The sequence below is a fragment of the Aeromonas sp. ANP5 genome, from assembly GCF_963870295.1.
Lineage (GTDB): Bacteria > Pseudomonadota > Gammaproteobacteria > Enterobacterales > Aeromonadaceae > Aeromonas > Aeromonas veronii.
The window spans coordinates 1-56,706 of sequence record NZ_CAWMRY010000024.1; the positions used below are offsets into that span (position 1 = coordinate 1).

General features: G+C 60.1%; 53 protein-coding genes (1 of these 53 only partly in view). 34 read left to right on the forward strand and 19 right to left on the reverse strand.

All coding sequences use genetic code 11. From position 1 onward, the window contains the following. Positions 1–377 precede the first annotated feature (377 nt). Positions 378–743, reverse strand: a complete 366-nt coding sequence (locus tag AACT07_RS14105; protein ID WP_005339919.1) for a YijD family membrane protein — start codon at positions 741–743, stop codon at positions 378–380. 19 nt (positions 744–762) lie between these two features. Next, positions 763–1,383 (reverse strand): HTH-type transcriptional repressor FabR, encoded by a 621-nt coding sequence (gene fabR, locus AACT07_RS14110; RefSeq protein ID WP_069528402.1) that lies wholly within the window; start codon positions 1,381–1,383, stop codon positions 763–765. Positions 1,384–1,530: 147 nt separating this feature from the next. On the opposite strand from fabR, the gene AACT07_RS14115 reads away from it, so the two are divergent. Then, positions 1,531–2,649, forward strand: coding sequence for a fatty acid desaturase (locus AACT07_RS14115; RefSeq protein WP_069528404.1), 1,119 nt, complete (start codon positions 1,531–1,533; stop codon positions 2,647–2,649). Between the two features lie 210 nt (positions 2,650–2,859). On the opposite strand, the gene AACT07_RS14120 is transcribed toward AACT07_RS14115, so the two are convergent. Then, complete coding sequence (locus tag AACT07_RS14120) at positions 2,860–3,003, reverse strand: hypothetical protein (protein ID WP_162182404.1); 144 nt, start codon at positions 3,001–3,003, stop codon at positions 2,860–2,862. Between the two features lie 187 nt (positions 3,004–3,190). On the opposite strand from AACT07_RS14120, the gene AACT07_RS14125 reads away from it, so the two are divergent. Beyond that, on the forward strand, positions 3,191–3,817 hold the full coding sequence (locus tag AACT07_RS14125; protein ID WP_005348507.1) for a lysoplasmalogenase: 627 nt from the start codon (positions 3,191–3,193) through the stop codon (positions 3,815–3,817). 77 nt (positions 3,818–3,894) lie between these two features. Here the strand turns inward: AACT07_RS14125 and AACT07_RS14130 are convergent, their stop codons facing one another. Together AACT07_RS14130 and AACT07_RS14135 are read right to left on the reverse strand one after the other, a co-directional pair. Further along, a complete protein-coding gene (locus AACT07_RS14130) occupies positions 3,895–5,448 on the reverse strand; it encodes a DHA2 family efflux MFS transporter permease subunit (RefSeq protein ID WP_047434582.1) in 1,554 nt (517 codons plus the stop codon). Beyond that, positions 5,448–6,500, reverse strand: coding sequence for an HlyD family secretion protein (locus tag AACT07_RS14135; RefSeq protein ID WP_005357630.1), 1,053 nt, complete (start codon positions 6,498–6,500; stop codon positions 5,448–5,450). Before AACT07_RS14135 ends, AACT07_RS14130 begins: the two co-directional genes overlap by 1 nt. Positions 6,501–6,596: 96 nt before the next feature. Here AACT07_RS14135 and AACT07_RS14140 point away from each other — a divergent pair, with 96 nt between their 5' ends. Together AACT07_RS14140 and AACT07_RS14145 are read left to right on the forward strand one after the other, a co-directional pair. Next, on the forward strand, positions 6,597–7,499 hold the full coding sequence (locus AACT07_RS14140) for a LysR family transcriptional regulator (RefSeq protein ID WP_019444678.1): 903 nt from the start codon (positions 6,597–6,599) through the stop codon (positions 7,497–7,499). A gap of 10 nt (positions 7,500–7,509) precedes the next feature. After that, positions 7,510–7,824, forward strand: coding sequence for a putative signal transducing protein (locus tag AACT07_RS14145; protein WP_005339933.1), 315 nt, complete (start codon positions 7,510–7,512; stop codon positions 7,822–7,824). 11 nt (positions 7,825–7,835) lie between these two features. Here the strand turns inward: AACT07_RS14145 and AACT07_RS14150 are convergent, their stop codons facing one another. Further along, positions 7,836–9,119: a dicarboxylate/amino acid:cation symporter gene (locus AACT07_RS14150; RefSeq protein ID WP_021231554.1), complete on the reverse strand. Its 1,284-nt coding sequence runs from the start codon at positions 9,117–9,119 to the stop codon at positions 7,836–7,838. A 209-nt stretch (positions 9,120–9,328) separates the two neighbouring features. On the opposite strand from AACT07_RS14150, the gene AACT07_RS14155 reads away from it, so the two are divergent. Both AACT07_RS14155 and AACT07_RS14160 read left to right on the forward strand, forming a co-directional pair. Next, entirely contained in the window at positions 9,329–9,574 is a 246-nt protein-coding gene (locus tag AACT07_RS14155) for a YecH family metal-binding protein (RefSeq protein ID WP_069528406.1), read from the forward strand. Positions 9,575–9,673: 99 nt separating this feature from the next. Beyond that, the gene (locus tag AACT07_RS14160) at positions 9,674–10,273 is read left to right on the forward strand and encodes a YhgN family NAAT transporter (protein ID WP_069528408.1); all 600 of its coding nucleotides are present in this window, start codon (positions 9,674–9,676) and stop codon (positions 10,271–10,273) included. A gap of 76 nt (positions 10,274–10,349) precedes the next feature. Here the strand turns inward: AACT07_RS14160 and AACT07_RS14165 are convergent, their stop codons facing one another. Continuing rightward, positions 10,350–11,318 (reverse strand): LysR family transcriptional regulator, encoded by a 969-nt coding sequence (locus tag AACT07_RS14165; protein WP_005357635.1) that lies wholly within the window; start codon positions 11,316–11,318, stop codon positions 10,350–10,352. Between the two features lie 276 nt (positions 11,319–11,594). Here AACT07_RS14165 and tatA point away from each other — a divergent pair, with 276 nt between their 5' ends. The 3 genes from tatA to AACT07_RS14180 all read left to right on the forward strand — a co-directional run bounded on the left by tatA (position 11,595) and on the right by AACT07_RS14180 (position 13,726). Then, the gene (gene tatA, locus AACT07_RS14170) at positions 11,595–11,756 is read left to right on the forward strand and encodes a twin-arginine translocase TatA/TatE family subunit (RefSeq protein WP_005339944.1); all 162 of its coding nucleotides are present in this window, start codon (positions 11,595–11,597) and stop codon (positions 11,754–11,756) included. A gap of 16 nt (positions 11,757–11,772) precedes the next feature. Further along, positions 11,773–12,075 carry a YfcZ/YiiS family protein gene (locus tag AACT07_RS14175; RefSeq protein ID WP_005339945.1) on the forward strand — a complete coding sequence of 101 codons (303 nt, stop codon included), beginning with the start codon at positions 11,773–11,775 and terminating at the stop codon, positions 12,073–12,075. Between the two features lie 229 nt (positions 12,076–12,304). Then, positions 12,305–13,726 carry a lytic transglycosylase F gene (locus AACT07_RS14180; protein WP_083249982.1) on the forward strand — a complete coding sequence of 474 codons (1,422 nt, stop codon included), beginning with the start codon at positions 12,305–12,307 and terminating at the stop codon, positions 13,724–13,726. On the opposite strand, the gene AACT07_RS14185 is transcribed toward AACT07_RS14180, so the two are convergent. Beyond that, positions 13,704–13,880, reverse strand: a complete 177-nt coding sequence (locus AACT07_RS14185) for a hypothetical protein (RefSeq protein ID WP_005339947.1) — start codon at positions 13,878–13,880, stop codon at positions 13,704–13,706. The genes AACT07_RS14180 and AACT07_RS14185 overlap by 23 nt on opposite strands. A gap of 73 nt (positions 13,881–13,953) precedes the next feature. Between AACT07_RS14185 and AACT07_RS14190 the strand changes: the two genes are divergently transcribed. Then, positions 13,954–15,207 carry a phospholipase D-like domain-containing protein gene (locus AACT07_RS14190; protein ID WP_069528411.1) on the forward strand — a complete coding sequence of 418 codons (1,254 nt, stop codon included), beginning with the start codon at positions 13,954–13,956 and terminating at the stop codon, positions 15,205–15,207. 521 nt (positions 15,208–15,728) lie between these two features. Here the strand turns inward: AACT07_RS14190 and AACT07_RS14195 are convergent. The 6 genes from AACT07_RS14195 to AACT07_RS14220 form a co-directional block, all read right to left on the reverse strand. After that, positions 15,729–18,284 carry a TRAP transporter permease gene (locus AACT07_RS14195; RefSeq protein ID WP_047434608.1) on the reverse strand — a complete coding sequence of 852 codons (2,556 nt, stop codon included), beginning with the start codon at positions 18,282–18,284 and terminating at the stop codon, positions 15,729–15,731. Positions 18,285–18,387: 103 nt separating this feature from the next. Beyond that, entirely contained in the window at positions 18,388–19,359 is a 972-nt protein-coding gene (locus AACT07_RS14200; RefSeq protein ID WP_005339950.1) for a TAXI family TRAP transporter solute-binding subunit, read from the reverse strand. Between the two features lie 414 nt (positions 19,360–19,773). After that, complete coding sequence (locus AACT07_RS14205; RefSeq protein WP_069528413.1) at positions 19,774–21,927, reverse strand: S9 family peptidase; 2,154 nt, start codon at positions 21,925–21,927, stop codon at positions 19,774–19,776. A gap of 234 nt (positions 21,928–22,161) precedes the next feature. Continuing rightward, on the reverse strand, positions 22,162–22,593 hold the full coding sequence (locus AACT07_RS14210) for a DUF411 domain-containing protein (RefSeq protein ID WP_005339953.1): 432 nt from the start codon (positions 22,591–22,593) through the stop codon (positions 22,162–22,164). Positions 22,594–22,639: 46 nt separating this feature from the next. Then, positions 22,640–22,963, reverse strand: a complete 324-nt coding sequence (locus AACT07_RS14215; protein WP_069528414.1) for a hypothetical protein — start codon at positions 22,961–22,963, stop codon at positions 22,640–22,642. A gap of 88 nt (positions 22,964–23,051) precedes the next feature. After that, a complete protein-coding gene (locus AACT07_RS14220) occupies positions 23,052–23,774 on the reverse strand; it encodes an SDR family oxidoreductase (RefSeq protein ID WP_005348556.1) in 723 nt (240 codons plus the stop codon). Positions 23,775–23,916: 142 nt separating this feature from the next. Here AACT07_RS14220 and AACT07_RS14225 point away from each other — a divergent pair, with 142 nt between their 5' ends. The 5 genes from AACT07_RS14225 to AACT07_RS14245 all read left to right on the forward strand — a co-directional run bounded on the left by AACT07_RS14225 (position 23,917) and on the right by AACT07_RS14245 (position 29,038). Then, the gene (locus AACT07_RS14225; protein ID WP_005339957.1) at positions 23,917–24,759 is read left to right on the forward strand and encodes a LysR family transcriptional regulator; all 843 of its coding nucleotides are present in this window, start codon (positions 23,917–23,919) and stop codon (positions 24,757–24,759) included. A gap of 101 nt (positions 24,760–24,860) precedes the next feature. Next, positions 24,861–25,457: a glutathione-regulated potassium-efflux system oxidoreductase KefF gene (gene kefF, locus AACT07_RS14230; RefSeq protein ID WP_047434621.1), complete on the forward strand. Its 597-nt coding sequence runs from the start codon at positions 24,861–24,863 to the stop codon at positions 25,455–25,457. A 67-nt stretch (positions 25,458–25,524) separates the two neighbouring features. Next, positions 25,525–27,381: a monovalent cation:proton antiporter-2 (CPA2) family protein gene (locus AACT07_RS14235; protein WP_069528416.1), complete on the forward strand. Its 1,857-nt coding sequence runs from the start codon at positions 25,525–25,527 to the stop codon at positions 27,379–27,381. After that, on the forward strand, positions 27,378–27,764 hold the full coding sequence (locus AACT07_RS14240) for a SirB2 family protein (protein WP_069528418.1): 387 nt from the start codon (positions 27,378–27,380) through the stop codon (positions 27,762–27,764). Before AACT07_RS14235 ends, AACT07_RS14240 begins: the two co-directional genes overlap by 4 nt. A gap of 287 nt (positions 27,765–28,051) precedes the next feature. Continuing rightward, on the forward strand, positions 28,052–29,038 hold the full coding sequence (locus AACT07_RS14245) for a helix-turn-helix transcriptional regulator (protein ID WP_005339987.1): 987 nt from the start codon (positions 28,052–28,054) through the stop codon (positions 29,036–29,038). A gap of 873 nt (positions 29,039–29,911) precedes the next feature. Here AACT07_RS14245 and AACT07_RS14250 read toward each other — a convergent pair. Both AACT07_RS14250 and rsmD read right to left on the reverse strand, forming a co-directional pair. After that, positions 29,912–30,223, reverse strand: coding sequence for a DUF1145 domain-containing protein (locus AACT07_RS14250; protein WP_069528420.1), 312 nt, complete (start codon positions 30,221–30,223; stop codon positions 29,912–29,914). Continuing rightward, positions 30,207–30,836: a 16S rRNA (guanine(966)-N(2))-methyltransferase RsmD gene (rsmD, locus tag AACT07_RS14255; RefSeq protein ID WP_069528422.1), complete on the reverse strand. Its 630-nt coding sequence runs from the start codon at positions 30,834–30,836 to the stop codon at positions 30,207–30,209. Before rsmD ends, AACT07_RS14250 begins: the two co-directional genes overlap by 17 nt. A gap of 110 nt (positions 30,837–30,946) precedes the next feature. Between rsmD and ftsY the strand changes: the two genes are divergently transcribed. The 10 genes from ftsY to hutH all read left to right on the forward strand — a co-directional run bounded on the left by ftsY (position 30,947) and on the right by hutH (position 43,041). Then, the gene (ftsY, locus tag AACT07_RS14260) at positions 30,947–32,896 is read left to right on the forward strand and encodes a signal recognition particle-docking protein FtsY (RefSeq protein ID WP_069528424.1); all 1,950 of its coding nucleotides are present in this window, start codon (positions 30,947–30,949) and stop codon (positions 32,894–32,896) included. Positions 32,897–32,985: 89 nt separating this feature from the next. Continuing rightward, positions 32,986–33,654, forward strand: a complete 669-nt coding sequence (ftsE, locus tag AACT07_RS14265; RefSeq protein ID WP_005339995.1) for a cell division ATP-binding protein FtsE — start codon at positions 32,986–32,988, stop codon at positions 33,652–33,654. Continuing rightward, complete coding sequence (gene ftsX / locus AACT07_RS14270; RefSeq protein WP_069528426.1) at positions 33,654–34,607, forward strand: permease-like cell division protein FtsX; 954 nt, start codon at positions 33,654–33,656, stop codon at positions 34,605–34,607. The genes ftsE and ftsX overlap by 1 nt, the downstream gene beginning before the upstream one ends. A gap of 451 nt (positions 34,608–35,058) precedes the next feature. Further along, positions 35,059–35,913, forward strand: a complete 855-nt coding sequence (gene rpoH, locus AACT07_RS14275; protein WP_033137699.1) for an RNA polymerase sigma factor RpoH — start codon at positions 35,059–35,061, stop codon at positions 35,911–35,913. Between the two features lie 125 nt (positions 35,914–36,038). After that, on the forward strand, positions 36,039–36,698 hold the full coding sequence (gene can / locus AACT07_RS14280) for a carbonate dehydratase (RefSeq protein ID WP_042076162.1): 660 nt from the start codon (positions 36,039–36,041) through the stop codon (positions 36,696–36,698). Positions 36,699–36,709: 11 nt separating this feature from the next. Then, positions 36,710–37,414: a histidine utilization repressor gene (gene hutC / locus AACT07_RS14285; RefSeq protein ID WP_041202413.1), complete on the forward strand. Its 705-nt coding sequence runs from the start codon at positions 36,710–36,712 to the stop codon at positions 37,412–37,414. Positions 37,415–37,568: 154 nt separating this feature from the next. Continuing rightward, complete coding sequence (gene hutI, locus AACT07_RS14290) at positions 37,569–38,804, forward strand: imidazolonepropionase (protein WP_069528428.1); 1,236 nt, start codon at positions 37,569–37,571, stop codon at positions 38,802–38,804. After that, positions 38,797–39,741: a formimidoylglutamase gene (hutG, locus tag AACT07_RS14295; protein ID WP_069528430.1), complete on the forward strand. Its 945-nt coding sequence runs from the start codon at positions 38,797–38,799 to the stop codon at positions 39,739–39,741. The genes hutI and hutG overlap by 8 nt, the downstream gene beginning before the upstream one ends. A 53-nt stretch (positions 39,742–39,794) precedes the next feature. After that, positions 39,795–41,504 (forward strand): urocanate hydratase, encoded by a 1,710-nt coding sequence (gene hutU / locus AACT07_RS14300; protein WP_069528434.1) that lies wholly within the window; start codon positions 39,795–39,797, stop codon positions 41,502–41,504. A 4-nt stretch (positions 41,505–41,508) separates the two neighbouring features. Next, positions 41,509–43,041 carry a histidine ammonia-lyase gene (gene hutH, locus AACT07_RS14305; RefSeq protein ID WP_069528436.1) on the forward strand — a complete coding sequence of 511 codons (1,533 nt, stop codon included), beginning with the start codon at positions 41,509–41,511 and terminating at the stop codon, positions 43,039–43,041. Positions 43,042–43,186: 145 nt separating this feature from the next. Here hutH and AACT07_RS14310 read toward each other — a convergent pair whose 3' ends face one another. Further along, positions 43,187–44,284, reverse strand: coding sequence for a calcium:proton antiporter (locus tag AACT07_RS14310; protein ID WP_005340008.1), 1,098 nt, complete (start codon positions 44,282–44,284; stop codon positions 43,187–43,189). 310 nt (positions 44,285–44,594) lie between these two features. Further along, entirely contained in the window at positions 44,595–46,121 is a 1,527-nt protein-coding gene (locus AACT07_RS14315) for an EAL domain-containing protein (RefSeq protein WP_069528438.1), read from the reverse strand. A gap of 506 nt (positions 46,122–46,627) precedes the next feature. Here AACT07_RS14315 and AACT07_RS14320 point away from each other — a divergent pair. Then, complete coding sequence (locus tag AACT07_RS14320) at positions 46,628–48,556, forward strand: EAL domain-containing protein (RefSeq protein ID WP_069528440.1); 1,929 nt, start codon at positions 46,628–46,630, stop codon at positions 48,554–48,556. Between the two features lie 64 nt (positions 48,557–48,620). Here the strand turns inward: AACT07_RS14320 and AACT07_RS14325 are convergent, their stop codons facing one another. Further along, positions 48,621–49,544 carry a 1-aminocyclopropane-1-carboxylate deaminase/D-cysteine desulfhydrase gene (locus AACT07_RS14325; protein ID WP_069528442.1) on the reverse strand — a complete coding sequence of 308 codons (924 nt, stop codon included), beginning with the start codon at positions 49,542–49,544 and terminating at the stop codon, positions 48,621–48,623. A gap of 87 nt (positions 49,545–49,631) precedes the next feature. On the opposite strand from AACT07_RS14325, the gene AACT07_RS14330 reads away from it, so the two are divergent. The 8 genes from AACT07_RS14330 to mshE form a co-directional block, all read left to right on the forward strand. Beyond that, the gene (locus AACT07_RS14330; RefSeq protein ID WP_005340015.1) at positions 49,632–50,495 is read left to right on the forward strand and encodes a hypothetical protein; all 864 of its coding nucleotides are present in this window, start codon (positions 49,632–49,634) and stop codon (positions 50,493–50,495) included. Further along, positions 50,495–51,088, forward strand: coding sequence for a PilN domain-containing protein (locus AACT07_RS14335; RefSeq protein ID WP_069528443.1), 594 nt, complete (start codon positions 50,495–50,497; stop codon positions 51,086–51,088). The genes AACT07_RS14330 and AACT07_RS14335 overlap by 1 nt, the downstream gene beginning before the upstream one ends. Next, entirely contained in the window at positions 51,088–51,735 is a 648-nt protein-coding gene (locus tag AACT07_RS14340; RefSeq protein WP_005340017.1) for a hypothetical protein, read from the forward strand. The genes AACT07_RS14335 and AACT07_RS14340 overlap by 1 nt, the downstream gene beginning before the upstream one ends. After that, entirely contained in the window at positions 51,728–52,057 is a 330-nt protein-coding gene (locus AACT07_RS14345; protein ID WP_019446481.1) for a SctD/MshK family protein, read from the forward strand. The genes AACT07_RS14340 and AACT07_RS14345 overlap by 8 nt, the downstream gene beginning before the upstream one ends. A gap of 70 nt (positions 52,058–52,127) precedes the next feature. Next, entirely contained in the window at positions 52,128–53,801 is a 1,674-nt protein-coding gene (mshL, locus tag AACT07_RS14350) for a pilus (MSHA type) biogenesis protein MshL (protein ID WP_069528444.1), read from the forward strand. A gap of 92 nt (positions 53,802–53,893) precedes the next feature. Continuing rightward, positions 53,894–54,784: an MSHA fimbrial biogenesis protein MshM gene (gene mshM, locus AACT07_RS14355; RefSeq protein WP_069528445.1), complete on the forward strand. Its 891-nt coding sequence runs from the start codon at positions 53,894–53,896 to the stop codon at positions 54,782–54,784. Next, the gene (locus AACT07_RS14360) at positions 54,781–55,875 is read left to right on the forward strand and encodes a tetratricopeptide repeat protein (protein WP_069528446.1); all 1,095 of its coding nucleotides are present in this window, start codon (positions 54,781–54,783) and stop codon (positions 55,873–55,875) included. Before mshM ends, AACT07_RS14360 begins: the two co-directional genes overlap by 4 nt. 74 nt (positions 55,876–55,949) lie before the next feature. Further along, positions 55,950–56,706 carry the start of an MSHA fimbrial ATPase MshE gene (gene mshE, locus AACT07_RS14365; protein WP_005340025.1) on the forward strand. Its footprint extends 953 nt past the window's final position, so only the first 757 of its 1,710 coding nucleotides appear in the window; its start codon is at positions 55,950–55,952; its stop codon lies off the right edge, out of view.

Here is a 56,706-nt window from a genome sequence, read left to right on the forward strand (position 1 = left end):
TTTCATAACCGGGCTTTTGTATTTTTAGCGCCTTAAACCACCAATATCTGGCTTTTCCCTGCCAAGTAAGAGTGCCAGATAGCCGATTATTCCCACCATTTTCTGGCTATATCCGAGCCTTATCAGTTATTTACTGCCATTTGAACGACTCTGCAGGTGGTCAAATCAGCCTTCTGCCGCCTGCTGGTTGCAGGGAAGTTCCATATTGACCACCCCCTCTTCCATTTGCACGTCGATCTTAAAGCCCAGCTGCTTGGCTAGGTTGGGAATACCGAGATTGCCGGATTAATCAGGTACCGTTTAAGCAAATAGGCCTTCCCGACGGAAAGGCCTATTTGTTTTATCTATCAGCTGATTACCATCACTCGGTCGATTTATCAGGGCTTCTCTTTGTTGCCAATGCTCAGGCCGAGCTTGATGGAGAGGGCCGCCAGTAACAGCAGCATCATGATCAGGGAGAAGAAGTTGCTGCCAAGCTCCGGGTATTGCACCTTGAGCAGCGCGGAGTGGCCGAAGACACCGATAAAGAAGCAGAGCAGGGTGCAGATGGGAGTGTTGCCCACCATGGGTTCATGGCGATAGTGCTGGAACAGCTGATAGGCCGCCAGCCAGAGGGCAATCAGCGGGAAGAAGGAGAAAGGCACAACCGAGTTGGTCAGCACGGCCAGAGAGGCATCGCCACAGATACCAATCAGCATGGCCATGGCGAGCGGTTTTTTCGGAATCATAAGCTGTTCAGTCATATCGTTCTCCATCCTGTGGTCATGGGTGAGGTTCACGGCGCTTCTGGTTTTGTACCTCGGCGCCCATGGCGATCATCCGCAGTTGGCGAATTGTTCGTTCGGAGAGTGCACGGCACTCTTCGCTGGTCATGTCGAGTGCATCGGCACCGGCACTGAAGACGATGGTGACCATGGCTTCTGCCTGGATGTAGGCATCTTCCCGTGGTGCTTCTGTGGTGGCTTCCAGATAATCGGTCAGCTCTGCGATAAAGTGCTGGATTTCGCGAGCCACCGCCTGACGAAAGGCGGCCGAGGTGCCGGAGCGTTCCCGCAGCAGCAGCCGGAAGATGTTGGGGTTGTTCTCGACGAACTCCATAAAGGTCTGCACCGAGGTGCTGATGACACTGCCACCACCGGCAATGCGCTGGCGTGCCTGGCGCATCAGTTGACGCAGGGTGAGACCTCCTTCGTCAACCAGGGTCAGGCCCAGCTCCTCCATATCGCGAAAGTGGCGATAGAAAGAGGTAGGAGCGATACCCGCTTCGCGAGCGACTTCCCGCAGGCTGAGATTGGAGAAACTCCGATTGGCGCACAGTTGGCTGAATGCAGCATCGATCAATGTACGCCGGGTTTTTTCTTTTTGTTGAGCGCGAATACCCACGAAATCAGTCACCTTCAGCTTAACGAGGACAAATGATAACCCGAAGGCGCCTCAGGATCAGGTTTGTATCCTACTTTTTTACCATTGACCGTGAGGAAATCACCATAGAAAATGGCTAACAGCTGTTCGCTGAAAGGATGCAATGAGATGGCCAGACCCCCCATTATTTTGACTAATACCCTGCTGTTTTCCCTCTCCGGGATAGTGGCGTTGATTGTCGTACCCTGGTACGGCATGAGCCACGGTTACGATCTCTGGCAGTGGGCCAGTTTCCTGTTGTTGTTCTGCCTTAGTGGTCTCTCCATCACCGCAGGCTATCATCGGCTCTGGTCGCACAAGGCCTACAAGGCGCACATAGCTTTGCAGTGGTTGTTTGCCATCGGCGGTGCGTTGGCGCTACAGAATTCGGCCCTGCACTGGTCGGCAGATCACCGCCGTCACCATCGTCATGTGGATGACAACGATAAAGACCCCTACAGCGCGGGGCGCGGCTTCTGGTATTCCCACATCGGCTGGATGTTGCGGGAGCATCAAGGAGATCGCTATGGCGATTACAGCAATGTGCGTGATCTGCAGAACAACCCGGTGGTCGCGTTTCAGCACCGTCACTATCTGACACTGGTGCTGGCGACCAATCTGGGCCTGCCGCTGCTGTTTGGTCTGCTCCACGGAGATCTGCTCGGCATGTTGTTGCTGGCAGGTGTCTTGCGGATGGTGATGACGCACCACACCACTTTTTTTATCAACTCGCTGGCCCACATCTGGGGCAGTCAGCCCTATACCGATCGCAATACCGCTCGCGATAACGGCATCCTGGCTTTTTTCACCTTTGGCGAGGGGTACCACAACTTTCACCACCTGTTCGAGAATGATTACCGCAACGGCATTCACTGGTGGCAGTTCGATCCGACCAAGTGGTTGATCCGGCTCGCCTCCTGGTGCGGTCTGGCGGGAGATCTCAGATCTTCGCCGGAGGAGCGTATCGAGCAGGCCCGGCTGCAGATGCAGCTGAAACGGGCACAAGCCAAGTTGCGCAAGCAGGAAGATCGCGAACTGTGGCAGGCGCTGCTGCAGGAGGAGTACGACAAGCTGAGCCAGCAGTTGCAACACTATTACGCCAGTCGCAAGCGGCTGCTGGAGCTGCGCAAGCGCAAGGCGCTGGCGCGCTATGACAGCCTCAAGCTGCAACTGGAGTATCGGGCCCTGCGGGACGGCTTTATCGCAGGTAAACGCAACTGGAGTCGTCTGCTGGCAGGTATTGCATGATGCCGTCCGGTTATCACAGAGACTAAAAGAGAAGACCGCCTGCTGGCGGTCTTCTCTTTTATGATTCAACTCAAGCTAGTTGGCTTGGCTCTGCTGTTGCTGCAAATGATCCAGTGCCTGTTGCTCCTGCTGGCTAAGACCCAGTTGTTCGCAGGCCTGCTCAAAGCTGATCCCCAGATGGCGCATCATGATATCCAATAACGGGAGGGCTTAGTTGGCTTGGCTCTGCTGTTGCTGCAACTGATCCAGTGCCTGTTGCTCCTGCTGGCTGAGACCCAGTTGTTCGCAGGCCTGCTCAAAGCTGATCCCCAGATGGCACATCATGATATCGATGGCGGGCAGATAGTTTTTCATAGCTTCTTCCATGGTGATCCTCCAGACCCGTCACTTATGCCCTGAACCACTCGGTGCGGCAATTAGACTTTAGGCTTAGTCTGTCCATTTGATAAGCACCCCTGCCACTGGGGGAGGGAATTTGTTACCCTGCACCATGATAAAAACGGTTGCCGTATGACTGCGAGCAACAGGTGAGGAGCAGGGCATGTTATTGAGTTTCTTGATCATCGCTTCAGGTTGGTGGCACATCCGTGCTGCCTACGGTTCAGACAGCCGCCAGTTCTATATCAGCAAGCCACTGACCATGTTGCTTATCATCGCGTTGGCGTTCGGCTACCAGAGTTATGACCACGACGGTTCCCACGCCTGGATCCTGCTCGGCCTTTGTCTCTCGCTGGCGGGCGATGTGCTGCTGATGCTGCCAAGTGATCGCTTCATTCAGGGGTTGGCGGCATTTCTTGTCGCGCATCTCTGCTATATCGTCGGTTTTGCTCAGGGGCCGTTGTTGCTCAATCTGGTGGATGGTTTGCTGCTGTTGCTGATCGCCGGCATGGTATTCGGCCTGCTGTGGGGCAAGCTGGGGGAGATGCGGATCCCAGTCTTCTGCTACATGCTGGTGATCATCGGCATGGCCTGGGTGGCTGCCGGTGCCTGGCACGCCTCTCTCACTGCCGGTTCTGCCGCCGCTCTGGTGGGGGCGCTGATGTTCCTCTTCTCCGACAGCATGCTGGCGCTCGATCGCTTCCGCCGCCCCTTTCCCCACGCCCGCGCCTGGGTGATGAGTAGCTACTTCGCAGCGCAATTCCTGATTGCAGGGTCGCTGGCGGGATAACGTCTTCTGGTTGAGTGCAGGTAACAGATAACGAAAAACGGGCATTGGCCCGTTTTTCGTTTTATGCCCGGCGTTTTTCACGCCTCTAGCGGTTCGGCATCCGCTGCCCGTGGGGCGGGGGATTTGAGCAACAGCATCAGGCCGCTGGCGATCAGCAGGAAGATCCCCATGATGTAGAACACCTGGTTGTAGGCCATGATGGCCGCTTCCCGGTTGATGGTATTGGCCAGCATGGCGTGTGCTTGCTGCTGGGCTATCTCGGGGCCTGAACCCTGCGCCATCATGCTCTGGGCCAGTTGCAGCAGATAGCTCTGCCCCTCGATACTGCTGGCGGCCAGAGTGCTGCCAATCTGTAGCACATGGGTGCGGGTATCGTTGTCGAGCAGGGTCGCGATGATGGCGATACCAAACGCACCACCCAGGTTGCGCAGCACGTTGAGCAGGGTCGAGGAGGAGGGGATCTCGTCGTGGCTCAGGCTGGCGGTGGCGACCAGGGAGAGCGGCACCATGATGAAGGGCTGCCCCAGCGCCCGCACGATGAGTGACTGGATCAGCTGCGGCCCGGCGTAGTCGGCACTCATGTTGACGTTCATAAAGCAGCTGACGGCGAAGATCAGGAAGCCGAAGCTCACCAGATAGCGGGGGTCTATCTTGTGGGTCAGTTTGGGCACCAGCGGCAGCACCAGCAGTTGCGGTAGTCCCATCCACATCAGGACTTCGCCGATTTCCAGCGCGTTGTAGTTGTGGATCTGGGTCATGTAGAGCGGCAACACATAGATAGATCCCATCAGCGCCATGCCGAGGATCAGATAGGCGAAGCAGGCCAGCGCGAAGCGAGGGTTGTGCAGCAGCCGCAGATTGACCAGCGGGTGACGGCGGATCAGCTGGCTGATGACGAAGAACACCAGCGCCACCGCCGAAATGACTGCCAGTCGCACGATGAAGCTTGAGCCGAACCAGTCTTCCCGGTTGCCTTCTTCCAGTACCACCTCCAGCAAGCCGAGGCCAAGCGCCATGGTGACAATCCCGATGAGATCCACCCGCTTGATCACGGCCCAGTCCACCGGTTTTTTATCCAGCCCGTGGGCCAGCATGGCCATCACCAGCAGTCCCGGCGGCACGTTGAGATAGAAGATGTAGTGCCACGACATCTGCTCGGTGAGCCAGCCACCGAGGGTCGGGCCGATGGCGGGGGCGAAAGTGGCGCAGAGGCCAAACAGCGCCATGCCGGTGGCCCGTTTCTGTAGCGGCAACAGGGTGACGATGAGGGAAAAGGCCATCGGGATCAGCGCCCCGCCAGTGAAGCCTTGCAGCGCCCGGAAGACGATCATGCTGGTGAGGTTCCAGCTGAACGAGCAGAGCACGGAGGCGGCGATAAAGGCGCCGGTGGTCCAGAGCAGGTAGCGGCGCACGCTCAGCCCCCGGCTCAACCAGCCGCTCAGGGGGATGGCGATCATCTCCGCCACCAGATAGGAGGTGGAGATCCAGGAGCTTTCGCTCAGGGTGGCCGACAGGGCCCCCTGAATATCCTTCAGAGAGGCATTGGTGATCTGGATATCGAGGATGGCCATGAAGGCGCCGATAAGGCCCCCCATGACCGCGATCCAGTTGCGACGTGGAATGGGTTCCATCAGTTGGCAGCCACCACGGGATCAGGAGTGCGGGTATCCACGATCACTTCGGTGGAGAGACCCGGCAGCAGCTTGCCTGCCAGCGGGCCCGGCTCGGGGATGCGGATCTTGACCGGTACCCGCTGCACGATTTTGGTGAAGTTGCCGGTGGCATTCTCCGGTGGCAGTAGGGCGAATTTGGCGCCGGTGGCCGGGGCCAGGCTGTCGATGATCCCCTCGACCGGTTGATCCGGGTAGGCATCGAGCACTACTTCGACCTTCTGGCCCGGCTGCATATGGGCGAGCTGGGTCTCCTTGAAGTTGGCCTCGACCCACACCTGTTGCAGCGGCACCAAACTGGCGACCTGCATGCCGGACTGGACGTAGAGCCCTTCCCGCAGGCTGCGCTTGCCAATGATGCCGTCAGCAGGCGCCCGCAGTTCGGTGTAGCCGAGCTCCAGCTTGGCCTGCTCCAGTTGTGCTTCGCTCAACGCCAGCTTGGCCAGATTCTGTTTGCGTTCGGCATCCAGTACCAGCAGTCGCTCACGGGCCGCCTGCAGGGCGGCTTGGGCCTCCCGGGCTTGCGCCTGATTGACCTGCAGGCCGGCACGCACCTCGTCCAGACTGTCTTGCGAGCTGTAGTGGCGCTGGTTGAGCTGACTGATCCGGTTGACCTGCTGGCTGGCGCGCAGCTGTTCGGCCTTGGCGGAGGCGACCTTGGCCTCGGCTTGCTGGATCAGGCTCAGTTGTTGGGTGCGGGTGGCAGCCAGATTTTCGGCCGTCGCCTGATTGAGGCGCAGGTCGGCTTCGGCCTCCGCGACCCTGGTTTTGTATTCGCGATCATCGAGCCGGGCGATCAGTTGGCCCGCTTTGACCGGCTGGTTGTCGGTGACCAGCACTTCGCGGATATAGCCGGGCAGCTTGGAGCTGATCCCGGTCACTTCACTTTGCAGATAGGCGTTGTCGGTGCTTTCAAAATAGCGGCCGTGAAGATACCAGTAACCGGCGAACAGCAGACCGAGCAGCGCCAGTATCATGGCTGCCAGCAGGGGAATTTTTTTGTGTTGACTCATTTTTGTGATTCCTGAACTTAAGGGGCGCAGGCTAACACTGGTCAACTGTTTCGATTAGTATTGGTTCACGAGATATACAGTTTCACTGGTGCAACAATGGATCTCAATGCCGCGTTAATTCTGGTGCGTATCGTCGACAAGGGCTCGTTTACGGGGGCTGCCCGTGAGTTGGGGATGACCAAGGCGATGGTCAGTCGCCGCATCGCCGAGCTTGAACAGCGGCTCGGAGTGCGTCTGCTCTATCGCTCCACTCGTCAGCTCACTTTGACCGAGGAGGGGGAGAAGTACTACCTGCACTGTAGCAAGGCGGTCGATGCCCTGACCGAAGCCGAGCTGATGCTGAGCGCCAGCCAGCAGGAGGTGACCGGCACCCTCAAACTGGCGGTGCCTATCGAGACGGGGCAACTGGTGGTCGGGCGCTTGGTCGCCAAGTTTTTGCAGGCCTATCCCGCCCTGCAGGTGGAGCTGGAACTGACCAACCGGGTGGTGGATCCCATCAGTGAAGGGCTGGATGCGGTGGTGCGGATTGGCGACATGAGCGACTCCAATCTGGCGGCGCGCCGACTCTGGAGCACCGGAAGGCTGCTCTGTGCCAGCCCGGACTATCTGGCCCGCAGCCCGGTCATCGAGCGGCCGGAGGATCTGGCCAACCACGAGCGGGTGACGGTAAGTAGCGGGTTTCTCGCCTCTCACTGGTGTTTCGAGCTGGATGGCAGAGAGGTGCTGGTTGACCCCCCATCCCGTTTTCGGGTCAATAATATTACCTGTGCCCGGGAGGCAGCGAAGGCGGGGCTGGGGTTGGCTTCGTTACCCGCTATGCTCTGTCAGGATGAGCTGGCCAGCGGCGAATTGGTGATCCTGCTGCCAGAGTGGCAGCAACCCAGGGTGCCGATTTATTTGTTGTTTCCGGAGCGGCAACTGATGCCGCGCAAGTTGCGGGCATTCATCGATTTCATGATTGAGAACGGCGCCGAGTTTGGCATCGACAAGTTGTTGTAAGGGGGGAGCTATGGATAACTGGATCAATCTCTATCGCGCCTCACACACCCTGGAGGCACACGCGTTGAAAGGGGCGCTGGAGGCGGAAGGGGTGCTGGTGCGCCTCAATGGCGAGGGGCTGTCTGGCGCCCTTGGCGAGCTGCCGGTCGACATGTTGCAGGTGACCCTGATGGTGCGGGCCGAGGATCGCAGCAAGGCAGGACGGGTCATCGAGCGTTACCAGCAGCGTCAGGGTAACGGCTGGCTGTGCGGTCAGTGCGGGGAGGAGAACGGCGCCAACTTCGACGTCTGCTGGCGCTGTCATCACGATCCCCACGACAGCTGATCTTTCTTCCGCTAGCGCGGCGGGAACTCGATATCTTCCCCTGCGCTGGCATCGTGATAGGTCGCCAGATCCAGCTCGTTTTCGCTGCGGGCGATCAGCACCGATACCAGAATATCCCCCGATACATTGACCGTGGTGCGCGCCATGTCGAGGATCCGGTCAATGCCTGCAATCAGTGCCACCCCTTCCAGCGGCAAGCCCACCGCCGTCAGGGTCAGGGTCAGCAGCATCAACCCGGTGCCCGGGGTGCCTGCGGTGCCGATACTTGCCAGGGTGGCGATGCTGATGATGGTCAGGTAATCGACCATGTGCAGCTCCACCCCGAATGCCTGAGCCACGAACAGCGCAGTCACTCCCTGATAGAGGGCGGTGCCATCCATGTTGATGGTGGCGCCGATGGGCAGCACCTTGGCGGTGATGGCGGGGGAGACTCCCAGCCGTTTCTCGGCGCAGGCCAGACTGATGGGCAGGGTGGAGTTGCTGGAGCTGCTGGTGAAAGCCACCGCCTGAGCGTCAACGATGCTCTTGAAGTAGTGCAGTGGATTGAGCCGTGCCAGCAGGAGCAGCAAGGTGCTGTAGACCCCGAGCACGTGCAGCAGGCAGCCGAGGTAGACGGCGCCGATCACCTTGAGCAGCGGCAGCAGCAGGTCGAGACCGTACTTGCCGGTCATCCAGGCCATCAGAGCGCAGACACCGTAAGGCGCGAGCGCCATCACCATCTGGGTCAGCTTGAACATCCCCTCGGCCAGCGAGGTGAAGAAGAGGATGGCGGGGCGGCCACGGCGACCGCTGGCATTGAGGGCGACCGCCAGCGCCACCGCAAAGACGATCACTTGCAGGATCTTGCCATCCACCATCGCCTGTACCGGGTTACTCGGCACCAGATGGCTCAGCACGCTGGCCAGGGTGGGTGGTTCCGACATACCGACCCGCTCATAGGGGCCCATGTCGGCACCCATGCCGGGTTCCAGCAGCCAGCCCATCATCAGGCCGATGCAGATGGCGATGGCGGTCGAACAGAAGTAGAGACAGATCGCCTTGCTGCCGATGCGATCGAGGGCCTTGCCCTTGAGCAGCGAGGTGAGACCGGCGATGACCGAGCAGAAAATGAGGGGCACCATCAGCATCTGGATGGTGTTGACGAACAGGACGCCAAGGGGCTTGAGCAGCAGGGCTTGCTCTTCAAAGCCGACGCCCAGACCCACCCCTGTCAGCATGCCGATCAGGGTCTTGAGCCAGAGTGGTCGGCGGGTCCAGATCTGCCAGGGCTTGAGAGCCTCTCCATGGAACAGCATGACGCCAATATCCTTATACATTGTCTGCGATGGCCAAAAAGGGGCGCCAGTGTAGCGATCCCTGACGCGGGTTGCCACATTATCGACAAAGCGGTGGCGGTGACCACTCCCCTGACCAGGAAATGCGCAATTTATTGGCTTATATCAAGATCCCTCCGGGCGGGGAGATATTTAATTGGCATTAAATATGTTAATTATTGAGGTGAGAGATGTCGCAATCGGTTCATGGTCATGAAGTGATGGAGATGATGTTGACACAAGGGGGGCAATTTACCCGTGTCAGCCTGAAACAGGCGATGGCTGAACGGTTCGGTGCCGAGGCCCGTTTTCATACCTGCAGCGCCAGCGAGATGGATGCAGAAGCGCTGATCGACTTTCTGGCCGCCCGCGGCAAATTCATCGACTCGGCTGAGGGTTTCCAGACCCGCGCCGACAAGATCTGCAACCACGGTTAATCCCGCTGCGAGCGCATCATGGCGCTCGCTCAATTCTTCGCCCTTTGCTATATTTCGCCCCCTCTCTTTTCCCTATTCAGGGCGTAGCCCGGGCGTTGTATGGATACTTTCTCTGCCGCAGTCATGCTGTTTCTGATCATGGACCCGCTGGGCAACCTGCCGGTCTTCCTCTCTATCCTGCGTCATATCGATCCCAAGCGACGTCGCAAGGTGATGATCCGCGAGCTGCTCTTCTCGCTGGCCATTATGCTGCTGTTCCTGTTCGTCGGTCAGCAGATCCTCGGTTTCCTCAACCTGCGGCAGGAGGCGGTCAGCATTGCGGGGGGCATTATCCTGTTCCTGATCGCCATCAAGATGATCTTTCCGAGTGAGGGGGGCGTGACCGGGCTGGCGGCGGGCGAGGAGCCCTTCCTGGTGCCGATGGCGATCCCGATGATCGCTGGTCCTTCTATCTTGGCTTCTTTGATGCTGCTGGCCAATCAGGAGCCGACCCGGATGGTGGACTGGTCGCTGGCACTCTTTCTGGCCTGGGCTGCCAGCGCGGTGATCCTGATGTTCTACGAGGTATTCAACAAGCTGCTGGGTGAGCGGGGACTCACTGCGGTGGAGCGGCTGATGGGGATGCTGTTGGTGATGATCTCGGTCCAGATGCTGCTGGACGGGGTACATCACTATCTGGCAGTGACCGGCCAAGGCTGAGTGGGTTACATGTTGAAGTGAATGAAACGGGGCTACGCAGAGCCCCGTTCTTTTTTGTTGCCGAGAAGGCGTGCCGTCAGCCGTGAGTGGTCGCTGCGGGTTCCAGTTTGCTCATGATGAGGGAGAGCAGCAATTCCCGCAGCCAGCGGTGGCCCGGATCCTCGCTGTGACGCTGATGCCAGATCAGCAGGTGGGAGATGCTGTCCAACCCGATGGGCAGCGGCAGCTGCAACAGCGGATAGACCTGGGTGGCGTGGCGGGCATAGAGCCTGGAGAGGGTCACTATCATGTCGGAGTGCATCCCCATCCGCAGCGCCGCCTCGAAGGAGGGCACGGTTGCCTCGATACGCCGGTAGAGATCCTGCTCCGCCAGCTTGTGATCCAGCATCCAGCGGTCTCGCCCCTCGCAGTAAGTCTGCACATGGGGATAACTGAGGTAGTGCTCCAGATTCCAGTTGGGCTCTCGCAGCGCAGGGTGGTGCTGCTGCACCAGACAGGTGAGATCATCGACCGCCAGCACTCGCTGACAGATGCTGTCGGGCAGGGTATCGAGCCGATAATCGGAGCTGATGCAGTTCTCTCGCACCGCGAAGGCGATGTCCACCTGTCCCTGACTCATCTCGGTCAGACTGTTCTCGGTCCACTCCTCGTAACGCAAGCGGATCCGTGGTGCCTGCCGTTTCAGCTCGCTCAGGTAGAGCGGGGCAAACAGGGTAAAGGCGCTGTCCATGCTGGCGATGACGAACTCTCGCTCCGAGCTGGCGGGGTCGAACTCGGGCGGCTGGATCAGGTTATCCAGCGACAACAGGATGGGTTGCAACTGCTGCTGCAGCGCAAGGGCGCGGCCGGTGGGTTCCAGCCCGTAGGCAGAGCGGATGAAGAGGGGATCATTGAAGGTATCGCGCAGACGGCCGAGGGCTTTGCTGACCGCGGACTGGCTCAGATGAAGGCGGCGTGCGGCCTTGCTGCCGTTGCGCTCTTCCAGCAGTACCTGCAGGATAATCAGCAAATTGAGGTCGATGCGACCCAGTTGTTCCAGCAGCATGATATGAATCCTCTTCAATTCTAAGATGAATTTATACCATTTGTTTTCATATCTTGGCGATCTTATCCTCGAATGGTCTCAGGTTCGCATGAACCACTGGTACAGGATGTAGCGGTTGAGGGGACATGTAGCACAATCAATATGGCGACCTTTGGGTCGCCCTATTTTTTGGCTATGATTTATTTGCTCACTTGCACCTGCCTTGATTTTGCCCAACAATCCCTGCGCTCTATTTTGATACAAGTAACAGATATCTCTTTGTGAGGGAGTATCCCTATGGGACTCGGTGGAATTCATATCTGGCATATGTTGATCCTCTTGCTGGTCGTTGTGCTGGTCTTCGGCAGCAAGCGTCTTGCCAGTGCAGGTGAGGATCTGGGTACCGCCATCAAAGATTTTCGCAAGGCGATGCGTGACGACGCAAATCATCCGAAATAAGCAGTAGGAGTAGAAAATGTCTGTAGACGAGAAAGTTGAACTGAACGAAACCTGTGACAGCTGCGGCTGTTTTGCCGAGATCGGCACCATCATCGGCGAAGGCGACGATGTGATGGATCTGGTGATTGAAGCCGCTGCCGAGGCTGATGCCCGCGCCAAGCTGGCTGCCTATGAAGCACTGGCCAAACAAGTCACTGCCGAAGCTCAGGTGAGCAGCGAACTGACCCAGGGCGCCAACGGCGTGATCCTGAAAGCCCGCCTGCAATTCACCTGCACCGCCGAAAAACTGATTTTCGAAATGCGGGCCCGCTCTATCTGAGTTGTCTGATAACGCGGCAGGTTTGCCTGCCGTGTTGACCCTTCTGCTGTGGGTCGGCGTTCTATAGTTACTCTATCCCACAGACGTTTTTGCCCGGCGCGAGTCGGCCAACAGAAGGCGTAAACATCATGACGCAGCGATGGATCTCTGCCCCCAATCCCACCCTCTATCGTGATCCGTGCTGCCAACAGGCAGCAGGTGTGACGTCAGCACAGGGGCAGCCATCGTGATGCGACGCTGGATCTGGGCTCTGCTGGCCCTCTGCTGTTTTCCCCTGCTCGCGGCTGAACTCAAGCCACAGCGTCTGCCCCAACCCGGGGACCTCGAAAGCATTCTGCAAAAGCGCGAACTCAGGGCTCTGGTGGTCTATGAGCGCGGCTTCTATTTTCTCGATCGCGGCGCCCAGTACGGCATTCTGGTCAATCAGCTGCAAGGGTTCGAGCGCTGGCTGAACAAGACCTATCTCGCCAAAGAGAAGGTCAAACTCAAGGTGGTCTACATCCCGGTGCGTCAGGACAAGCTGCTGGACTATCTGACCGAGGGGCGTGGCGATCTGGTGGCGGCGACCATGACGGTGACCCCGACCCGGCGTGAACAGGTGGCCTTCTCCCGGCCGCTCATTTCATCCATCGAGGAGTGGGTGGTGAGCCAGCAGAGCCTGCCCGCCTTCAGCCGCATTACCCAGCTCTCCGGCAGACGGGTCTGGGTGCGCGCCAGCTCCAGCTACTACGAGAGTCTGCGCCAGCTCAACTGGCTGTTTCGCGAGCTGGGGTTGCCCCCCGTCTATATCGAAACGGTGCCCGAATACCTGCAGGATGGCGATCTGCTGGAGATGGTGGCCGCTGGCATTATTCCCCTGACGGTGACCGACAGCTACAAGGGGAGGATCTGGCTGGGTGGGATGATCTCCGGCCTCAAGGCCCACAAGTTGATCCCCCTGCGCAGCAATGGCACCAGCGCCTGGGCGCTGCGCAAGAACAGCCCCGAGCTGCTCAAGGCGGTCAATGGCTATCTGGCGAGTGTCAGCCGCAACAGCCTTTACAGCGACATGACTCTGCGCCGGTTGCTGGTTCGCAGCGATCAGATGAGCAATATCCTGGCGCCGGATCCCATGGGGCGCCTCGCGACCATTCGCAAAGTGCTGGAGAAGTACGCCAATAAATACGATCTCGACTGGCTGATGCTGGCGGCGCTCGGCTACAAGGAGTCCGGCCTCAATCCCAAGGCGCGTTCGCCCAAGGGGGCCGTGGGCCTTATGCAACTGCTGCCCAGTACGGGGCGGGAAGTCGGCATCAACGGCGCCAGACTCACCACGCTGGAGGGAAATGTGGAGGCCGCCTGCCGCTACATGCGGTTGATCCTCGATACCTACTTCAATGATCCCAAGCTGGATCGGCTCAATCGCCACCTGTTTGCCCTCGCCGCCTACAACGCCGGGCCGAACCGGGTGCAGGCGCTGCGAGGCAAGGCGGAGAAGCTGGGGCTCGATCCCAACGTCTGGTTCGGCAACGTGGATCAACTGGTGGCCAACGAAGTCGGACAGGGGCCGATCAACTATGTCGGCACCATCTACAAGTACTACGTGGCCTATCGTTTCAGCCTGCCCCAGATCGAGGGCAAGGCTGCCGCTATCGAAGCGGCTCAGCCCTGAGCCGGTTGACCGGCAGGGTCGCCTGCACGGTCGGCAATTGCCAGCCACCGTCCCTGTGTTGCAAAAACCAGTGAGCAGGGCCGGTGGCCGGGATGAGATCTGGCTGGCTGAGCTGGCCCAGATAGCGCAACATCGGGGTATCATGCAGTTCCATCAGCAACTCCTTTTGAATATGTGAAGAGGCTCGCCAGCGTTATGACACCCGGCCATGACAGCAGGATGACACCATGATCCCCGGATCCTTTGCCCTGATCGACGATCCCCAGCTGGCGCTGAAGGTGCGTTGTCAATGGATCCGCCATGCCCGCGAGCGGATCCAGGCGCAGTACTACAGCTGGGAGGAGGACAGCAGCGGCAAGTTGTTGCTGAGCGAGCTGCTTCACGCCGCTCGGCGCGGCGTCAAGGTGCAGCTGCTGGTGGATGATCTCTATGCCGGTGACAACCGCTTTCTGGAAATGGTGGCTCACTACCCGGGGATCGAGGTGCGGCTGTTCAACCCCTTCTGGCTGCGGGGCTGGCGCCCGCTGTCACTGCTGCTGGAGGGGCTGCTCAGCTTTCGCCGCATCAACCACCGGATGCACAACAAGCTGCTGCTGGTGGATGGTAAGCTGGCGCTGATCGGCGGGCGCAACATCGGCGATCGCTACTTCGGTCTGGATCCGCAAGCTCCCTTCGTGGATCTCGATCTCGTCTGTCAGGGGGGCCTGTGTCAGCAGATGGCGCAGGGGTTCGAGCAGTTCTGGCACAGCCGCTGGAGTCATCCCATCCGCCATCTGCTGCGCCGCGAGCTGCTGCCCGCCGAAATAGAGGTGGTCAACGACTTCCTGTTTACCATGACGGATCCGGTGGTGGCGACGGTCTACGATCTGCCCGCGGCGCTGTTTGACGAGAGCGATGTGCCGCTGCAATGGCATGAGGGGCGGGCCGAGGTGTGGTTCGACCGTCCCGGCAAGGGGCTTATCTCCCGCCCCACCACTGCCCGTCAGCTGTGGCGCCAGCTGGCTGACAATCCAGGCTCGCTGGGGTTGGTGACCCCTTACCTCATCCTTACTCGCGGGTTTCGGCACCGTCTGGCGCGGCTGCGCCAGCAGGGGGTCGCCATCGACATTCTCACCAACTCGCTGGCCAGCACCGATGTGCCGCTGGTCTATGGCGCCTACCAACGCTATCTCGGCTGGTTGCTGCGCCGCGGGATCCGGGTCGCCGAGTTTGATCATAGCCACGGCAGCCTGCACGCCAAGCTGATCCTGCTGGGGGAGGAGCGGGCGCTGTTTGGTAGCCTCAACCTCGATCCCCGCTCACTCTTTCTCAATACCGAGCTGATGCTGCATCTGCACTGCCCGCCGATCTGCGAGGCGCTGCGAATGTGGCTGGCTCGCTGGCAGGAGCAGGCGGGTGGATTGCCGCGCAAACCCGAAGGGTGGTCAAGGCGACTGATAGCCCGCCTGAGCGACTGGTTGCCACTGCGCCGTTGGCTGTGAGGCGGCCATTTTTTGTGCGAGATCTCGCAAAGGCGTGTAGGCCTTTGCCGATGCACATCGCGGGTGAATAGCCATGATAGAGTCTATCTAACTGTTTTATAACCAGTTAATGGTGGTGATAAGGCTGTTTTTTGTACTCTGATGTGAATGGAATTAGCATAAAAACGTTTTTTATTTTGTTTTTATGCGTAATATTTCAGTTGCAAGGACAAACACGGCGGCCTGTCTGCCGTGTGGACGAAGGTTGTAACGGGTAGCTGGTCGGTTGCATTGCTGCAATTGGCGCGCACTTCAGATGGGTCGCGAACTATCGGGAAGTGAAACAGAGACCCGGCGTGGCCGGACTCCAATATGGAACATGCTATTTGCGAGGGGGTGACATGGACATGTCACCCCACTTTTTTGGCCGCTCGCCACCGTTTACCTTTTTCCATGACTGTTGCTCATTGCAAGAGCCGCAGAGGGCAAGGCAATAAAAAGAGGGCCGCAATAGCGGCCCTCGGTCTCATCTGCCCGGTGGGTTAACCGGCCTTGACGCTGCGGCGACGCTGCAGCCAGACGATCGCCCCGAACAGCAGGAAGCCCGGGATCCACATCCACTCCTTGGTCCAGCGCTCGGTCGGCGCCTTGACGGTGAGGATCTCCTGATCGAACTCCAGTCCCATGGTGGCGGCTGGGCTGCCAAAGGCAACGTTGTCGATCAGCGTCTTGCCATCCTGCTCATAGAGGCTGAGCCCCAGATTGGCCAGCCGCTCTTCGCCATTTGCCCCATCCGGTACGGCGACCAGCAGGGTGAACTTGCGTGGCTTGCCCACTGCATCTTCACCGAGGATCCGCAGCCGCAGGGTGCTCTCCGCCTCCACTTCACCCATGGTTTGGGCCAGCTGGGCAGGCGGGGTCTCGCGATAGGGGTCGTGCACCATGTCCATCCAGAAACCCGGGCGGAACAGGGTAAAGGCGACCAGCAACAGCAGCACGCTCTCGTACCAGCGGCTCTTCACCAGGAACCAGCCCTGAGTGGCGGCGGCGAAGATCAGCATGGCGATGGTCGCCACGATGAAGATCAGCACGCCGTGGGCGAAGTCCACGTCGATCAGCAGCAGATCGGTGTTGAAGATAAACAGGAACGGCAGCGCCGCGGTACGCAGGCTGTAGTAAAACGCCGTGATCCCGGTCTTGATGGGATCGCCCTTGGAGACAGCGGCAGCAGCGAAGGAAGCTAGCCCCACCGGCGGCGTCACATCCGCCATGATGCCGAAGTAGAAGACGAACAGGTGCACTGCGATCAGCGGCACGATCAGCCCGTTTTGCTGCCCCAGCGTCACCACCACCGGTGCCAGCAGGCTGGACACCACGATGTAGTTGGCAGTGGTGGGCAGCCCCATGCCGAGGATCAGGCTCAACAGGGCGGTGAGCAGCAGCATCAGCAGCAGGTTGCCCATGGAGAGGAACTCCACCAGATCCGCCAGCACCAGACCAACCCCGGTCTGGGAGACCGCACCCACGATAATCCCCGCGGTGGCGGTGGCAATGCCGATACCGATCATGTTGCGGGCACCGGCAACCAGCCCTTCCCGCAGATCCACCACGCCGTCAGCGACAGTGCCGTAGTCGTGCTTGCCGTCCTTGCGCAGCCAGTTGAGCAGCGGGCGCTGGGTCAGCAGGATGATCACCAGCATCACGGTACCCCAGAAGGCCGACAGCCCCGGCGAGAGGCGTTCCACCATCAGGCACCATACCAGTACTACCACCGGCAGCAGGAAGTGCAGGCCGGAGAGCAGCACGGCGCGGGTGTTGGGCAACTCGGTGAGCGGCTTGTCGGGATCTTCGGCAGGCAGCGGTTCATTGCTGGCGGCGATCTTCAACAGGGCCACATAGGTGGCAGCCAGCAGTACCGAGATCCCCGGCAGGGCGTAGTCACCCAAAGCAGGTTTGAGCCAGCCGAGGCCATAGTAGACCGCCAGTGACAGGCCGCTGATGAGGGCCGCGCCAAAGGCAAAGCCGGTCAGGCGGCGCAGCCAGGGCTTGGGTTGATGGTTGCCGATGGGCTGCATGCCCAGTTTCAACGCCTCCAGATGGACGATGTAGAGCAGCGCTATGTAGGAGATGGCGGCAGGCAGGAAGGCGTGCTTGATGATCTCCACATAGGGGATGCCCACATACTCCACCATCAGGAAGGCGGCGGCCCCCATCACAGGTGGCATGATCTGGCCGTTGACCGAGGAGGCCACTTCCACCGCCCCCGCTTTCTCTGAACTGAAGCCCACCTTCTTCATCATCGGGATGGTGAAGGTGCCGGTGGTCACCACGTTGGCGATCGACGAGCCGGAGATCAGACCGGTGAGGCCGGAGGCGACCACTGCCGCCTTGGCGGGGCCGCCGCGTAGGTGACCGAGCAGGCTGAAGGCGAGTTGGATAAAGTAGTGACCGGCACCGGCACGCTCCAGCAGGGCGCCGAACAGCACGAACAGGAACACGAAGCTGGTGGAGACGCCAAGGGCGATGCCGAACACCCCTTCGGTGGTGATCCACTGGTGGTTGGCCAGCGCGGTGAAACCTACCCCGCGGTGTGCCAGCAGTCCCGGCATCCAGGGGCCCGCCAGGCTGTAAACCAGAAACACGATGGCGATGACCGCCAGTGCCGGCCCCAGGGCGCGGCGCGCCGCTTCCAGCAGCAGCGGAATGCCGATGCAGGCGGTCACCAGATCGGCGGTGGTGAGGGTGCCGGGACGCAGCGCCAGTGCTTCATACATCACGAACAGGTAAGAGGCGGCGCCAGCAGCGATCAGGCCGAGGGCGATATCACCGAGGGGTACCCGATCTCGCGGCGAGGAGCGAAATGCCGGGAACACCAGAAAAGCGAGCAACAGGGCAAAGGTGAGGTGAATGGAGCGGGTTTCGGTGTCATTGAGTACGCCAAACCCCACCATGAAGGGGAGTGGCGAGGCGATCCAGAGCTGGAACAGCGACCAGGCCAGCGCCAGCGCTGTGATGAGCCAGCCCATGATGCCAAGCGGCAGACGAGCGCCCACATCCTGGGCGATCAGTTCCTCGGTAGAGAGTTGTTTATCTTGCATAGGGTTAACTTGTGCCAACGAGTACAACAAGAGCGACACCCGCCCCCGCAATCAGGCGGCAGACGGGTGTCGAAGAGAGTGACAAAGGCCCCGGGGCCTTCAATCAGAGCCAGCCGCGCTCTTTGTAGTAGCGGGCAGCCCCTTCATGCAGCGGTGCAGAGAGACCTACCTTGATCATGTCGGCCTCTTTCAGGTCGGCAAAGGCAGGGTGCAGGCGCTTGAAGCGATCCAGGTTGTCGAACACCGACTTGACCAGCTGATAGACCACTTCCGGATCGGTTTTGGCGCTGGTGGAGAGCACCGCTTTGCCACCGATGGAGGGGGTCGGTTTATCGCTGCCCTTGTAGATGCCGCCCGGGATCTCGGCCTTGCTGTAGTAGCTCTTCTCGGCCAGCAGCTTGTCGATGTCGGCGCCGGTCACAGGTACCAGTACTGCATCTGTGGTGGTGGAAGCTTCCTGAATGGCACCGTTCGGGTGACCCACGAAGTAGCTCATGGCGTCGATGTTGTTGTCACCGAGGGCGGAGGCCTGTTCGGCCGGCTTCAGCTCGGAGACCAGACCGAAGTCACCCTTCTTCCAGCCTTTGACCGCCATGATCTCTTCCATGGTGTCACGCTGGCCGGAGCCCGGGTTGCCGATGTTGACGCGCTTGCCTTTCAGGTCGTCGAAGCTGGCGATCTTGGCATCGCGGCGAGCCAGGATGGTGAACACCTCGCTCTGCAGGGAGAAGACGGCGCGCATGTCGTCCATAGCCCCTTCGGCCTGGAACGGTGGCAGCCCCTTCATCGCCTTGAACTGGTGGTCGGATTGCATGATGCCGAAGTTGAATTCACCGCTGCGGATGCCGTTGACGTTGGCAACACCACCGCCACTGGCCGGGGCGTTGCACTTGATCTGGTGATCGGCGGCGCCGCGATTGAGGAAGCGGCAGATGGACTGGCCAGCGACATAGTAGACGCCGGTCTGACCGCCGGTGCCTATGGTTACGAAGCGCTCCTGCGCTTGTACCGGACCACCGAATGAGACACCGACCAGAGCCGCCGACAGGGCGCATGCCAAAGTTAATCCTTTCATTTTTTCTCCCTTTTCTTTGATTTTGTTTATCCGATCCCCGGATAAATTGATGGCAATCCCGTTCTGCGCCGGGCTTGCCCGCTCTTCTCGTTGCGCGAAAGCGGGGGAGTTTATTCCCCCCTTTTCCGGCAGTCACCCTCATCCTGTGGTGAGGCTACCGACCTCCTGTCGGTCGAAGATAAATTGGCCCCTGAGGGGCCAAATAAAAAGTTGCAAGCACTCCGATTAAGCACATTTACCCAACATAAATCAAACGAAATGGCAAAATAACGGAGTTAAATCTTGAGAAACATGACCTCGATCATTCATTTTCTTGCCGAAGATTAATTTGATATGGAGGGAAATGGAAGAGGGAAAAACTACGAGAGGATTCTAATGCGGCCCTTGCGTGACAAGGGCCGGAGTCATGAGAGATCAGTTGGCCGGGGTGGCCAGATCCAGGATAAAGGCGTATTCCAGCGCGATATCCTCGTAGGCTTTGAAGCGGCCCGACTTGCCGCCGTGGCCGGCGTCCATGTCGGTGTTCAGTAACAACTTGTTATCATTCGTCTTCAGTTCGCGCAGCTTGGCGACCCACTTGGCGGGCTCCCAATACTGCACTTGCGAGTCGTGCAGCCCGGTGGTGACCAGCAGGTTGGGGTAGGCTTGAGCCTTCACCTGATCGTAGGGGCTGTAGCTCTTCATGTAGTCGTAGTAGCGCTTCTGGTTCGGGTTGCCCCACTCGTCATACTCCCCGGTGGTGAGGGGAATGGACTCGTCCAGCATGGTGGTAACCACATCGACGAACGGCACCTGCGCCACCACGCCGCGATAGAGTTCGGGCGTCTGATTGATGACGGCCCCCATCAGCAGACCACCGGCGCTGCCGCCCATGGCGTAGACCTGATCTTTGGCACCGTAGCCTTGCTCCACCAGCGCTTTGGTGACATCGATAAAGTCATTGAAGGTGTTCTGCTTTTTCAGCAGTTTGCCATCTTCGTACCAGTGACGGCCCAGCTCTTCACCACCCCGGATATGGGCGATGGCGTAGACGAAGCCTCTGTCCAGAAGGCTCAGGCGCGAGCTGCTGAAGTCGGGATCCATGCTGGCGCCGTAGGATCCATAGCCATAGACCAGCAGCGGATTCTTGGGCGCATCGGCCTGCTCTTTCTTGAACTTGTCCTTGCGATAGACCAACGACACCGGCACCGATACACCGTCGCGGGCGGTCACCCAGAGTCGCTCGCTGGCGTACTGGTCGGCCTTGAAGCCGGCCACCGGCTGCTGCTTGAGCAGGGTGCGCTTGCCGCTCGCCATATCCAGCTCATAGGTGGAGGCGGGGGTGGTCATGGAGGAGTAGCCATAGCGCAGGGCGCTGGTATCCGGCTCCGGGTTGTAGGCGAGCCAGGTGACATAGGCGGGATCATCGAAGGCGATCTCCTTCTCGTCACCGCTCTGCCAGTTGATCTGGCGCAGTCGGGTCAGCCCCTTGTTGCGCTCTTCCAGTACCAGCCAATCCTTGAACAGGGCGTAGCTCTCCAGCAGCACGTCCGGATTGGGGGCAATCACCGCCTTCCAGCGATCCACCGGGCTCTCTTTGGTCTCGTAGAGGCCGAAGTTCTTGCCATCCTTGTTGGAGCGCACATAGAAGCGGCCGCGGTAGTGATCCAGGCTGTATTCGTGATCCACCTGGCGGGGCAGGAACAGGCGGGGGGCGTGCTCCGGCTGGTTGGCATCGATCAGCCGTGCTTCGCCGGTGGTGGTGCTGGAGAGGGCGATGACGATGAAATCTTCCGAGGTGGTGGCGTAGAGGCTGATGTAGAAGGAGTCATCCTTCTCCTCGTAGACCAGCTTGTCCGTGGCCGGATCCGTCCCTAGCCTATGGCGATAGACCTGATAGGGCAGCAGGGTCTGCGGGTGCTTGCGCACATAGAAGACGGTCTTGTTGTCGTTGGCCCACACCAGATTGCCGGAGGTATTTTCCAGTTTGTCGGTGGCCCACTGGCCGCTCTCCAGATCGAGGAACTGGATCTGGTACTGACGGCGGGAGAGGAAATCTTCCGCCACCGCCAGCCAGCGGTTGTTGCGGCTCACTTCAAGGGCGCCGAGGGCATAGAACTCGTGCCCTTCAGCCCGCAGGTTGCTGTCGAGCAGCAGACTTGACTGCTCTTCACCGAGCTTGGTGCGCGAGTAGATCCCGTACTCCTTGCCCGGCTCATAGCGGGTCTGGTAGCGGTAGCCATTTTTCACATAGGGCACCGACTCATCCTGCTGGGGGATGCGGGCGACCATCTCTTTATAGAGTTGTTCGCGCAGGGGTTGGGTCGGCTTGAGCATGGCCTCGGTATAGGCGTTCTCGGCCTTGAGATAGTCCAACACCTCGGGCTTCTGCCGCTCGTCGTCACGCAGCCAGTAGTAGTTGTCGATGCGGGTATCCCCGTGTTTTTTCAGGGTGCGGGGATGTTTGGCGGCCACGGGCGGCTGGATTGGATGTTCGCTTGTCAGCATGGCGGGCTCTTCATTGGCATAAGTGGGGGGGAGAACTGTCAGAAAGGCTAGCAGCAGAACTCCTCGGGAAAAGGTAAACATGTCGCATCCTTGGCGCTGGAAAGGGTTGGTAGACCTGAGCATCGGCTCCATGAATTGGCGTTAAATCTGCCCCTTGTTGCCGGTGGTTGCAAGCAATCCCTTGTTATTGCAGGAAATGTAATCAAAAAAAGCCGCTATCTCGCGATAGCGGCCCTCTTTCTGGCCATGAGCGGCAAGAGTCCGCTCAGGTGTGCCTCACATGATATGGGAGTGCCCTCTCATGGCCAGTTTTCGTCAGCCGGGGTAGCTCGACCAGCGGTTGGTCGCGCCCTCGTTGCTGATACTCAGTACCTCATAGGGATGGCCCGGAATATCCATGCCCGGTGCACTCTGGGGCATGCCCGGAATGGTCAGGCCACGGATCGCCGGTTTTTCCCTGAGCAGCTTCTGCACATCGGCGGCCGGTACATGCCCCTCGATCACATAGCCATTTACGATACCGGTATGGCAAGAAGCCAGTTCCGGCGCGATACCGTATTGCTGCTTCACTGCGCCGAGCTGTTCGGTTTCGATGACCTCCAGTTCGAAGCCATTCTGCTCCATGTGCTCGTTCCAGCTTTGGCAGCAACCACAATATTTGGATTTGTAGACGGTCATCTTCTCGGCCGCGAGGGCCGAAAAGCTGACGGTACCGGCCAGCATGGCCAGTAACAGGGGTTTGTACATCACTCACCTCAGATTGAAAGAAAAGATGCCCGATACGGGATGCGTTTCAGATCCGGGGGCGTGGGGGACGTTCGAGCCGCTCGCACGGGGCGTCCGGCATAAAGAGAGAGGGGGAGACGAAGTCGGGGGTATCCGGTTCCAATACGGCGACCGTCAGGCTGTCGCTGCCTATCAGCGTCATCGAGAGGGCGGTGGTAAAGCTGCCACAGGGCATCGCTTTTTCCAGGGTACGCTCGCTCTGGCTGCAGTGGGTAGTCAGGGTACAGAGGTCGGTTGCGGCCCGGCTGCCAAACGACATCAACACCAGCACCAGACTCCACAAGGGGAGCCAGCGACGGGCGTGAGCGAGTTGGCGACGGGTGAGAACCATGGAATGACTCGAAAATAACAAGGGGCACATGGTAACCCTGTGCCCCGGGGGAGGGTCAAGCCCTCCCCATGGTGTCAGTCAGCCAGGATTAAGGTTGCTGACGGGTCGCCGCCAGCACGATCTCGCGCACGCAGACGTTGGCAGGCTGGTTCCAGGCGTAGAGCACGGCATCGGCGATCACTTCCGGCGCAATGACGCCACCCATCTGATCTTTCCAGTCGTGGTAACCGGCCTTGATGCTCTCGTCAGTGGTGTGGCTGAGCAGCTCGGTCTCGACTGCACCCGGGGCAATGGTCACCATCCGCACGCCGACATCGGCCACCTCTTCCCGGATGTTCTCGGTCAGGGCGTGCACTGCGAACTTGGTGGCGCAGTAGGCAGCATGGTTCGGGAAGGTCTTGCGACCGGCAATGGAGCTGATGTTGATGATGGTACCGCTGCGGCGCTCCTTCATGCCTGCCAGCACTGCGTGGACGCCGTTCAGCACCCCCATCACGTTGATGTTGAGCATCTGCTGCCACTCGGCGGGATCCTGCACATCGGCCTGACCCAGCAGCATGACTCCGGCGTTGTTGACCATGCAGCCGACCGGGCCAAATTTGGCTTCTGCCTGCTGGACTGCGGCCTTCATGGCTGCGGTGTCGGTCACATCGACCCCGATGCAGAGGGTATCGGGCAGGTTCAGCGCCTGCATCGGCTCGACCCGGCGGGCCAGCAGTAGCAGCGGATGACCGGCGGCAGAGAAGGCACGGGCGATGGCGGCACCGATCCCGGCGGAGGCGCCGGTGATCACGACGAGAGATTTGGACATGGGTCTTTCCTTCTGATTCAAGAGTCGGTTTGAGCAAACAGGTGGCTGGCCAGCACGGAACCCAATCACTATAGTCACTGTATCTATAAGTGATAAATATTGTTTTCCGCTGGTTATCATCTGAAAAAACTATGGTTGGTTTATGCTTGACTTGAGATTGCTGCGTTTCTTCATCGCCATCTATGAAGAGAAGAACATCACGGCGGCGGCCGAGCGCTGCCACGTCAGCCAGCCCTCCCTCTCGGCGGGGCTGCGCCAGCTGGAAGAGGCGCTCGGTGACAGCCTGTTTGTCCGGGGCAAGAAAGGGGTGGTGGCGAAAGATCCGGCCCACTATCTCTATCCTCACGCAGTCAAGCTGGTGGAGGAGGCGCGCCGTCTGCCGGAGCTGTTTCGCCAGAAAGCGACGCGTGCGAGGCTCAATATCGCCATCATGCCGGACTTGAGTCGCCGTCGGGTGGCCGGGCTGCTGCAGCAAGTACAGCGCGTGTTGCCGCAGCTGGATCTCACCCTTTCCGACTACACCACACCCGCCGACTGCCGCTTGACGCTGGATGCCTTGCGCCGGGAGGACGAGATCTTTCTGCCGCTGTGGGAGGAGGATTACGTGCTCTGCGTACCGGTCGACCATCCCCTTGCCAGTCGCGAAAGGATCGAGCTCGCCGAGCTGCAACATTATGATTTTATTGAGTGCCCGCCCTGCGAAGCCCATCAGCAGACTATCGGCCTGCTGGCCTGTGACCGCCTTACCCTCAATCTGGTGGCCAAGGCCGAGAGCAAGGGGCTGGTGATGGCGCTGGTGCTGGCGGGGGTCGGCATCAGTTTCCTGCCGGACGGGCTGGTCGAGGATGAGGCGGGGCTCTGTACCCTGCCGGTGAGCGGGCCGCGGATGTTTCGCCGGATTGGGCTCTGCTATCCCGCCCACCAGACCCTCAATCCGGCGCTACGGGAGCTGATCCCCGAGTTGGCAGGCTATGGCGCTTCCTGATAAGGTCGCTCTCCTGTGCACCTTTACGATGCAGCTCCCCAGACTCCCCTTTTCTGTTTACCTCGCCTTGCACCGCAAGGCTTTGTTCGGGTGATGTGGTCATGAAACGCATTCTGGTTATTTTTTCCCATCCCGCGCTGCAGAGCTCGCGGGCCAACAAGCAGCTGTTGCAGGCGATTGAGGGGCTGGAGGGGGTCAAGGTTCACGACCTCTATCAGCACTATCCCGACATGTTTATCGATGTGAAGCGGGAGCAGGCGCTGCTCTGTGAGCACGACATTATTGTCTTCCAGCACCCGTTTTACTGGTACTCCTGCCCGGCCATCATGAAAGAGTGGATGGATCTGGTGCTGGAGTATGGCTACGCCTACGGCCCCGAAGCCCACGCCCTCAAGGGCAAGCAGTGGCTGAGCGCCATCACCACCGGCGGGGCGCCGGAGTCCTACTGCAGCGAGGGTTACAACAGCCGACCGCTGCTCGATTTTCTGCTGCCATTTCAGCAGGCTGCCACCTTGTGCGGCATGAACTGGCTGCCCCCTTTCGTGCTGCACTCCTTTCACAAGATCAAGGATCCCGCCGCCCTGCGCCGTTGCGGTCAGGATTACCGCCAGCTGCTTTGCGCTTTGCGTGACGATCAGCTGACCCCGGAGCAACTGGCCGGGCGCCCTTATCTGCGCGACTTGCTGGAGGTGCTCTGATGAAACACTGGCAGCTTGCTGGTCGAGCTTATGAGCCGGATCTGATGTTCACACGGAGGGCTGACTGATGGGCCACGGGATCCTGTTTGATGCCTTTATCTACCTCTCCGCCGCCGTTATCGCGGTGCCGCTGGCCAAGCGCTGGGGGCTGGGCTCAGTGCTCGGCTACCTGCTGGCGGGGATCATCATAGGCCCCTTTCTGCTGGGGCTGGTGGGGGAGCAGAAGGACGTGATGCACTTCGCCGAGTTTGGCGTGGTGCTGATGCTGTTTCTGGTTGGGCTGGAGTTGCGTCCGGCCCTCTTGTGGCAGCTGAAGGGGCCGATCCTCGGCACCGGCGGCCTGCAGGTGCTGCTCACCACGGCGGCACTGACCGGCGTGGCGCACCTGATCGGTCTGCCGCTGCAACAGGGGCTGGCCATCGGCCTCATTCTGGCGCTCTCCTCCACCGCCATCGTTCTGCAGAGCCTGCAGGAGCGTAAATTGATGCAGAGCGAGAGCGGTCGCTCCGCCTTTGCGGTGCTGCTGTTTCAAGATATTGCGGTCATTCCGATCCTGGCGCTGCTGCCGCTGCTGGCCATGGCACCGGTCGCCAGCAATGGTGGCTCCGAGCTGGCAGGTTGGCAGCATGGTCTGCTGGTAGTCGCGGCCATCTCCGGCATAGTGCTGGGTGGTCATTACCTGATGCGGCCGGTATTTCGTGCCATCGCCCAGTCCCACATGCGGGAGATCTTCGTCGCCGCCGCCCTGCTGCTGGTGATCGCTATCGCTGTGTTGATGGAGTCGGTGGGGCTTTCGCCTGCACTTGGCTCCTTCCTCGCCGGCGTGGTGCTGGCCGACAGCGAATATCGCCACGAGCTGGAGGCAGACATTGAGCCGTTCAAGGGCTTGCTGCTCGGCCTGTTCTTTATGTCGGTGGGGGCTGGCATCAACTTCGGCCTGTTTGCCGAACATCCTTTTCTCATCCCGACGCTGGTGGTGGGGCTGATGGTGCTCAAATGGCTGGTGTTGATGGCACTCGGCTTCATCATCCGCATCTCGCCGAGTCAACGCTGGACCTTCGCGCTGGCGCTCGCACAGGGCGGTGAGTTTGCCTTCGTGCTCTTCTCGTTTGCCGCCCAGAACCGGGTGCTGCCCGGCGAGACCATCTCGTTGCTGACGCTGGTGGTAGCGCTCTCCATGGCGCTCACCCCACTGCTGCTGATCCTCAACGATCGGGTGATCCAGCCCTGGTTCGATTATCGTAACCAGAGCGACGCACCGCAGCATGAGCAACCTGAGCTGGTGGAGCATCCGGTGATCATCGCGGGCTTCGGCCGCTTCGGTCAGATCGTGGGGCGTCTGCTGCATGGTCACGGCATCGGCACCACCATCCTCGAGCAGGATGCCAGCCAGATAGAGACCCTGCGCAAGTATGGCTATCAGGTCTTCTATGGCGATGCCAGCCGGATCGATCTGCTCCATGCCGCAGGGGCGCACAAGGCGAAGCTGCTGGTGCTCTCCATCAACGATCCGGCTACCTCGCTGGCGGTGATCGAGATGGTGCAGAAGCACTTCCCGCACCTGAAGATCCTGGCGCGAGCGCTGGATCGGCCCCACGCCCATGAGATCCTGCGCCACGGGGTCGAGAGCGTGCACCGGGAAACCCTGGGCTCTGCGGTCGATCTGGGGGTGGAAGCCCTGACCCAGCTCGGTTTTCGGGCCAACCAGGCCTGGCGGGCGGGGCAGACCTTCAAGCAGCACGATAACTGGCTGTTGCGCGAGCAGGTCAACTATCTGGACGACGAACACACTTATATCAACAAGAGCCTGCAATACCGGGAGATCCTCTCCGATCTGTTGCAAGACGACGAGGAGGGGCAGGAGCGTATCCATGCCCACAACTGGAACAGCGGGCTACCCGACGACGACAAGGAAGCAAAATGATTGCCTATTACCCCATGTTCAAACACCTGCATATGACGCTGGCGCTGGTCAGTCTGCTGCTCTTTATCTATCGCTGGAGTCTGGCGCTGGCTGGCAGCGATCGGTTGCAGCAGAAGTGGCTGAAGATCCTGCCTCATATCAACGACACCTTCCTGCTGCTGTTTGGTGTGTTGCTGGCGGTGGCCTTGCAGTTGAGCCCGGGTCAACAACCCTGGCTGATGGCCAAGCTGATTGCACTGGTACTCTATATCGGTCTGGGTGTCATGGCGCTCAAGCGCCCGGCCCGCGGTCAGAAGCTGGTGGCCGGTGTGGCGGCACTGGCGGTATTTGGCTACATGGTCGGTGCGGCCATCATCAAGTCAGCCTGGTCGTGGCTGATGTGAGCAAAAGGGGAGAGTCATGCTCTCCCCTGAAATCATATTCCGTGATGAATTAATTAATCGGAGTTTTATGCTGACAATAAATCGCAACATAGAACTTTCATTTGAGGGATTTTTGGCTAATTTTAGCCTCTAGCGGCTCCTTTTTTGAGTGCATTGTCTTTGTAAATCAATTGTTTAGTGTGTTTTGTATGAAAATGGCGACAGTTGTCGCAGCAAAACTTGCGACATAGACTGTCGCAAGTCACGACTAGCATACAGTCAACGCTAAACCAGTGAAGGCAAGCACCATGAGCAAGAAGCTGTTACGACAACTGACCTTGGCGCGTTGCATCCCGCACCGCCCTTACAAGCTGACCGCCAGCCAACTCCAGGTAAAACTGGAAGAGGAAGGCATCCACGTCAGTCTGCGTACCGTGCAACGGGACCTGGAGGAGATGTCCGGCATGGGACTGTTCGACCTCACCTCGGACGAGCGCAGCAAACCCCATGGCTGGTGCTTCGAGCGCCACGGCCTCAACGACTTTGCCAATATCATGCCGCTCTCGCTGGCGGTTGCCCTGAAAACCTGGAGTGATCAGGCGAGCCAACTGTTGCCGGCGAGTGTACTGACCGAATTGAATCCGCTGGTCGACAAGGCGAGCCAGGTGATCCGTGACAGCCAGAGCGAACTGGCCGAACGCTGGCTGGAGAGTGTCCACCAGTCACCGCGCCCGTTTGCCGGCAACCCGGAGATCCGCCGCAGCACCCTGATCCGCGATGCGCTCTGGCGTGGTCGCAAGTTCAGTGCCGAGATCCAGCGCGTGATCAAAGAGCGCACCGTATGGCTCTGCTACGACCGTATCAACCCGCTCGGCATTCTCAATCAGCCGGACGGTCCGATCCTGCTCTGCACTCTGTCCGAGCTGGATCCCAAGGTCTACGGCATTCCGTTCGACCATATCAAGAACGTGGAGCTGACCAACTTCAGCGCCACCCAGCCGAAGGATTTCAATATCCAGAAGCTAATCCGTGATCAGGGCTATCAGGATGTGAGCGGCCCGATCCGCTTCGTCGGCCGGATCGATGCCAACAGCCAGTCCTTGGTGGATAACCAGATCCCCGGCAACAATCCGCGTATGACCCGCTATGACAAGCGCAGCGTGGTGGTGGAGACCGAAGTGCAGGACACCCCGGAGTTTCGCAGCTGGTTGAACAACATCGGCGGTGAACTGGAGGTGCTGGCACCGGAATCGTTGCGCAAGGCCTATCTCAATCCGGCCAACCGCTTGAGCTGATTAAAAAATTGGAATGTTGAAGAGTCGAGCTTGGTCTCGGCTCTTTTTTTTGCGGTTTTTTTAAGCATATTTATTCAACTAATTTTTAAGTCTTAACGTCAGGATTGAACCGTTTTCCTGCCCCGTTTTCGGGGGCGAAACTCGTGTAAGAGATCTGCCATAGCGACTGTAAGAGGCTGGCGCTTTGAGCCGTACGCGAAGCCATGCCAGAATGATCGAGCTTTCCCGTGAAACTAAATAAATGGCTGATATTAAAGGGTTAGTTTTTAAGTTCATTTTTTGAAATGGGAGCTGCATCGGATCTTTATCATCGGATGGCCCTTGTTCGGGGTGCGCATTTCCTTAGTATGGGTCTCACAAGGACGGAGCTGGTTCGGCAGGATGCAGGGCAGCGCATAAAGATGGAATAGTCCGCAGGATGTGGACAAGGGACACCTCAGGATGAGCTCGATAATCAGGATGAGCTCGATAATCAGGATGATTATCGTCACGGATGAATAAAGGAACACCGCGGGATGCGGCAGGACACTCTCGGGATGGGAGCAGAACGAACGGAACCTCGTTCTTCAGGATGAACAGGACCTCGCCGGATGCGAGAGGAATACTTCAGGATGAAGTGAGATAACCCGGATGGTTATCTGTCAGGAAGACGCAAGGAACCCCACAGGACGTGGTAATGGACACCTCCAGGATGGAGACAGTGAAGCAGTTCAGGATGAATTGCCAGGCCAGGAACGCCGCAGGACACGCCAACGGATTGGAAAGGGGATATTCCAAAGGATTAGGATAACGTCAGGGATTGCAGGGAGCATTGCAGTTCTACGGACAGGACGACACGACTCTAGGGGACGGCTACCGCCGTCCCCTTTTCTTTTATGGTTTGCCCGAGAGATTGCCGCGCTGGGCGGCGTTGACGATCTCTTGCAGGCGCTGACGAATGTCGACCATGCCAAACACGCCAAATATCAGCACAGTGACAAACTCGGTCTTGGTGACCTCGAAGTAGCGTTTGCAAGCTGCCTTGATCATGCTGGCCTGCAGCCAGTGCAGCAGGGCGACGATCACGCCGCAGACCGGCAGAAAGCCGTTGAGTTTGCCGGGCAGCGGGGCAATCAGGCTCATCAGCACGCCAAACCAGAAGAACAATATCAGCCCCATCGCCAACAGATTAAAGACTCGCTTCATTGTTTACCTCCCTTAGATAGAGTTGGTAGCAGACTTGGCCTGCCTGTTTGTCCTTGAGTAGTTGCCAGCTGGCAGGAAGTGCCAGATCGGCCATCTCCTTCTCCCGCTCCAGATAGATGAGGGCGTCCGGTGCCAGCCAGCCGCGCTGCTCCAGCAGTTCGCACACTTGCGGCAGCAGCTCGCGGCGAAACGGCGGATCGAGGAATACCAGATCAAACGGCGTGGCCGGGCCTTGTAGCCAGCTCACTGCATCTGACTGGATCACCTGACCCTGACTGCTGCCGAGGGCGGTCAGGTTCTTCTTGATCTGGTCGGCGGCCCCCTTGTCCATTTCGATCAGGGTCACCTGCTCGGCATAGCGCGACAGCGCCTCCAGTCCGAGTCCGCCGCTACCGGCAAACAGATCCAGGCAGCGGGTGCCGCGAATGTGGGGGGCCAGCCAGTTGAAGATGGTCTCCTTGACGCGATCCGTGGTGGGTCTGAGCCCCTCCACATCCTTGACCGGCAATTTGCGGCCTCGCCACTGGCCGCTGATGATTCTTACAAAGCCCGATCTTCCTTGCGGGGCGGGACTCTTGCTCGGGTTGCTACGGCTGGATTTCACTCTGGGCATCGCGTTTCATCGTCAGAAAATAAAGTGGTAGTATAAGGCGGTTCATTTTTATGCCGACCCGCCAAGGGACGGCTATCTTAGCAGTCAGCCTTTGATGTGAGTATTTTTAGATGGCAAAAGGTTTGTTTTCCTGGCTGGGTTTCGGCCGCAAGAAAGAAGAGGCTGAGGCTGTCCAACCACAGACACCCCAAGCCACCCCCGTTACCGTTGAGCCCGAGGTCACTGCTACCCCCGCTCCCGTTTCCGATACCACTGTTTCCGATAGTACGCCGGCCGTTGCCCCCGAAGTGCCTGCCAGCGCACAGAATTCCGTTTTGCAAGATGATTGCTGCCTGCCGACCGAGCTGGACGATCACGGCCCGCTGGTGGTGGAGGAGTGCGCCTCCGATCTGGAGCCGGTGATCGTCAACGAAACGCTGATCGCCGAAGAGGAGCGTGCCGCTGAAGCCGCTCGCACTGCCGCAGAGGCGCAAGCCGCTGAGGTCAAGGCAGTCGAAGAGGCTCGTATTGCTGCCGAAGCTCGTGCTGCGGAAGAGGCCCGTATTGCAGCCGAAGCGCGTGCTGCGGAAGAGGCTCGTATTGCTGCCGAGGCTCGCGCCGCGGAAGAATCTCGCATTGCCGCCGAAGCCCGCGCCGCGGAAGAGGCTCGCATTGCTGCCGAAGCCCGCGCTGCAGAAGATGCTCGTATCGCCGCCGAAGCCCGTGCCGCGGAAGAGGCTCGCATTGCTGCAGAAGTTCGCGCCGCGGAAGAGGCTCGTATTGCTGCCGAAGCCCGTGCTGCGGAAGAGGCTCGCATTGCTGCCGAGGCTCGCGCCGCGGAAGAGGCCCGTATTGCTGCCGAAGCCCGTGCTGCGGAAGAGGCCCGTATCGCTGCCGAGGCTCGCGCCGCGGAAGAGGCTCGTATTGCTGCCGAAGCCCGTGCTGCGGAAGAAGCTCGTATTGCCGCCGAAGCCCGTGCTGCGGAAGAAGCTCGCATTGCCGCTGAAGCTCAGGCTGCGGAAGAAGCCCGTATCGCCAAAGAGGCCCAGCGAGCGGAAGATATGCGCCTGGTCGCCGCGATGGAGGCTGAGGCCGCAGCCCTAGCCGCTCTGCCGCTGGCCGCCAAGGTGGACGACGACACCCAGGACAAACCGCAGCGGGAGGGCTTCTTTGCTCGCCTCAAGCGCAGTCTGGTACGCACCAAGGAGAATATCGGCTCCGGTTTCTTCGGCCTGTTCCGTGGCAAGAAGATCGACGATGAGCTGTTTGAAGAGCTGGAAACCCAACTGCTGACCGCCGATCTCGGTGTGGATACCACTACTCGTATCATCGAGGGGCTGGTGCAGCACGCGGATCGCAAGCAGCTCAAGGATGCCGAGGCGCTCTACGGCCTGCTCAAGCAGGACATGGGCGAGATGCTGGCCAAGGTCGAGCAGCCGCTGGTGATCGACACCAGCAAGAAGCCTTATGTGATCCTGATGGTCGGCGTAAACGGCGTCGGCAAGACCACCACCATCGGCAAGCTGGCCAAGCAGTTCCAGGCTGAAGGCAAGAGCGTGATGCTGGCGGCGGGTGACACCTTCCGTGCCGCAGCGGTCGAACAGCTGCAGGTTTGGGGTCAGCGCAACAACATTCCGGTGATTGCCCAGCATACCGGTGCCGACTCCGCTTCCGTCATTTATGACGCCATCGAGGCCGCCCGCTCCCGCGGGGCTGATGTGCTGATCGCCGACACCGCCGGTCGCCTGCAGAACAAGAGCAACCTGATGGAAGAGCTCAAGAAGGTCGTGCGGGTGATGAAGAAGCTGGATGAAGAGGCGCCCCACGAGATCATGCTGACTCTGGATGCAGGCACCGGCCAGAACGCCCTGAGCCAGGCCAAGCTGTTCAGCGAGGCGGTTGGCCTGACCGGCATCACTCTCACCAAGCTGGATGGCACCGCCAAGGGCGGCGTCATCTTCGCGGTGGCCGACAAGTTCCAGATCCCGATCCGCTACATCGGGGTGGGCGAGGGGATCGACGATCTGCGTCCCTTCGTTGCCAACGATTTCATCGAGGCGCTCTTTAGCCGCGATGAATAAGTCCGGCCGCGATGAGTCAGCTCAGCCGTGATGAGTAAGTGTTCCATACCCCGACTCCGGTCGGGGTTTGTCAATTTCAGGGAACCGTTATGATTCGTTTTGACAAGGTCAGCAAGGTATACAGCGGCGGCCATCAGGCGCTGCAAAAGGTCAGCTTTCACCTGCGCAAGGGAGAGATGGCCTTTCTGACCGGGCACTCGGGGGCGGGCAAGAGTACCCTCCTGAAACTGATCAGCGTGATGGAGCGCCCGACCGATGGTCGTGTCTTCTTTCATGGCGATGATGTTAGCCATATCCAGCGCAGCCAGATCCCCTATGTTCGCCGCCAGATCGGGATGATCTTTCAGGATCACCGCCTGCTGATGGACCGCACCGTGTTCGACAACGTGGCGCTGCCGCTGGTGATCGATGGCTACAGCCACGCCGATATCAACAAGCGGGTGGCGGCGGCGCTGGACAAGGTGGGGCTGCTCGGCAAGGAGCGTTACCAGCCGCGCATGCTCTCCGGTGGTGAGCAGCAGCGGGTCGGCATCGCCCGCGCCATCGTCAACAAGCCGCCGCTGCTGCTGGCGGATGAACCGACCGGTAACCTGGACCCCCAGCTCTCCATGGATATCATGCGGCTATTCCAGGAGTTCAACAATTTTGGGGTCTCGGTACTGATTGCCACCCACGATCTGGGGCTGATCGCCCGTATGCGCTATCGCACCCTGACCCTCAAGGCGGGCCGCATGTATTCGGCCGGGGAGGAGCTCTGATGGCTATCGTTCGTCATAAACAACCGCCGCTGCGCCGTCTGATGATGTACGGGGTTGACCATGTGCGGCAGGCGTTTGCCAGTCTCGGGGAGTTGTGGCGCAATCCGCTCGCCTCCCTGATGACGCTGGCGGTGCTTGGCGTCAGTCTGGCGCTGCCCTCCTGTTTCCACGTGTTGCTGAAAAACGCCGAGGTGGTTGAGGGGAGCTGGCAGAGTAGTTCCCAGATCTCCCTTTACCTGCGCAAGGATCTGCCGGAGCAGAGTATTCTCGATCTGCAACACAGGATCCTGCTCTATCCCGAGGTGGATTCGGTCACCTACCTGAGCCGTGACGATGCGTTGCGGGAGTTTCGCGAGATCTCCGGCTTCGGCGATGCGCTCGATTATCTGGACAGCAACCCGCTACCGCCGGTGCTGAGCGTGATCCCGGATCCGCGCTGGCAGAACCCGGAAGGGGCCGCCGAGCTGCTCAGCAAGCTCAATAACGAGGTGGGGGTCGAACAGGGCAAACTGGATCTGCAGTGGCTAACCCGGTTGCAGGGGATCATGAACCTGCTGCGCCACACCATTACCGGTATCGCGGTGCTGCTGCTCTCCGCCGTATTGCTGATTGTCGGCAATACCCTGCGTCTCAACATCCTCAACCAGCGTTCCGAGATTGAAGTGCTCAAGCTGGTGGGGGCGACCGATTCCTTTATTCATCGTCCTTTCCTCTATACCGGTATCTGGTTCGGGGTCATCGGCGGCATGCTGGCCTGGTGGCTGACCGAAGTGATGGTGATCTGGAGCGAAGGGGTGGTGAAGGAGCTGGCGGGCTTGTATAACAGTAACTTCCGGCTGGTTGGCATGGGGGCGGTAGACGGGATCAATCTGCTCTTGCTGGGCGCCCTGCTGGGGCTGATTGCCTCCTGGTTCTCGGTCCATCGCCACATTCGCGACATCGAACCATCCTGATTACTTTGTCATCAAAGTAAATCGCTGGATTTTGAGAGGCGGATCAAGTAAAAGAGGGGCCGTTTCTGGCTTGGCCCCCATAGTCAGAGTATTCTGAATAACAATGATCTTCCGGATCTTCGCTAGATCCAGTGAACCTTCTGATTTATAAGCAGTCTATTAAAGCTGAAGCATTTATACGGGTGTGGCCCCTCTGCCTTGCTCGTCAGACTTGGCAAGCATGTGAAGGTTGCGAGCTCCGCAACAATGGACTTAGCATGCTACTTTTCGGGGGTCCTTCATTGTGACCCCCTTTTTTTGACTGTTCATTCATGATTCATCCTGCAGGCTTAAGATAAGCCGGTCTAAAACTGGGCATGTTCTTTGATACACGCCGCAGAATGGCATCCGGTCAGTAGACAGACCCTCTCAGGGTGTTAGACTGATTCGATTGAAAAGTAAGAGGTAACAGATGGGAACTTCATTGCAGCGCACTATGGCTCTGATTCCGCAAGGTAGTCTGGAAGGCTATATCCAGGCAGTAAACTCTATTCCTGTGCTGAGCGCAGAGGAAGAGCGTGAACTGGCTGAGCGTTTGCAGCAGGATGGCGATCTCGAGGCTGCTCGTCAGCTGGTTATGTCGCATCTGCGCTTTGTCGTTCATGTCGCCAAGAGTTATGCCGGTTACGGTCTGCCTCAGGCCGATCTGGTTCAGGAAGGCAACATCGGCCTGATGAAGGCGGTCAAGCGCTTCGACCCGACGGTCGGCGTGCGTCTGGTCTCCTTTGCCGTGCACTGGATCAAGGCCGAAATTCACGAATATGTCCTGCGCAACTGGCGCATGGTCAAGGTGGCGACCACCAAGGCCCAGCGCAAGCTCTTCTTCAACCTGCGCAAATCCAAAAAGCGTCTGGGCTGGCTGAACCACGAAGAGGTTCAGGCCGTGGCGGCCGATCTCGGCGTCTCCGCAAGCGATGTGACCGAGATGGAAGCGCGGATGGCCAACTACGATCAGGCGTTCGATCTGGTGGGTGATGATGAAGAAGAGGGCGGTTTCGCTCCGGTTCACTATCTGGAGGACAAATCCTCCGATCTGGCCGCGACCATCGAGAATGACAACTGGGACGATCACGCGACCCGTCGCCTGAGCTCGGCCCTCGCCACCCTGGATGAGCGCAGCCAACACATCATCCGCGCCCGCTGGCTCGATGATGACAGCAAGACTACTCTGCAGGAGCTGGCCGATACCTACGGCGTCTCTGCCGAGCGTGTGCGTCAGCTTGAGAAAAACGCACTCAAGAAGCTGAAAGATGCCATGGAAGCCTGATGCTTCCTCTCATAAAAACAGGGCCTGATGGCCCTGTTTTTGTTTCGCAAGGATCTGGTCGGCCTTGCTTTGGTTACCCTTGAGTGTGTTATGTTGCCGCCACTGCCACATTAGGGAGAGCAGAAGTGAAACTGTTGAACGACCTGTTTACCAACAACCGTGAGTGGGCCGAACGGATCAAAGCCGAAGATCCCAATTTCTTTGCCACTCTTTCTGCCCAGCAGGCCCCCGAATACCTCTGGATTGGTTGTTCCGACAGCCGGGTTCCCGCCAACCAGCTGATGGGCTTGCTGCCGGGGGATGTCTTCGTCCACCGCAACGTCGCCAATCTGGTGGTACATACCGATTTCAACTGCCTCTCCGTGCTGCAATACGCGGTGGAAGTGCTCAAGGTGAAGCACATCATTGTCTGCGGTCACTACGGTTGCGGCGGTGTCAAAGCCGCGATGCAGAACCAGGAGCTGGGTCTCATCGACAACTGGCTGCGCAACATCAAGGATGTCTACTTCAAATACGGTGAAGAGCTCGAGGCCATCGAGGATGAGCACGAGCGCTTCGACTATCTGTGCGAGCTGAACGTGGCCGAGCAGGTCGCCAACGTCTGCCACACCACCATCATCCAGAACGCTTGGCGCAAGGGCCAGGAGCTGGCGGTGCATGGCTGGATCTACGGGATTAAAGACGGTCTGCTGCATGATCTCGATCTCTGCATCAGCGGGCCGGATCAGATCCCCGATGTCTACCGCGCCTGGCCGGATATGCGTCCGCCCCACCGTCGGCGCTAGGGAGCTTCATGGTGGCGCCAGCTCTCTATCTGCAGATCAAGCAGCACATTCTGGACGGGATCCGCGAACGCCACTATCAGGCGGGGGACAGGATCCCGACCGAAGCTGCCCTGTGCGAGCAGTTCACCGTGAGCCGGATGACGGTCAACCGGGCGTTGCGGGAACTGGTGGCGGAAGGGTGGTTGGTGCGTACCGCCGGTTCCGGTAGCTTCGTGGCGGACAGGCGCACCGAGTCGCCGCTGCTGGCTATTCGCAATATTGCCGACGAGATCGCCGAGCGTGGCGGTGAGTACAGCGCCCGGGTGATCCGGCTGCAGCGACTGGCCGCCGACGAGAAGGTGGCGGTACAGCTGGGACTGCGGGTTGGCGCCCCCATCTTTCACAGCTTGATCGTCCATCAGGCCGATGGGGAGCCGTTGCAGCTGGAGGAGCGCTTCGTCGATGCCGGGCGTTTGCCGGGCTATGGTGAGCAGGATTTTACCCAACAGACTCCCAACCGCTATCTGATGGATGTCTGCCCCCTCTCCGAGATGGAGCACGTGGTGGAAGCCGTGTTGCCCAGCGCCGGTGAGGCGGGATTGTTGCAGATCCGCGTAGATTCTCCCTGCCTGTTGTTGCACCGGCGTACCTGGTCGGAGGGGCATCTGGTCTCCTACGCCCGTTTGCTCTCCCCCGGTTCCCGCTACAAGCTCAGCTCCAAGACTCAGCTGGAGTGAATGTATATACAACTCGATTTTGCAAAGCCCACCTCCTGGTGGGCTTTTTTGTGCTTAAACTCTAAGTTTGATGCTGTTATCAGGATGTGAACCTCGCTCTTTCTTTCGTCATAGAGATCGACTATAAGAATATGTATATACATTTGAGGTCGCTATGAACAAGGAACTGTTGAACTGCGAGCGGGTCTGGCTCAACGTGACACCCGCCACCCTGAATGATGAGCTGGCCGACTACGGCCTGCTGCCGCTCCACGCCATCGGCGTGAAGGATGGCAAGATCCATGCGCTGGTGCCGATGGCCGAGTTGAAAGGGCCGTATCCCGCTCACTGGCAGGATATGCGGGGCAAGCTGGTCACCCCCGGCCTTATCGATTGCCATACACACCTCATCTTCGCCGGCAGCCGTGCCGAAGAGTTCGAGCTGCGTCAGCAGGGTGTGCCCTATGCCGAGATCGCCCGTCGGGGCGGCGGCATCATCAGCACGGTGCGTGCCACCCGTGCCACCAGCGAAGAGCAATTGTTCGAGCTGGCGCTGCCGAGGGTGAAATCCCTGATCCGCGAAGGGGTCACCACGGTGGAGATCAAGTCCGGCTATGGCCTGACGCTGGATGACGAACTCAAGATGCTGCGGGTGGCCCGCCGACTGGGAGAGGCGCTGCCGATCCGGGTCAAGACCACTTTGCTGGCGGCCCATGCGGTGCCGCCGGAGTATCGCGACGATCCCGACTGCTGGGTCGAGACCATCTGTCAGGAGATCATCCCGGCCGCCGTCGAGGCGGGGCTGGCCGATGCGGTGGATGTCTTCTGCGAGCATATCGGTTTCTCGCTGGCCCAGACCGAGCAGGTCTATCTGGCGGCGGATCAATACGGCCTGCCGGTGAAGGGGCATATGGATCAGCTCTCCAATCTCGGTGGCAGCACCCTCGCTGCCAACTTTGGCGCCCTCTCGGTGGATCATCTGGAGTATCTGGATCCGGAAGGGATCCTGGCGCTGGCCCACCGTGGCGTGGTCGCCACCCTGCTGCCCACCGCCTTCTACTTCCTCAAAGAGACCAAGCTGCCGCCGGTTGCCGCCCTGCGCAAGGCGGGGGTGGCGATGGCGGTCTCCTCCGATATCAACCCAGGTACCGCCCCCATTGTCTCGCTGCGGATGGCCATGAACATGGCCTGCACCCTGTTTGGACTGACCCCATTGGAGGCCATGGTCGGGGTGACCCGTCACGCCGCCAAAGCGCTCGGTGAGCAGGATCGCCTTGGCCAGCTCAGGGTGGGGATGGCGGCCGATTTCCTGATCTGGCACTGCGCCCATCCGGCTGAGTTGAGCTACATAGTCGGCGTCGATCAGCTGGCAGGCCGCATCTTCAACGGCGAGGAGACCCTCCATGGATAAGTTCAACCCGGTCGATATGTCGCTCTGGCAGGGACGACAGGATCCGGAAGATGGCGAACTGGCCCAGCGCTGGCACGACAAGGTGCTGCCCTGGACCGCCGGAGCACAAGACTCTGCCGGTGTAGTACTGCTCGGTTTTGCCTGCGATGAAGGGGTGCGCCGCAACAAGGGGCGTGTCGGCGCCGCCGGTGCGCCGCAAGCGGTGCGCAAGCTGCTGGCCAACACCGCTTGGCATCTGAGTCGCCCCGTCTACGATGGCGGGGATGTGAGCTGTACCGATGGCAATCTCGACGCTGCCCACGGCCGTCTGGCCGAGCAGGTCGCCGCTGCGCTCGATCTGGGCCACTTCCCGCTGGTGCTGGGGGGCGGTCACGAGGTGGCTTTCGGCAGCTGGAGCGGCCTCAACCTGCATCTGGCGGGTCAGGGGCGAGTCGGCATTATCAATTTTGACGCCCACTTCGACCTGCGCATGAAGCAGGAATTGGCAAGCTCCGGCACCCCCTTCTTCCAGATTGCCGAGCAGTGTGCCGCTCAGGGCACGCCGTTTCACTACGCCTGCCTCGGGGTAGCCGAGACCGCCAATACCCAAGCCCTGTTTGCCCGTGCCAAGGCGCTGGGTGTGTGGCATGTGCTGGACGAGGCGATGACCCAGACCGAGCTGCCAGCCTTGCTAAGCGGACTGGACGCCTTTATCGCCCATTGTGATCACCTCTATCTGACCATCGACCTTGATGTGCTGCCCGGAGCCGTGATGCCGGGAGTGAGCGCTCCCGCCGCCCGCGGCGTGGAGCTGGCGGTGATCGAACCGCTCATTGCCCATATCCGGGCCAGCGGCAAGCTCAGGCTCGCTGATCTGGCCGAGTACAACCCGACGCTGGATCAGGACAACCGCAGTGCCCGCGTGGCCGCGCGGCTGGTTCATCTGTTGACCCGTTAACCCTTTGGCCGCCCGTCGCCGAAGGCACCCTATTGATACAACAAGGAGTGTGTATGTCTGTGCAACAGCAGGATCCCCGTCATGATCCGAACCGCGTGATCCGTGCCCCGCGCGGCACCGAATTGACCGCCAAGAGCTGGCTCACCGAGGCGCCGCTGCGGATGCTGATGAACAACCTGGATCCCGAGGTGGCCGAGCATCCCCAGTCGCTGGTGGTCTATGGCGGGATTGGCCGCGCCGCCCGCAACTGGGCCTGCTTTGATAAGATCGTCGAGGTGCTGACCCGGCTCGAGGAGGATCAGACCCTGCTGGTGCAATCCGGCAAGCCGGTCGGGGTGTTCCAGACCCACAAGGATGCACCGCGGGTGCTGATCGCCAACTCCAATCTGGTGCCGCACTGGGCCAACTGGGAGCACTTCAATGAGCTCGATAAGAAGGGCCTGATGATGTACGGCCAGATGACCGCGGGTTCATGGATCTACATCGGCACTCAGGGGATCGTGCAGGGCACCTACGAGACCTTCTTCGCGGTGGCCAACCAGCACTTCAACGGCTCGCCTGCGGGCCGCTGGATCCTGACCGGCGGGCTCGGCGGCATGGGCGGTGCCCAGCCGCTGGCCGCCACCATGGCTGGCTTCTCGATGATCGCCGTCGAGTGCGACGAGACCCGCATCGATTTTCGTCTGCGCACTCGTTATGTGGACAAGAAGGCTCACACTCTGGATGAGGCGCTGGCCATGGTCGAGGAGGCCAAGCAGAGCGGCAGCGCCGTCTCCGTCGGCCTGCTCGGCAACGCCGCCGACGTCTTCGCTGAGCTGGTGGCCCGGGGTATCACCCCGGATGTGGTGACCGACCAGACCTCTGCCCACGACCCGCTCCACGGCTACCTGCCGCAGGGCTGGAGCGTGGCCAAGTGGCGCGAGCTGCAGCAGAGTGCCCCGCAGGAGGTGAATCTGGCCGCTCGTCGCTCCATGGCCCGTCAGGTGGAGGCGATGCTGACCCTGCAAGAGCGCGGCGCGGCGACTCTGGATTACGGCAACAACATCCGCCAGATGGCGTTGGAGGAGGGGGTGGCGAACGCCTTCGATTTCCCCGGCTTCGTCCCCGCCTACATTCGCCCGCTGTTCTGCGAGGGGATTGGGCCGTTCCGCTGGGTGGCCCTCTCTGGCGATCCGGAAGATATCTACAAGACAGATCAGAAGGTGAAAGAGCTGATCCCCGATGATCCTCACCTGCACAACTGGCTCGACATGGCCCGCGAGCGCATCGCGTTTCAGGGACTGCCGGCGCGGATCTGCTGGGTCGGGGTCAAGGATCGGGTACGGCTCGGTCTGGCCTTCAACGAGATGGTGAAAAACGGCGAGCTGAAAGCCCCCATCGTCATCGGTCGCGACCATCTGGATTCCGGCTCGGTGGCGAGCCCGAACCGCGAGACCGAGTCGATGATGGATGGCTCCGATGCCGTCTCCGACTGGCCGCTGCTCAACGCCCTGCTCAACACCGCCGGTGGCGCGACCTGGGTGTCGTTGCATCACGGCGGCGGGGTCGGCATGGGCTTCTCCCAGCACTCCGGCGTGGTGATCGTCTGTGACGGCTCCGATGACGCTGTCCGCCGCGTCGGTCGGGTGCTGCGCAACGATCCGGCCACCGGGGTGATGCGCCACGCGGATGCCGGCTACGAGATTGCCATCAACTGTGCCCATGAGGCGAAACTGGATCTGCCGATGATTGACGGCGCCAACGGTATCAAAGGAAAGGTGTAACACCATGTTTGAATTGACTATTACTCCGGGTGAGCTGGATCTTGCCACCCTGCGCCGCGTCAGCCGCGAGCCGGTACATGTTTCACTGGATCCGGCCGCGCTGCCGGGGATCCACGCCTCCGCCGCCGTGGTTACCAAGGTGATCGAACAGAACCGGGTGGTGTATGGCATCAACACCGGTTTTGGCCTGCTGGCCAACACCCGCATTCCGGTGGAGCAGCTGGACGAGCTGCAGCGCTCCATCGTGCTTTCCCATGCGGCAGGGATTGGCGAGTACATGGATGACGCTACCGTGCGGCTGATGATGGTGCTCAAGCTCAACTCGCTGGCGCGCGGCTTCTCCGGCATCCGGCTGACGGTGCTTGAGGCCTTGATGACCCTTATCAACGCCGAAGTCTATCCGGTAGTCCCGAAGAAGGGATCCGTCGGTGCCTCCGGCGATCTGGCGCCACTGGCCCATATGAGCTGCCTGCTGATCGGGGAGGGCAAGGCCCGCCACAAGGGCGAGCTGATCGACGCCGCTACTGCGCTGAAAATTGCCGGGCTCGAGCCTATCGCGCTGGCACCCAAAGAAGGATTGGCGCTGCTTAACGGCACCCAGGCCAGCACCGCCTTCGCGCTGGAAGGGCTGTTCCACGCCGAGGATCTGTTCGCCGGTGCCATCACCATAGGCGCCATGAACGTGGAGGCTGCCCTTGGCAGCCGCCGGCCGTTCGATGCACGCATCCACGTGGTGCGTGGTCAGCGTGGCCAGATCGACGCGGCCGCCTGCTATCGCCACCTGCTGGTGGATGGCAGCGAGATCGGCATGTCCCATCACAACTGCGAGAAGGTACAGGATCCCTACTCATTGCGCTGCCAGCCGCAAGTGATGGGCGCCTGCCTGACCCAGATCCGCCACGCTGCCGAGGTGCTGGTGTGTGAGGCCAACGCGGTCTCCGACAACCCGCTGGTGTTTGCCGAGGATGAAGACATCCTCTCCGGCGGCAACTTCCATGCTGAGCCGGTGGCTTTTGCGGCCGATAATCTGGCGCTGGCCATCGCCGAAATCGGCTCGATCTCCGAGCGGCGGATGGCACTGCTGATTGACTCGCGGATGTCCGGTCTGCCGGCGTTTCTGGTCAACAACGGTGGAGTGAATTCGGGCTTTATGATCGCTCAGGTCACCTCGGCGGCGCTGGCCTCCGAGAACAAGACCCTGGCCCATCCCGCCTCGGTGGATAGTCTGCCCACTTCCGCCAATCAGGAGGATCACGTCTCCATGGCGACCTTCGCTGGCCGCCGGCTGGCAGACATGGCGGAGAACACCCGCGGCATTCTGGCGGTCGAACTGCTGGCGGCGGCGCAAGGGCTCGATTTCCGCGCGCCGCTGCGCAGTACCGAGCTGATCGAGCTGGCCAAGGGACGACTGCGGGCAGAGGTGAGCTTCTACGACAAGGACAGGTACTTCGCGCCGGATATCGAAGCGGCCGCCGCCCTGCTGGGCCGTGCCAGCTACAACGACCTGATCCCGACCGGGGTGCTGCCCAGTCTGTAAGCCTTGGTCACCCTTCTCTCCCGGCGGGAGAAGGGTTGGGGATGAGGGGGACGCCGCTTCACAGGCGCCGGTGACAGCCGGGAGCAGATAACAAAAGACCGCCCAATCGGGCGGTCTTTGCGTTTCTGACGTTGGTTGAACGCGGTTATTCGTGTTCGAACATCAGGAACAGATAGACCACGAACAACACCAGATGGGTCGCACCATGGAGCACATTGGTGCGGCCGCTGCTGAAGGTTACTTTACAGACCATCAAGGTCGTGACCAGCAGCACCATATCGGCGGGGGAGAGGCCGAGGCGTACCTCCTGATCCAGCATGGAGCCGATAAAGAGCACGGCAGGCACGGTGAGGGCGATGGTGGCCAGCACAGAGCCGAAGTAGAGGTTCATTGCCCGCTGCAGCTGGTTGTTGAAGGCGGCCTTGATGGCGCCGACTGCTTCGGGGGCCAGCACGATGCAGGCCACGATAAATCCGCCCAGTGCGGCGGGCGCGTCCATCACATGCACCCCGTAGTTGATGGGGATGGCGAGGGTCTTGGCCAGCAGGATCACCACCAGCAGGTAGGCGAGCAGCAGGATGGTGTGATAGACGTTGCTCTGCAGCGGGCCGTGGTGCTCCTCGTAATCCTCGTGATCGCTGTCGACGAAGAAGTGGCTGTGGCTGCGGGTCTGGATGAGCAGAAAGACCCCGTAGAGCAGGATCGAGATGATGATCAGCATCCACGACATGGCGCGCGACATACTGCCGATTGCACCGCCCTCGGTGAAGTTGGGCAGCACCAGACAGAGCAGGGCCAGCGGGATGATGGCCACCAGATAGGATTTGACCCCGTCCAGATTGAAGCTCTGGGTGTGGTAGCGCCAGCCGCCAAACAGCAGGGTGAAGCCCACCAGACCGGTACTCACCAGCATCACTACCGCAAACATGGTATCGCGGGCCATGGTGGGGTTGGGCTCGCCGGTCAGCATCACCGAGGAGATCATCACCACCTCCAGCGAGATGACCGAGAGGGTGAGGATCAGGGTGCCGAAGGGCTCGCCCAGCTTGATGGCGAGGGCATCGGAGTGGCGCACCACCGAGAAGATGGCCCAGGTGACGATGGCCAGTAGTGCCGCCGAAACCGGAAGATAGATCCCGAGCGGAGTTGTCTCTGTCAGCAGGTCACTGCCCAGGGTCTTGAAAAAGAGCAGGGTCAGCAGGCCAACGGGCAGGGCAATCTCTTGCCGGATAACTGTCTTCATAGGCAATGGTTCTCTATTGGGGGTCTTGACGACCGGATGACATAAACAGGCTGCACGGTTATCGGTTGCGCAATAACCGGCTCCTTATGATAAAGGTTGTTATCCCTGTCAGGGCAGATCATTTTGTTGCTGAATGTAAATAATGGGTGGCAGGAGGCGGTTCGATTTCACCATGGAGCCGGACCCGGGGCTGCAGGGGGATTTACTCGCCTGATGGCCTGGCTGGGTTACGGCGCTACCGCCAGCATCAACCTGATGATGTCGAGCCGCTGGCCAAACCGTTTCACGGCCAAATCCTGCCATCTCTGCGTTAGCTGGCCTTCTGGTGTTGCAGCTGCCACTCCCGTTGCCAGTGGGTCAGTATCTTCAGCGGCATGGGTTTGCCGAAGAAGTAGCCCTGGATCAGATAGACGCCGTGCTGGCTCAGATAGTCGACCTGCAACTGGCTCTCGACCCCTTCGGCGATCATCTCCATGCCCGATTCCCGACCGAAGACGATGATGGCATCCAGCACGCTGCGCTTGAGGTCGTTGGTGCCTATGGTATCGACGAACATCTTGTCGATCTTGATCTGGCGGATCCCCAGGCTCTGCAGGTAGGCAAAGCCGCCGTAGCCGGTACCAAAATCATCCAGCTTGAAGTGATACCCCATCTGTTGCAGCAGGGTGATCTCCTCGGTGGCCGCCTTGATGTCGAGGATCGGCTTGCGCTCCGTCAGCTCGAAGGTGAGCCGGGTGGGTGAGGGGTTTTGGCTGTGAGCGAGCAAAGTGCGCAGCAGGGGCTGCTCGATATGGGCCGCCACCAGATTGACGCTGACCCACTGCTCCGGTGCCAGCTGCGGCAGGTCAGTGATCACCTGCTCCAGCAACTGTTCGGTCATCGGCAGGATCAGTCCCTGCTCCTCTGCATATTCGATAAAGGTGCCCGGGGGGATCAGCTCGTTTCCCCGCTGCCAACGCAGCAGCGCCTCGAATCCCACCACTTGGTGGGTACGGGCATCCACTATCGGCTGGTACAGGGGAATAAATTCCCTGCGTATCAATCCTGTTTGCAGCAGTCCCTTGAGGGAGCGCCGATAGCTGCGCAGCAGCCAGTATGTGACGCTTAACAGGGCGCCGAGCGCGATACCGAACCAGAGACCGTAGTGATTGAGTTGGTCATGGGCATATTGCTCCAGCGCTTTACCCGCCCAGACCGTCTGTTTGGTGAGTTCATTGGGATCGAAGAAACTCAGGCTGATATTGCTCTCTTCCTGTTTGATCTCCTTGTCACCACGGGGAAAGTGGACTGTGCTTGCATCGGTATCCTGTCGGCTGAACTCCAGATAGAAGCAATGGCTGCAGGGGTGTTGCAGCAGGTCGTGGCTCCAGCTGTTATCCAGCACCCAGTAGGCGAGGTTGTCACCGGATCGGTAAAAGGCCATCAGCTCCTGCTCGGTATTGTATTTGGCCACAGTGGCGGTGATCCCCAGCTTGCCAAACTTCTGCCCGCTGTTCTGGAGCTCTTTGATCAGCGGGATCTCCACCCCCAGGCTGGAGCAGCTGTTGCCGGAAGCGAGCTCCAACCCTTGCAGGCGGATATGAGCGCTGTAGAAGCGCGGATCGCGCAGCAGCTCCATGTCTTTGGCGCCGCAGTTGAACTCAAATTGTGCCAGTTGTTTGTTGATGGCGGCATCCAGCTCCCGGTGACGTACGGCCATGGCTCCCTTGAGCTCGGCAACCTTCTCTTCCAGCAGATGAAAGGCCATCGGCTTGGCAAACCACAGGCCGAGAAACTGGCTGCCCACGACAGGCAGGACGAACAGCAACAGAGCGATCCAGACGGGTGATTTACGCAAAGGAAGTACCTGCCAGTTTCATGAGACACAAATGGACTTAGCCATCATAGAGCATTAGTGCAATCAATTTGAGTCCGACTTGTCACACTTGTTGATTGATTTTTTAACTGCATGATTTTAAATGTGTTTATTATTAACTTTGGCTAGATTCAATCGCTGACCTGTCATAAATGACAATTGCTCAGCTTATCCGAACTGCATTAGAGTATGCCCTGCGGTTTGACTCACCGTGTGTTCAATACTCCTGTATCTGTTTTTTGTCAGTAGCACAGAGTGTTAGTTTTGATATGAGTGTTCCTTTTGGTCCCCTTTGAGGGACCATTTTTCTGTCTGTCATCCCGCCCCTTTCCCGCGTCTGCAGCCCGTCATCCTTGGTATTCTCCCTCTGCTTTGGGTTATGCTTGCCCGCTTAAATTGCAGAAGCGGGATCTTCATCCATAGCTGTGGCCCGATCGCCGCTGCTACCATGAGGCGACACGGATGATGCTGGGCATACGGAAAGGCGCATGAAACTCACTACACAGCTTGTCTCATTTATCACCCTCTGCGTGATCGCAGCCATGGCGACCGTGCTGATTGGCGGGGTGTTCAGCTTTCGCGAGCTGGGCATGGAGTTGCAGCAAAAGAAGGTGGATGCGCTGGTCGAAGTGATCGACAAGCAGCTCGATGTTGCTCACGACATGGAAGATATGAGCCACTGGCTGCCTACCCTGCTGCGGGCGGCCCATGTGGTAGAGCTGGAGGTGCGCCAGAATAACCAGCGGGTCTACTGGTTCCGCGATGTGCGCAATCCGGTCGACGAGCAGCTGCTGGTGCCATACAGCCACCCGCTGCCCCATCAGGCCGGCATGCAGGCCAACTTCAAACTGGAGCGCCCCTTCAAGGAGGCGGAATACTCCATCAAGGCGATGTCCGGCATCTCGCTGGGTATCTTTATCGTGGTGTTCGGTCTCTGGTACTCCATCCGCTGGCTGCGTCAGCAGCTGCGCGGGGCCGAGCTGCTGGGCATTCGCGCCCAGCTGATCCTCGATGACAAACTCTCCAAACTGAGTCATGACCCCGCCGAAGAGTGGCCGGTGGCCGCCAGTCAGGCCCTCGATCATCTGCTCGCCGAGCTGGCGGATGCCCGCAAGGAGCGCAGCCGCTTCGACAATTTCATTCGCAGCAACGCCTTCGTCGACAAGATGACCGGCATCGGCAACCGGCTGTTTTTCGACAACCGGCTGGAGAGCGCCATCATGGAGGCGAGCGTGATGAGCGGCGGCGTGCTGCTGATCGATCTCGCCTGTCTGGAGGAGCTGGAGGCCGATCAGTTCGAGTTGCTGGGGCACGATTTGATGATGGAGGCGAGCGCCACCATAGGTGCCTTCGTGCGCAAACACAACGGTGCCCTGCAGGCCCGCTATGCCGGTCAGGTCTTTGCGGTGCTGCTGCCCAATATGTCCGAGAGCGAGATGGTGGATAGCGCCAGCCAGCTGCTCAAGAGCCTGCAACGGCTGCACTGGCCGCAGGAGGTCAATCCGGAGACTGCGGTCTATCTCGGCGCCGTCTGTTATCAGGCACAAGACAGCCTGCTCAAGGTGCAGGAGGAGGCGGAGCTGGCCCTCAAGAGCGCCCGGCTACAGGGGTACAACGGCTGGTTCCTCTACGAGAAGCAGCTGGATGAGGAGCAGAGCAGCAAGGGGACGGTACGCTGGCGCACCCTGATCAGCCGCCGTCTCGAAGAGCACGGCATCGAATTTTATACCCAGCCGATCCAGCAGGATCGGGGGCAGGTGGTGCTGCAGCAGGAGTTGCTCACCTATCTGCACGATGAGCAGGGGCGTGCCCTGCAGGCGGGGATCTTCATGCCGATGGCGGAGAAGGTGGGCTTGTTGCTGCAACTGGATCGGCTGGTGGCGGAGCAGACTCTCACTCTGCTGCGCCAGCGCTCCGAGCAGAGCTGCCCCATCAGCCTGACCCTCAGTGCCCAGAGCCTGCTCAACCGCGAGTTCCAGCGCTGGCTCTTCTTCGCCCTGTTCCAGCTGCCGCGCAGCACCAACGAGCGGTTGATCCTGCAACTCTCCGAATCCCAGGTGACCCGTCACTTCGAGGCGCTCAAGCGGCCACTGCGCTCCTTGCGGATGCTGGGTTGCCAGCTGGCCATCGATCATGCCGGTCAGGATGTGGTGAGCACCCAGTACATCAAGGAGTTCGAGATCAATTTCCTCAAGCTGCACCCCAGCCTGGTGCGGGAGATCCATGCCCGTCAGGTCAACCAGATGGCGGTGCGCAGTCTGGTAGGCGGTTGTGCCAATACTCGCACCCGGGTGCTGGCAGTTGGGGTGGAGAGTGGCGATGAGTGGAAGATGCTGCGCCACCTCGGGGTGCATGCCGGGCAGGGGCCCTGGTTTGCCGAGCCCCAGCGTCTGGTGCTGGAACCGGCTGGTGATTGAGATAAACAACAGAGGGTCGCCTTGGGGCGACCCTCTGTTGTTTATGGTTGCCGTCAGGCGGGGGTCACAGTCGCCCCTGCTCACGCAGCCCGGCGAGCCCCTGCATGCCGCCGGTGTGGATAAAGACGATTTTGCTGCCGGTGGCGATGCGGCCCGCCGCCAGTTCGCGAAACAGACCCCACATTGCCTTGCCGCTATAGATGGGTTCAAGGGGCAGATCGGTCGTGGCGCTGAAATCCTGCACCCACTGCCAGAGGGCCGGGCTGAACTTGGCATAGCCACCATCGTGGTGATCGAGCGCGATGCGCCAGCCGGGGATATTGGCAGCCGCGGGATGGAGGCGACACACCTCGTCAGCGATAAAGCCGCCTCCTTTCAGTACCGCAATGGCGAGGATCTGCTCCCGATCCCGTTTGCCGGCGATCAGGCCCGCCAGAGTGCCGCCGCTGGCGCAGGGCAGTACCCAGAGATCCGGCGAGAACGGCACTTCGCCGACCAGTTCCGCCACCCCGGGGATGGCCAGCGGGCTGCTACCCCCTTCCGGCACGATCAGTGTATCGGGGGCATCGAATTGGGCCAGCCAGTCGGGATCCTGCCGTCGCCGGTAACTCTGGCGGTCGACAAAAACGAGATCCATGCCCCAGCGCTGGGCATCCCGCAGGGTAGAGTTACTGACGGCGTCATATTCGCCCCGTATGATACCGGTAGTACGAAGACCAGATTGGGACCCCGCTGCCGCCAGCGCGTGGATATGATTGGAGTAGGCGCCGCCAAACGAGAGCAGATGCCGTTTGCCGTGCTCTTTGGCATGCAGCAGGTGGTACTTGAGCTTGCGCCACTTGTTGCCGGAGATGGCCGGATGGATCAGATCATCACGCTTGCACCACAGCTCGACACCATAGCGGGTCAGCAACGGATGGTGGAGGCGTTGCAGGGGGGAAGGGAGGATGGCTTGACCCTCTGACTCGGCGGAAAGGCTGGCTTGCAATGGTGAGTCCGTCTTTTAATCTGGAGGCTAATCTGCTGTTTATGTTAATATTTCATACATTTAATCACTATTGATGGGCGGGCTTACATGAAACAACTGTTCAGACGGTCGACGCCAAGCCGCCAGGTCGGGCTCTTGCTGGCCAATGACAGGATCATGCTGGCTGCGGTGGGTAATCCCCCCGTCTTCGCGACGCGCACCATCAACGGCCCACAGGAGTGGGCAGTGGCCATGAACGAGCTGTTCAGCCGTCATGGGCTGGCCAAGTCTACGGTGCGGGTGGCCCTCGCCGCCAGCCTTTATCAACAGATCCAGATCGACAAGCCTGCCGTGCCTGACGCCGAGATGGCGGGGGCGCTCCCCTGGGCCATCAAGGACTATGTCAGCGAACCCGTGCTGCAACTGGCGATGGATTATGTGGACTTGCCCACCCCGCCTGCCGGTCGCCCGCGCATCAATGTGATCTGCCTGCCCAAGAGCCGGGTGCAACAGCTGGCCGATGCCATCAACGGCATCGCGACCCTGCAATCCATCATCAGCGACGAATTGGCGCTGACCTCTCTCTATGACGCTGACGAGACGGTGCGCATGCTGCTGTGGCAGCCCAAGGGGCAGGATCTGCAACTGCTGGTCTTCCATCAGGGCGGGCTCTGCTTCTCTCGCCAGCTGCGCGGTTTCACCAGCCTGACTGGCGAACATGAACCGGACAGCATGCTGCTCGATTCATTGGCGCTGGAGATCCAGCGCTCCCTCGACTATCTGGCGGGCCAGCTGAAATTGCCCGAGCTGGGGCAGATGCAGTTTGCCGTCGCCTCGCCCTTTATCGGTACCCTGGTGCGCCACATGGAGCAGACCTTCGGCTTTGCCGTCTCCGCCATGGCCAACAAGGCGGTCCTGGCCGGCGTCGAATACCTCTCGGCCTACGCCGCCGCCATCGGGGAGGATGCGTGATGAAACGTCAGATAAACCTCTATGGCGCCGAGTTTCGCCCCAAGCGGCAGTGGGCCAGCCTCAATCAGATGGCGCTGGTATGGGGCTTTGCGCTGCTGCTGATCCTGTTGACGGGTGTCGGTTACAGCTGGCAGCAGCAGCAGGTCAGCCGGGCGCTGGCGCAGCGCTCTGCCGAGCTGGAACTCAAGCGCAGCGAGGCGCAGCGGCTCGATGCCGAGCTGGCGCGCCATCAGGCAGATCCCCGGCTGCAACAGCAACTGGTCAACAAGCAGGATGAGCTGACGGCCAAGCAGGGGCTGATGCGCCAGCTGGGCAGCCTGACCCTGCAAAAATCCCAGGGCTATGCCAGCGTGATGGCGGATCTCTCCCGCATACGCAGCAGCAACCTGTCGTTGCAGCGCATCGAGATCAACGAAGGGCGGATCAACCTCTCCGGCTTTGCTGGACGCAGTCAGGATGTACCGGCCTGGGTCAATCGCTTCAAGCAGACCCCGAGTCTGGTGGGCAAGGAGTTTGGTGAACTGACCCTTGGCCGTGACAAGGAGGGTCGCCTGACCTTCCAGTTGAGCGGCATTGCGCGGGAGAAACCCTGATGAACCTGAAAGCACAATGGCAGGCATGGGGCCAGCGTATCGCCGTGTTGAGCCAGCGGGAGCGGGTGTTGATCCTGCTGACTGGTCTGGTGCTGCTGGGCGCGGCCGGACTCTACGGCTGGCTCGATGGGGCCGATACTCGCCTGCAGCAGGATCGCATGGCCCTGAGCGCCGCCGAGCGGGACCTCGAGATCATGGAGCTGGAAAACCTCGGCAAACAGGCCCGGCTCAAGCGGGATCCCAATCAGGGGGTTCGCGACCAGCTGGCACAGGTCGAGGCGGATCTGGCCCGGATCGACGATGAGCTGAAGGCCCAGACCGTCGATCTGATCCCGGCGCACGAGATGCCGCTGGTGCTGGAGGCGCTGCTCTCCCGCTCCGCCAACCTTCACATGCTGGCCCTCAGTTCGCTGGAGCCGACCCCGCTGATGGCGGGAGAGCAGAAGGTCAATCTCTACAAGCATGGTATCCGGCTTCAGCTTGAAGGCGGCTATTTCGATGTGTATCAATATCTTAAAGCGCTGGAAGCCTTGCCGCGCCACTTTTACTGGAAGCAGTTCGACTATCAGGTCAAAGCCTATCCCGGCGCGGTGGTGGAGATGGAGATCTACACCCTGAGTACCAGCAAGGAGTTTATCCGTGGCTAGAGTGTTTGCGTTGTGCTGTTGCCTGTTCAGCTTGCTGGCACAGGCGGAGCAGGTCGAGGTATTGCAGGATCCCACCGCGCCGCTGGCTGATGTGGCGGTTGGCGCCCGTGCGACCGGCGAGAGCAGCGCCGGTTTGCCGAAGCTGCAGAGTGTGGTGCTGGGCAATGGCCCGGCACTGGCGGTACTCAATGGCAAGAGTTATCGGGTCGGACAACAGGTGGACGGCTATACGCTGGTGGCCATCAATGCCGATGCCGTGGTGCTGGAAAAGGCGGGAAAACGCCATGCGGTAACACTGTTTGCCAGCAAGATCCGGGTTTGAGTCGTGCTTGCCTCTCGAGAGGTGAATCGGCTTTATCGAGTTTAATTGCAAGTCAGGGTGCCCTAATTACATGAAAAAACACCGTCTCTGTCTGATCACCGTGGCCATGATGGCTGCAGGCTGTACCACGTATCAGCACCCCGAGCCGACCCAGGCGAAGGATGCTCTCAAACAGGCCATGAACGAACAGCAGAAACAGGCTGCCCCTCTGACCGCGTTGCCCAAATCGGTGCAAAGTGAATTGCTGCAGTTGAACCGGCCGCAGATGCCGGTCGGCATGCCGGAGAAGCGGCTGCGTATCGCGGCTCACGATGTGGAGGCGGTGGAGTTTTTCGGTTCCCTGTTCAAGGGCTCCCGCTACAGCGTGGCGGTTCACCCCGGGGTGGCCGGGCTGGTCTCCGTCGAGCTCAAGGATGTGACTCTGCCAGAGGTGCTGGCTGTGGTGGGCGACATGTACGGCTTCGACGTGCAGCGCAAGGGCAATGTCTTCCATATCTATCCGGCGGGTCTGCGTACCGAAACCATCCCGGTCAACTACCTGATGATGTCCCGTCGTGGTCTCTCCCGTACCTCGGTCAGCACCGGCGGGGTGACGGCCAATGACAGCAATAACAGCAGCGACAGCAGTTTTGACAGTGCATCGAACAACAACAGCGGCAGCAACAGCTCAACCAGCAACAACTCGAGCGGTGACAACAACAACGGCACCCGTATCGAAACCGACACCAACAGCGACTACTGGACTGATCTGCGCGACTCCCTGCAGACCCTGATTGGCACGGGTGACGGTCGCGCCGTGATCACCAGCCCGCAGGCGGGTCTGGTCACCATTCGCGCCTACCCGAAAGAGCTCAAGGCGGTGCGTGAATTCCTGACCCAGTCCGAGAGTCACCTCAAGCGGCAGGTGGTGCTGGAGGCGCGGATCATCGAAGTTTCTCTCAATGAAGGGTATGAGCAGGGGGTGGACTGGAGCGGTCTCTCTGCCAGCTGGGATGGCAACAAGGGGATTACCGGTGGCAAGTCGTTGGCCAATACCCAGTTGCCTTCCACCCCCAACCAGATCTTTACTGCGCTCGGGGGGGGGGCTGGCTTTACCATCTCTGATGGCAACTTCAATGTAGCGGTTAACCTGCTCAAGACCCAGGGTGATGTGAATACCCTCTCCAGTCCCCGTGTCACCGCGACCAACAACCAGAAGGCGGTGATCAAGGTGGGGACGGACGAGTATTACGTCACCAATGCGTCCACCACCATTACCACTACCTCGACGGGCACAGACAAGACGCCTAACGTGGAGCTGACCCCCTTCTTCTCCGGTATTGCGCTGGACGTAACGCCGCAGATCGATGAAGAGGGCAAGGTGCTGCTGCACATCCATCCTTCGGTTATCGATACCGAAGAGCAAAACAAGGTGATCGACATGGGTACCTCGGGTGGCAAGTTGCAACTGCCGCTCGCCAAGAGCTCGATCCGCGAGTCGGATACCGTGGTGCAGGCCAATAACGGTGACATCATCGTTATCGGCGGCCTGATGAAGACCGACAAGCAGGAGATCGTCAGCAAGGTGCCGCTGCTGGGGGATATTCCCTGGGTGGGGGAAGCCTTTACCAACCGCCGCGAGAGCACCAAGAAGGTGGAGCTGGTGATCATGCTCAAACCGACCGTGGTGGAGAAAGATACCTGGCAAAACGAGCTGCAACGATCCTCCGAGCTGCTCGACAAGTGGTATCCGGCCAAGGGCTGACCCATGACACCAGATGCGGTCACCCTTATCCCGAACGGCCTGTGCTGCCTTACCAGCACAGGCTGCTTGCTTGCCGTGGCAGGTGAGGTCTCATGTACCTGACCCACTTCGGCCTGCAGGAGGCACCGTTCAGCCTCACTCCCAATACCGGCTTCTACTACGGCCTGCCTCCTCACGAAGAGGCGCTGCAGGTGCTCAACTGGGCGCTGGCGCAGGGGGAGGGCTTTATCAAGGTGACCGGTGAGGTGGGTACCGGCAAAACACTGCTCTGCCGCAAGTTGCTCAGCGAGCTGGGTTCGGAAGCGCGTCCGGTGCGGCTTGCCTGGTTGCCCAATCCCCACCTCACTCCGGCCGAACTGCGCATCGCGCTGGCGCTGGAGCTGGGGTTGGCGGTACGGGATCAGAGCGAGCTGGATCTGACCGATCGTATCCATCGTCACCTGATCAGCCTGCACCAGCAGGGCAGTCGGGTGGTGGTGCTGATCGACGAGGCGCAAGCGCTGCCGGACGAGACCCTGGAGGCGATCCGCCTGTTCGGCAATCTCGAGACCGAATCGAGCAAGCTGCTGCAGATCGTGCTGTTCGGCCAGCCGGAGCTGGATACCAGACTGGCCAAGCCGCATCTGCGCCAACTGCGCCAGCGGATTGGCTTCTCCTACTGCCTGCGGCCGCTGCGTTTTGACGAGACTCGCGCCTATCTGGAGCACAGATTGCAGGTCTCCGGTTACCGCGGGGCACCGCTGTTTGCAGGTCGCGCCATGCGCCTGTTGTGGCGCGCATCGCGAGGGATCCCGAGACTGATCAATATCCTGGCGCAGAAGTGCCTGATGCTGGCCTATGGTCAGGGTGTGCGTCAGATCGACAGTTGTCTGGTCCGGCTTGCCATTCGCGATACCGACGATGCCAGCCGCTTTGCGCCACGGCGCTGGTGGCCCCTGTTACTGTTGCTGGGGTGCGCCCTAGCTTATGGAGTCTGGCCATGAGCGTCATTAACCAGATGCTGAAAGATCTGGATCAGCGTCAGCAAGGATCCGATGGAGCTGCCGTCTATATTGCCCCTGCGCGTCAGCAGGGATGGTGGATGTTGCTGCTGACCCTGATCTGCGGTCTGGCACTGGGGATCCTCGGTTGGCGAACCTGGATCTACTGGCAGCAGACCCATACCGTGACGGCTGCCAGTGAAGTGCTAGCTCCCGATGCGGTGACTCCCGATGTGGTGGCAAGGGCCGCCGCGCCCGTCAGCCAGCCCGAGTCGGTCGAGGTGGCGGCCGCGCTGCCGTTGCCAAGTCAGGATGAGGTGAATGATGAGGCAGGCGAGAGTGACTCGGATAGCATGGCCGACGGTGCGCCCTTTGATGCCTCCAGCGATGTTGACGAGACGGAGCTGACCGATGAAGAGTTGCAGCCCGAGCTTTACGCCGAACTGGCTGCAGAGCAGCAGGCAGTCGCCAGCGCGCCGCGCAAGCCGAGCGTATTGAAGATCGAGACGGTCGAGCTGTCGGCCAAGGAGCTGGCGGCACTGGCGGAGCGCAAGGCGACCACCGCCATGGCCAAGGGAAGCCTGCGGGATGCGCAGGACAACTACTATCAGGTGCTGGCCCACGATCCCTACAACCAGGGGGCGCGCGAGCAGCTGGCGGGGCTGCTCTACGGCGAGGGCCGCCTGACCGAGGCGCGTCAGCTGCTGGAAGAGGGGATCCGGCTCGATCCCCAGCAGGCCGATTTTCGTCTGCTGCTGGCCCGCCTTGCCATCAGCGAGGGGCAGCAGCAGCAGGCGCTTGGCTGGTTGTCCGGTTATCAGCCGGATCTCGCCAGCAACATGGACTACTACGCCACCTGGGCCGGGCTGACTCAGGAGCTGGGCCAGAATGCCGATGCGGCGGCGCTCTATGTGAAGCTGCTGCGTCAGCAGCCGGATCAGGGCCGCTGGTGGCTTGGCCTCGGCGTGGCCGAGGATGGTCAGGGCCACAGCCAGCGGGCGCTCGATGCCTATCGCAACGCCTTGCTGCACGGCAACCTCGGCGAGGCGTCGACCAACTGGCTGGAACAACGAATTGGTCAACTAACCCCTTGATAAACATCAGGTTCGATTAGCTAAGCCTAATCGGATGCGGCAACGGGTGTGAAGTAACAGAGATCGGAGCAAACATGGCACAACCCAGACTGAAAATGCGCCTCGGCGACCTGCTGGTACAAGAGCAGATCATCTCTGATGATCAGCTGCAGCTTGCCCTGCAGCAGCAGCGTCAGACCGGCCGCAAGCTGGGCACCACTCTCATCGACCTCGGCTTTATCAGCGAGGTGCAGCTGTTGCAGTTCCTCGCCCGCCAGCTGGATGTGCCCTTCTTCGATCTCAACAACCTCACCATCGACGCCGCTGCGGTGCCGCTGCTGCCCGAAGTGCAGGCGCGCCGTTACCGGGCGCTGGCGGTCAACCTTACCGACGACAAGGTGACGGTGGCCATGTCGGATCCGGCTGATCTGAGCGCACTGGATGCCATCGCCGCCCTGCTCAGCCCACGCATCATGGTGCTGGCGGTGGCGCGGGAAGGGCAGCTGCTGGAGTATTTCGACCGCCTCTATCGCCGTACCCGCGAGATTGAGAGTTTCGCCGAACAGCTGCAAGAGGAGTATCAGGACTCCGGCTTCGAGCTGGGCTCCAGCAATCTGGGGGCCAATGACGAGGGGGAGGCGACGGTGGCCAAGCTGCTGCGCTCCCTGTTCGAGGATGCGGTGCAGGTGGGGGCGTCGGATATCCACATCGAGCCGGACGAGAAGGTGCTGCGGATTCGCCAGCGGATCGACGGCATCCTCCACGAGAATATCCTCAACGAGGTGCGGATCGCCCAGGCGTTGGTGCTGCGCCTCAAGCTGGTGGCGGGGCTCGATATCTCCGAGAAGCGCT

Bases quoted from the DNA above. Each gene is read 5' to 3' on its own strand.
- AACT07_RS14105 (WP_005339919.1), bottom strand. From the start codon at position 743: ATGACTGAACAGCTTATGATTCCGAAAAAACCGCTCGCCATGGCCATG.
- AACT07_RS14115 (WP_069528404.1), top strand. From the start codon at position 1,531: ATGGCCAGACCCCCCATTATTTTGACTAATACCCTGCTGTTTTCCCTC.
- AACT07_RS14120 (WP_162182404.1), bottom strand. From the start codon at position 3,003: ATGAAAAACTATCTGCCCGCCATCGATATCATGATGTGCCATCTGGGG.
- AACT07_RS14125 (WP_005348507.1), top strand. From the start codon at position 3,191: ATGTTATTGAGTTTCTTGATCATCGCTTCAGGTTGGTGGCACATCCGT.
- AACT07_RS14130 (WP_047434582.1), bottom strand. From the start codon at position 5,448: ATGGAACCCATTCCACGTCGCAACTGGATCGCGGTCATGGGGGGCCTT.
- AACT07_RS14135 (WP_005357630.1), bottom strand. From the start codon at position 6,500: ATGAGTCAACACAAAAAAATTCCCCTGCTGGCAGCCATGATACTGGCG.
- AACT07_RS14140 (WP_019444678.1), top strand. From the start codon at position 6,597: ATGGATCTCAATGCCGCGTTAATTCTGGTGCGTATCGTCGACAAGGGC.
- AACT07_RS14145 (WP_005339933.1), top strand. From the start codon at position 7,510: ATGGATAACTGGATCAATCTCTATCGCGCCTCACACACCCTGGAGGCA.
- AACT07_RS14150 (WP_021231554.1), bottom strand. From the start codon at position 9,119: ATGCTGTTCCATGGAGAGGCTCTCAAGCCCTGGCAGATCTGGACCCGC.
- AACT07_RS14155 (WP_069528406.1), top strand. From the start codon at position 9,329: ATGTCGCAATCGGTTCATGGTCATGAAGTGATGGAGATGATGTTGACA.
- AACT07_RS14160 (WP_069528408.1), top strand. From the start codon at position 9,674: ATGGATACTTTCTCTGCCGCAGTCATGCTGTTTCTGATCATGGACCCG.
- AACT07_RS14165 (WP_005357635.1), bottom strand. From the start codon at position 11,318: ATGCTGCTGGAACAACTGGGTCGCATCGACCTCAATTTGCTGATTATC.
- tatA (WP_005339944.1), top strand. From the start codon at position 11,595: ATGGGACTCGGTGGAATTCATATCTGGCATATGTTGATCCTCTTGCTG.
- AACT07_RS14175 (WP_005339945.1), top strand. From the start codon at position 11,773: ATGTCTGTAGACGAGAAAGTTGAACTGAACGAAACCTGTGACAGCTGC.
- AACT07_RS14180 (WP_083249982.1), top strand. From the start codon at position 12,305: ATGCGACGCTGGATCTGGGCTCTGCTGGCCCTCTGCTGTTTTCCCCTG.
- AACT07_RS14185 (WP_005339947.1), bottom strand. From the start codon at position 13,880: ATGGAACTGCATGATACCCCGATGTTGCGCTATCTGGGCCAGCTCAGC.
- AACT07_RS14190 (WP_069528411.1), top strand. From the start codon at position 13,954: ATGATCCCCGGATCCTTTGCCCTGATCGACGATCCCCAGCTGGCGCTG.
- AACT07_RS14195 (WP_047434608.1), bottom strand. From the start codon at position 18,284: ATGCAAGATAAACAACTCTCTACCGAGGAACTGATCGCCCAGGATGTG.
- AACT07_RS14200 (WP_005339950.1), bottom strand. From the start codon at position 19,359: ATGAAAGGATTAACTTTGGCATGCGCCCTGTCGGCGGCTCTGGTCGGT.
- AACT07_RS14205 (WP_069528413.1), bottom strand. From the start codon at position 21,927: ATGTTTACCTTTTCCCGAGGAGTTCTGCTGCTAGCCTTTCTGACAGTT.
- AACT07_RS14210 (WP_005339953.1), bottom strand. From the start codon at position 22,593: ATGTACAAACCCCTGTTACTGGCCATGCTGGCCGGTACCGTCAGCTTT.
- AACT07_RS14215 (WP_069528414.1), bottom strand. From the start codon at position 22,963: ATGGTTCTCACCCGTCGCCAACTCGCTCACGCCCGTCGCTGGCTCCCC.
- AACT07_RS14220 (WP_005348556.1), bottom strand. From the start codon at position 23,774: ATGTCCAAATCTCTCGTCGTGATCACCGGCGCCTCCGCCGGGATCGGT.
- AACT07_RS14225 (WP_005339957.1), top strand. From the start codon at position 23,917: ATGCTTGACTTGAGATTGCTGCGTTTCTTCATCGCCATCTATGAAGAG.
- kefF (WP_047434621.1), top strand. From the start codon at position 24,861: ATGAAACGCATTCTGGTTATTTTTTCCCATCCCGCGCTGCAGAGCTCG.
- AACT07_RS14235 (WP_069528416.1), top strand. From the start codon at position 25,525: ATGGGCCACGGGATCCTGTTTGATGCCTTTATCTACCTCTCCGCCGCC.
- AACT07_RS14240 (WP_069528418.1), top strand. From the start codon at position 27,378: ATGATTGCCTATTACCCCATGTTCAAACACCTGCATATGACGCTGGCG.
- AACT07_RS14245 (WP_005339987.1), top strand. From the start codon at position 28,052: ATGAGCAAGAAGCTGTTACGACAACTGACCTTGGCGCGTTGCATCCCG.
- AACT07_RS14250 (WP_069528420.1), bottom strand. From the start codon at position 30,223: ATGAAGCGAGTCTTTAATCTGTTGGCGATGGGGCTGATATTGTTCTTC.
- rsmD (WP_069528422.1), bottom strand. From the start codon at position 30,836: ATGCCCAGAGTGAAATCCAGCCGTAGCAACCCGAGCAAGAGTCCCGCC.
- ftsY (WP_069528424.1), top strand. From the start codon at position 30,947: ATGGCAAAAGGTTTGTTTTCCTGGCTGGGTTTCGGCCGCAAGAAAGAA.
- ftsE (WP_005339995.1), top strand. From the start codon at position 32,986: ATGATTCGTTTTGACAAGGTCAGCAAGGTATACAGCGGCGGCCATCAG.
- ftsX (WP_069528426.1), top strand. From the start codon at position 33,654: ATGGCTATCGTTCGTCATAAACAACCGCCGCTGCGCCGTCTGATGATG.
- rpoH (WP_033137699.1), top strand. From the start codon at position 35,059: ATGGGAACTTCATTGCAGCGCACTATGGCTCTGATTCCGCAAGGTAGT.
- hutI (WP_069528428.1), top strand. From the start codon at position 37,569: ATGAACAAGGAACTGTTGAACTGCGAGCGGGTCTGGCTCAACGTGACA.
- hutG (WP_069528430.1), top strand. From the start codon at position 38,797: ATGGATAAGTTCAACCCGGTCGATATGTCGCTCTGGCAGGGACGACAG.
- hutU (WP_069528434.1), top strand. From the start codon at position 39,795: ATGTCTGTGCAACAGCAGGATCCCCGTCATGATCCGAACCGCGTGATC.
- hutH (WP_069528436.1), top strand. From the start codon at position 41,509: ATGTTTGAATTGACTATTACTCCGGGTGAGCTGGATCTTGCCACCCTG.
- AACT07_RS14310 (WP_005340008.1), bottom strand. From the start codon at position 44,284: ATGAAGACAGTTATCCGGCAAGAGATTGCCCTGCCCGTTGGCCTGCTG.
- AACT07_RS14320 (WP_069528440.1), top strand. From the start codon at position 46,628: ATGAAACTCACTACACAGCTTGTCTCATTTATCACCCTCTGCGTGATC.
- AACT07_RS14330 (WP_005340015.1), top strand. From the start codon at position 49,632: ATGAAACAACTGTTCAGACGGTCGACGCCAAGCCGCCAGGTCGGGCTC.
- AACT07_RS14335 (WP_069528443.1), top strand. From the start codon at position 50,495: ATGAAACGTCAGATAAACCTCTATGGCGCCGAGTTTCGCCCCAAGCGG.
- AACT07_RS14340 (WP_005340017.1), top strand. From the start codon at position 51,088: ATGAACCTGAAAGCACAATGGCAGGCATGGGGCCAGCGTATCGCCGTG.
- mshL (WP_069528444.1), top strand. From the start codon at position 52,128: ATGAAAAAACACCGTCTCTGTCTGATCACCGTGGCCATGATGGCTGCA.
- mshM (WP_069528445.1), top strand. From the start codon at position 53,894: ATGTACCTGACCCACTTCGGCCTGCAGGAGGCACCGTTCAGCCTCACT.
- AACT07_RS14360 (WP_069528446.1), top strand. From the start codon at position 54,781: ATGAGCGTCATTAACCAGATGCTGAAAGATCTGGATCAGCGTCAGCAA.